The organism is Pseudomonas sp. D8002, from assembly GCF_013385695.1.
Taxonomy (GTDB): Bacteria; Pseudomonadota; Gammaproteobacteria; order Pseudomonadales; family Pseudomonadaceae; genus Aquipseudomonas.
Genome location: NZ_JACAPM010000013.1, coordinates 147,776 through 202,285, shown reverse-complemented (window position 1 = coordinate 202,285; position 54,510 = coordinate 147,776). Strand labels below are relative to the sequence as shown.

General features: G+C 61.5%; 56 protein-coding genes and 1 pseudogene (1 of these 57 running past the window's edge). 28 read left to right on the top strand and 29 right to left on the bottom strand.

The genetic code is table 11. The features are described from left to right. Both ehuD and HX807_RS08205 read right to left on the bottom strand, forming a co-directional pair. Nucleotides 1–141, bottom strand: partial view of an ectoine/hydroxyectoine ABC transporter permease subunit EhuD gene (ehuD, locus tag HX807_RS08210; protein ID WP_008435412.1) — the 5' end (the start) only. It extends 528 nt beyond the left edge of the window; the window shows 141 of its 669 coding nt (coding positions 1–141); the start codon lies at nucleotides 139–141; the stop codon falls past the left edge of the window. Beyond that, entirely contained in the window at nucleotides 138–920 is a 783-nt protein-coding gene (locus HX807_RS08205; RefSeq protein ID WP_177049713.1) for an ABC transporter substrate-binding protein, read from the bottom strand. The genes ehuD and HX807_RS08205 overlap by 4 nt, the downstream gene beginning before the upstream one ends. Nucleotides 921–1,135: 215 nt before the next feature. On the opposite strand from HX807_RS08205, the gene HX807_RS08200 reads away from it, so the two are divergent. Continuing rightward, a complete protein-coding gene (locus tag HX807_RS08200; RefSeq protein WP_177049711.1) occupies nucleotides 1,136–1,915 on the top strand; it encodes an IclR family transcriptional regulator in 780 nt (259 codons plus the stop codon). A gap of 213 nt (nucleotides 1,916–2,128) precedes the next feature. Here the strand turns inward: HX807_RS08200 and HX807_RS08195 are convergent, their stop codons facing one another. After that, a complete protein-coding gene (locus tag HX807_RS08195) occupies nucleotides 2,129–3,373 on the bottom strand; it encodes a saccharopine dehydrogenase family protein (RefSeq protein WP_003211412.1) in 1,245 nt (414 codons plus the stop codon). A 29-nt stretch (nucleotides 3,374–3,402) separates the two neighbouring features. Beyond that, on the bottom strand, nucleotides 3,403–4,500 hold the full coding sequence (locus HX807_RS08190) for a carboxynorspermidine decarboxylase (RefSeq protein WP_003211413.1): 1,098 nt from the start codon (nucleotides 4,498–4,500) through the stop codon (nucleotides 3,403–3,405). 184 nt (nucleotides 4,501–4,684) lie between these two features. Between HX807_RS08190 and HX807_RS08185 the strand changes: the two genes are divergently transcribed. Beyond that, nucleotides 4,685–5,347 (top strand): DUF2268 domain-containing putative Zn-dependent protease, encoded by a 663-nt coding sequence (locus HX807_RS08185; protein WP_177019936.1) that lies wholly within the window; start codon nucleotides 4,685–4,687, stop codon nucleotides 5,345–5,347. Between the two features lie 219 nt (nucleotides 5,348–5,566). Here the strand turns inward: HX807_RS08185 and HX807_RS08180 are convergent, their stop codons facing one another. From HX807_RS08180 to HX807_RS08165, 4 genes are all read right to left on the bottom strand, one after another. Beyond that, nucleotides 5,567–6,040: a GNAT family N-acetyltransferase gene (locus HX807_RS08180; protein WP_003210233.1), complete on the bottom strand. Its 474-nt coding sequence runs from the start codon at nucleotides 6,038–6,040 to the stop codon at nucleotides 5,567–5,569. Beyond that, nucleotides 6,033–6,425, bottom strand: a complete 393-nt coding sequence (locus HX807_RS08175) for a GFA family protein (RefSeq protein ID WP_003210231.1) — start codon at nucleotides 6,423–6,425, stop codon at nucleotides 6,033–6,035. The genes HX807_RS08180 and HX807_RS08175 overlap by 8 nt, the downstream gene beginning before the upstream one ends. 75 nt (nucleotides 6,426–6,500) lie before the next feature. Then, complete coding sequence (locus HX807_RS08170; protein WP_003210229.1) at nucleotides 6,501–7,589, bottom strand: polyamine ABC transporter substrate-binding protein; 1,089 nt, start codon at nucleotides 7,587–7,589, stop codon at nucleotides 6,501–6,503. Nucleotides 7,590–7,618: 29 nt separating this feature from the next. Further along, nucleotides 7,619–8,920 (bottom strand): FAD-binding oxidoreductase, encoded by a 1,302-nt coding sequence (locus HX807_RS08165; RefSeq protein WP_003210227.1) that lies wholly within the window; start codon nucleotides 8,918–8,920, stop codon nucleotides 7,619–7,621. 117 nt (nucleotides 8,921–9,037) lie between these two features. On the opposite strand from HX807_RS08165, the gene HX807_RS08160 reads away from it, so the two are divergent. From HX807_RS08160 to HX807_RS08135, 6 genes are all read left to right on the top strand, one after another. Further along, nucleotides 9,038–9,928 carry a LysR substrate-binding domain-containing protein gene (locus HX807_RS08160; RefSeq protein WP_003210225.1) on the top strand — a complete coding sequence of 297 codons (891 nt, stop codon included), beginning with the start codon at nucleotides 9,038–9,040 and terminating at the stop codon, nucleotides 9,926–9,928. 21 nt (nucleotides 9,929–9,949) lie between these two features. Further along, nucleotides 9,950–10,795, top strand: coding sequence for a LysR family transcriptional regulator (locus tag HX807_RS08155; RefSeq protein WP_256349386.1), 846 nt, complete (start codon nucleotides 9,950–9,952; stop codon nucleotides 10,793–10,795). Nucleotides 10,796–11,184: 389 nt separating this feature from the next. Further along, on the top strand, nucleotides 11,185–13,473 hold the full coding sequence (gene metE, locus HX807_RS08150; RefSeq protein WP_177049709.1) for a 5-methyltetrahydropteroyltriglutamate--homocysteine S-methyltransferase: 2,289 nt from the start codon (nucleotides 11,185–11,187) through the stop codon (nucleotides 13,471–13,473). A 247-nt stretch (nucleotides 13,474–13,720) separates the two neighbouring features. Beyond that, on the top strand, nucleotides 13,721–14,218 hold the full coding sequence (locus HX807_RS08145; protein WP_003210217.1) for a sigma-70 family RNA polymerase sigma factor: 498 nt from the start codon (nucleotides 13,721–13,723) through the stop codon (nucleotides 14,216–14,218). Continuing rightward, nucleotides 14,215–15,162, top strand: coding sequence for a FecR domain-containing protein (locus HX807_RS08140; protein WP_177049707.1), 948 nt, complete (start codon nucleotides 14,215–14,217; stop codon nucleotides 15,160–15,162). Before HX807_RS08145 ends, HX807_RS08140 begins: the two co-directional genes overlap by 4 nt. An 88-nt stretch (nucleotides 15,163–15,250) precedes the next feature. Then, nucleotides 15,251–17,692 (top strand): TonB-dependent receptor, encoded by a 2,442-nt coding sequence (locus tag HX807_RS08135; RefSeq protein WP_177022009.1) that lies wholly within the window; start codon nucleotides 15,251–15,253, stop codon nucleotides 17,690–17,692. A gap of 186 nt (nucleotides 17,693–17,878) precedes the next feature. On the opposite strand, the gene HX807_RS08130 is transcribed toward HX807_RS08135, so the two are convergent. Then, a complete protein-coding gene (locus tag HX807_RS08130) occupies nucleotides 17,879–18,937 on the bottom strand; it encodes a HoxN/HupN/NixA family nickel/cobalt transporter (RefSeq protein ID WP_087692446.1) in 1,059 nt (352 codons plus the stop codon). Nucleotides 18,938–19,064: 127 nt separating this feature from the next. Between HX807_RS08130 and HX807_RS08125 the strand changes: the two genes are divergently transcribed. Beyond that, nucleotides 19,065–19,589 (top strand): DUF924 family protein, encoded by a 525-nt coding sequence (locus HX807_RS08125; protein ID WP_008435398.1) that lies wholly within the window; start codon nucleotides 19,065–19,067, stop codon nucleotides 19,587–19,589. On the opposite strand, the gene HX807_RS08120 is transcribed toward HX807_RS08125, so the two are convergent. Beyond that, complete coding sequence (locus HX807_RS08120; protein WP_177049705.1) at nucleotides 19,586–21,016, bottom strand: hypothetical protein; 1,431 nt, start codon at nucleotides 21,014–21,016, stop codon at nucleotides 19,586–19,588. The genes HX807_RS08125 and HX807_RS08120 overlap by 4 nt on opposite strands. Nucleotides 21,017–21,187: 171 nt before the next feature. Between HX807_RS08120 and yfcF the strand changes: the two genes are divergently transcribed. After that, nucleotides 21,188–21,820 (top strand): glutathione transferase, encoded by a 633-nt coding sequence (gene yfcF / locus HX807_RS08115; RefSeq protein ID WP_102605989.1) that lies wholly within the window; start codon nucleotides 21,188–21,190, stop codon nucleotides 21,818–21,820. A gap of 33 nt (nucleotides 21,821–21,853) precedes the next feature. Continuing rightward, the gene (locus tag HX807_RS08110) at nucleotides 21,854–22,585 is read left to right on the top strand and encodes a GntR family transcriptional regulator (RefSeq protein ID WP_003210205.1); all 732 of its coding nucleotides are present in this window, start codon (nucleotides 21,854–21,856) and stop codon (nucleotides 22,583–22,585) included. A 15-nt stretch (nucleotides 22,586–22,600) separates the two neighbouring features. On the opposite strand, the gene HX807_RS08105 is transcribed toward HX807_RS08110, so the two are convergent. Continuing rightward, complete coding sequence (locus HX807_RS08105; RefSeq protein ID WP_177049703.1) at nucleotides 22,601–22,864, bottom strand: hypothetical protein; 264 nt, start codon at nucleotides 22,862–22,864, stop codon at nucleotides 22,601–22,603. Between the two features lie 143 nt (nucleotides 22,865–23,007). On the opposite strand from HX807_RS08105, the gene HX807_RS08100 reads away from it, so the two are divergent. Both HX807_RS08100 and HX807_RS08095 read left to right on the top strand, forming a co-directional pair. After that, nucleotides 23,008–23,646, top strand: a complete 639-nt coding sequence (locus HX807_RS08100; RefSeq protein WP_087692442.1) for an ATPase — start codon at nucleotides 23,008–23,010, stop codon at nucleotides 23,644–23,646. Between the two features lie 29 nt (nucleotides 23,647–23,675). Next, nucleotides 23,676–24,017, top strand: a complete 342-nt coding sequence (locus HX807_RS08095) for a hypothetical protein (protein ID WP_003210199.1) — start codon at nucleotides 23,676–23,678, stop codon at nucleotides 24,015–24,017. A 155-nt stretch (nucleotides 24,018–24,172) separates the two neighbouring features. Here the strand turns inward: HX807_RS08095 and HX807_RS08090 are convergent, their stop codons facing one another. Together HX807_RS08090 and HX807_RS08085 are read right to left on the bottom strand one after the other, a co-directional pair. Beyond that, on the bottom strand, nucleotides 24,173–24,922 hold the full coding sequence (locus HX807_RS08090) for a creatininase family protein (protein WP_102368837.1): 750 nt from the start codon (nucleotides 24,920–24,922) through the stop codon (nucleotides 24,173–24,175). A gap of 86 nt (nucleotides 24,923–25,008) precedes the next feature. Further along, nucleotides 25,009–25,722, bottom strand: coding sequence for a murein L,D-transpeptidase catalytic domain family protein (locus HX807_RS08085; RefSeq protein WP_023658766.1), 714 nt, complete (start codon nucleotides 25,720–25,722; stop codon nucleotides 25,009–25,011). Between the two features lie 37 nt (nucleotides 25,723–25,759). Here HX807_RS08085 and HX807_RS08080 point away from each other — a divergent pair, with 37 nt between their 5' ends. Continuing rightward, on the top strand, nucleotides 25,760–27,322 hold the full coding sequence (locus HX807_RS08080; protein WP_177049701.1) for a murein L,D-transpeptidase: 1,563 nt from the start codon (nucleotides 25,760–25,762) through the stop codon (nucleotides 27,320–27,322). Here HX807_RS08080 and HX807_RS08075 read toward each other — a convergent pair. After that, the gene (locus tag HX807_RS08075) at nucleotides 27,319–27,819 is read right to left on the bottom strand and encodes an AAA family ATPase (RefSeq protein WP_177049700.1); all 501 of its coding nucleotides are present in this window, start codon (nucleotides 27,817–27,819) and stop codon (nucleotides 27,319–27,321) included. The genes HX807_RS08080 and HX807_RS08075 overlap by 4 nt on opposite strands. Nucleotides 27,820–27,863: 44 nt before the next feature. Further along, nucleotides 27,864–28,922, bottom strand: a complete 1,059-nt coding sequence (locus HX807_RS08070) for an alginate lyase family protein (RefSeq protein WP_177049699.1) — start codon at nucleotides 28,920–28,922, stop codon at nucleotides 27,864–27,866. Nucleotides 28,923–29,052: 130 nt separating this feature from the next. Between HX807_RS08070 and dapF the strand changes: the two genes are divergently transcribed. Beyond that, nucleotides 29,053–29,886, top strand: a complete 834-nt coding sequence (dapF, locus tag HX807_RS08065; protein WP_177008608.1) for a diaminopimelate epimerase — start codon at nucleotides 29,053–29,055, stop codon at nucleotides 29,884–29,886. Here dapF and HX807_RS08060 read toward each other — a convergent pair. Together HX807_RS08060 and HX807_RS08055 are read right to left on the bottom strand one after the other, a co-directional pair. Then, nucleotides 29,855–31,030, bottom strand: coding sequence for a PAS domain-containing sensor histidine kinase (locus HX807_RS08060; RefSeq protein WP_177049698.1), 1,176 nt, complete (start codon nucleotides 31,028–31,030; stop codon nucleotides 29,855–29,857). The genes dapF and HX807_RS08060 overlap by 32 nt on opposite strands. Then, complete coding sequence (locus tag HX807_RS08055) at nucleotides 31,017–31,835, bottom strand: alpha/beta fold hydrolase (RefSeq protein WP_134326375.1); 819 nt, start codon at nucleotides 31,833–31,835, stop codon at nucleotides 31,017–31,019. The genes HX807_RS08060 and HX807_RS08055 overlap by 14 nt, the downstream gene beginning before the upstream one ends. 127 nt (nucleotides 31,836–31,962) lie before the next feature. On the opposite strand from HX807_RS08055, the gene HX807_RS08050 reads away from it, so the two are divergent. After that, nucleotides 31,963–33,168 (top strand): YgcG family protein, encoded by a 1,206-nt coding sequence (locus HX807_RS08050; RefSeq protein WP_177049697.1) that lies wholly within the window; start codon nucleotides 31,963–31,965, stop codon nucleotides 33,166–33,168. Nucleotides 33,169–33,182: 14 nt separating this feature from the next. Here the strand turns inward: HX807_RS08050 and HX807_RS08045 are convergent, their stop codons facing one another. Next, entirely contained in the window at nucleotides 33,183–33,863 is a 681-nt protein-coding gene (locus HX807_RS08045) for a class I SAM-dependent methyltransferase (protein WP_177049696.1), read from the bottom strand. Nucleotides 33,864–33,995: 132 nt separating this feature from the next. On the opposite strand from HX807_RS08045, the gene HX807_RS08040 reads away from it, so the two are divergent. The 3 genes from HX807_RS08040 (at nucleotide 33,996) to HX807_RS08030 (ending at nucleotide 35,337) form a co-directional block, all read left to right on the top strand. Then, entirely contained in the window at nucleotides 33,996–34,511 is a 516-nt protein-coding gene (locus tag HX807_RS08040; RefSeq protein ID WP_256349385.1) for a GNAT family N-acetyltransferase, read from the top strand. Between the two features lie 75 nt (nucleotides 34,512–34,586). Beyond that, entirely contained in the window at nucleotides 34,587–35,132 is a 546-nt protein-coding gene (locus HX807_RS08035; protein ID WP_017475120.1) for a hypothetical protein, read from the top strand. Next, a complete protein-coding gene (locus tag HX807_RS08030) occupies nucleotides 35,125–35,337 on the top strand; it encodes a hypothetical protein (RefSeq protein ID WP_087692434.1) in 213 nt (70 codons plus the stop codon). The genes HX807_RS08035 and HX807_RS08030 overlap by 8 nt, the downstream gene beginning before the upstream one ends. Nucleotides 35,338–35,347: 10 nt before the next feature. Here HX807_RS08030 and HX807_RS08025 read toward each other — a convergent pair whose 3' ends face one another. The 3 genes from HX807_RS08025 to HX807_RS08015 all read right to left on the bottom strand — a co-directional run bounded on the left by HX807_RS08025 (nucleotide 35,348) and on the right by HX807_RS08015 (nucleotide 37,898). Beyond that, nucleotides 35,348–35,773, bottom strand: a complete 426-nt coding sequence (locus HX807_RS08025) for an N-acetyltransferase (protein ID WP_087692433.1) — start codon at nucleotides 35,771–35,773, stop codon at nucleotides 35,348–35,350. Then, complete coding sequence (locus tag HX807_RS08020; RefSeq protein WP_134326378.1) at nucleotides 35,770–36,261, bottom strand: GNAT family N-acetyltransferase; 492 nt, start codon at nucleotides 36,259–36,261, stop codon at nucleotides 35,770–35,772. The genes HX807_RS08025 and HX807_RS08020 overlap by 4 nt, the downstream gene beginning before the upstream one ends. A 221-nt stretch (nucleotides 36,262–36,482) precedes the next feature. Then, entirely contained in the window at nucleotides 36,483–37,898 is a 1,416-nt protein-coding gene (locus HX807_RS08015) for a cytosine permease (protein ID WP_003210161.1), read from the bottom strand. 251 nt (nucleotides 37,899–38,149) lie between these two features. Between HX807_RS08015 and HX807_RS08010 the strand changes: the two genes are divergently transcribed. Continuing rightward, nucleotides 38,150–39,061: a LysR substrate-binding domain-containing protein gene (locus HX807_RS08010; RefSeq protein ID WP_003210159.1), complete on the top strand. Its 912-nt coding sequence runs from the start codon at nucleotides 38,150–38,152 to the stop codon at nucleotides 39,059–39,061. Nucleotides 39,062–39,179: 118 nt separating this feature from the next. Here HX807_RS08010 and argE read toward each other — a convergent pair whose 3' ends face one another. Genes argE through HX807_RS07990 form a run of 4 tightly spaced genes read right to left on the bottom strand, consistent with a single transcriptional unit; the run spans nucleotide 39,180 to nucleotide 42,782 of the window. Beyond that, the gene (gene argE, locus HX807_RS08005) at nucleotides 39,180–40,325 is read right to left on the bottom strand and encodes an acetylornithine deacetylase (protein WP_008435357.1); all 1,146 of its coding nucleotides are present in this window, start codon (nucleotides 40,323–40,325) and stop codon (nucleotides 39,180–39,182) included. Further along, nucleotides 40,322–40,999 (bottom strand): DUF1028 domain-containing protein, encoded by a 678-nt coding sequence (locus HX807_RS08000; RefSeq protein WP_177049694.1) that lies wholly within the window; start codon nucleotides 40,997–40,999, stop codon nucleotides 40,322–40,324. Before HX807_RS08000 ends, argE begins: the two co-directional genes overlap by 4 nt. Before the next feature lie 16 nt (nucleotides 41,000–41,015). After that, nucleotides 41,016–41,426 (bottom strand): RidA family protein, encoded by a 411-nt coding sequence (locus tag HX807_RS07995; RefSeq protein ID WP_003207327.1) that lies wholly within the window; start codon nucleotides 41,424–41,426, stop codon nucleotides 41,016–41,018. 24 nt (nucleotides 41,427–41,450) lie between these two features. Beyond that, the gene (locus tag HX807_RS07990) at nucleotides 41,451–42,782 is read right to left on the bottom strand and encodes a flavin-containing monooxygenase (RefSeq protein WP_371316457.1); all 1,332 of its coding nucleotides are present in this window, start codon (nucleotides 42,780–42,782) and stop codon (nucleotides 41,451–41,453) included. 195 nt (nucleotides 42,783–42,977) lie between these two features. Between HX807_RS07990 and HX807_RS07985 the strand changes: the two genes are divergently transcribed. From HX807_RS07985 to HX807_RS07960, 6 genes are all read left to right on the top strand, one after another. After that, entirely contained in the window at nucleotides 42,978–43,775 is a 798-nt protein-coding gene (locus tag HX807_RS07985) for a helix-turn-helix transcriptional regulator (protein WP_102370257.1), read from the top strand. A 46-nt stretch (nucleotides 43,776–43,821) separates the two neighbouring features. After that, on the top strand, nucleotides 43,822–45,204 hold the full coding sequence (locus HX807_RS07980; RefSeq protein WP_177049692.1) for an aspartate aminotransferase family protein: 1,383 nt from the start codon (nucleotides 43,822–43,824) through the stop codon (nucleotides 45,202–45,204). A gap of 119 nt (nucleotides 45,205–45,323) precedes the next feature. Continuing rightward, the gene (locus HX807_RS07975; RefSeq protein ID WP_023658770.1) at nucleotides 45,324–46,703 is read left to right on the top strand and encodes an APC family permease; all 1,380 of its coding nucleotides are present in this window, start codon (nucleotides 45,324–45,326) and stop codon (nucleotides 46,701–46,703) included. A 39-nt stretch (nucleotides 46,704–46,742) separates the two neighbouring features. Next, complete coding sequence (locus HX807_RS07970) at nucleotides 46,743–48,233, top strand: aldehyde dehydrogenase (RefSeq protein WP_177049690.1); 1,491 nt, start codon at nucleotides 46,743–46,745, stop codon at nucleotides 48,231–48,233. Nucleotides 48,234–48,260: 27 nt separating this feature from the next. Next, entirely contained in the window at nucleotides 48,261–48,758 is a 498-nt protein-coding gene (locus tag HX807_RS07965) for a GNAT family N-acetyltransferase (protein WP_256343956.1), read from the top strand. Between the two features lie 17 nt (nucleotides 48,759–48,775). Further along, nucleotides 48,776–49,252, top strand: coding sequence for a GNAT family N-acetyltransferase (locus tag HX807_RS07960; RefSeq protein ID WP_177049688.1), 477 nt, complete (start codon nucleotides 48,776–48,778; stop codon nucleotides 49,250–49,252). 164 nt (nucleotides 49,253–49,416) lie between these two features. Here the strand turns inward: HX807_RS07960 and HX807_RS07955 are convergent, their stop codons facing one another. The 3 genes and pseudogenes from HX807_RS07955 to HX807_RS07945 all read right to left on the bottom strand — a co-directional run bounded on the left by HX807_RS07955 (nucleotide 49,417) and on the right by HX807_RS07945 (nucleotide 51,269). Beyond that, the gene (locus HX807_RS07955; protein WP_102368849.1) at nucleotides 49,417–49,905 is read right to left on the bottom strand and encodes an HIT family protein; all 489 of its coding nucleotides are present in this window, start codon (nucleotides 49,903–49,905) and stop codon (nucleotides 49,417–49,419) included. 78 nt (nucleotides 49,906–49,983) lie between these two features. Then, nucleotides 49,984–50,247, bottom strand: a pseudogene (locus HX807_RS07950) (DHCW motif cupin fold protein); the annotation flags it as partial. Beyond that, on the bottom strand, nucleotides 50,244–51,269 hold the full coding sequence (locus tag HX807_RS07945; RefSeq protein WP_003207345.1) for an NADP-dependent oxidoreductase: 1,026 nt from the start codon (nucleotides 51,267–51,269) through the stop codon (nucleotides 50,244–50,246). The gene HX807_RS07945 and the pseudogene HX807_RS07950, both read right to left, overlap by 4 nt. Nucleotides 51,270–51,362: 93 nt before the next feature. Between HX807_RS07945 and HX807_RS07940 the strand changes: the two genes are divergently transcribed. Beyond that, on the top strand, nucleotides 51,363–52,238 hold the full coding sequence (locus HX807_RS07940; protein WP_032899387.1) for a LysR family transcriptional regulator: 876 nt from the start codon (nucleotides 51,363–51,365) through the stop codon (nucleotides 52,236–52,238). On the opposite strand, the gene HX807_RS07935 is transcribed toward HX807_RS07940, so the two are convergent. Beyond that, complete coding sequence (locus HX807_RS07935; RefSeq protein WP_177049686.1) at nucleotides 52,223–53,137, bottom strand: LysR family transcriptional regulator; 915 nt, start codon at nucleotides 53,135–53,137, stop codon at nucleotides 52,223–52,225. The genes HX807_RS07940 and HX807_RS07935 overlap by 16 nt on opposite strands. A 118-nt stretch (nucleotides 53,138–53,255) precedes the next feature. Between HX807_RS07935 and HX807_RS07930 the strand changes: the two genes are divergently transcribed. Beyond that, complete coding sequence (locus tag HX807_RS07930; RefSeq protein WP_177049684.1) at nucleotides 53,256–54,488, top strand: cation:dicarboxylate symporter family transporter; 1,233 nt, start codon at nucleotides 53,256–53,258, stop codon at nucleotides 54,486–54,488. Nucleotides 54,489–54,510 lie beyond the last annotated feature (22 nt).

Sequence of the window (54,510 nt, the reverse complement as noted above, 5' to 3'; positions counted from 1 at the left end):
CAGTTTGAGCAGCGCCAGCACCAGGCCGATAGCGCTGCTGAGCAGGAACGACAGCACGGTGATCTGGATCGTCACCCAGGCGCCTTGCAGCAGGATCGGCAGGAAGTCCTGGGCGTTTTGCAGGAATTCAGCCGGGTTCATGGCTGCACCTGGGCATCAAGCCCCCACTTCTTCAGGATCGCGTCCAGGGTGCCGTCGGCCTTGATGCTGGCGATGGCCTGGTTCAGGCGTTCGAGGGTTTCGCTGTCGCCTTTGCGCACCACCAGGCATACCTCGCCGACGTTGACCGGCTTGTAGTCGGCGGCGAGCTTCACGCCCTTGAACAGCTTCTGGCGGATCTGATACGCCACCACCGGCTGGTCACCCACGGCGGCCTTGATGCGGCCCAGGCTCAGGTCGCGGACCATTTCGCCGATGGAGTCGTAGGTGCGGATTTCCTTGAAGATTCCCAGCTTGTTGAGCATGTCGTAGAAGATCGTGCCGGCTTGTACACCCACTACCTGGTCCTTCAAGGAGCTGAGGTCGGTATAGGTCGCGTTGTCGTCGGCACTCACGATCAGCCCTTCACCGTAGGCGTACACCGGCGCGCTGAAGTCCACCACCTGGGCACGCTCCGGGGTCTTGAGCATGCCGGCGGCGATGAAGTCGAGCTTGCCCGAGGTGAGGGACGGGATCAGCGCGGCAAAGTTGGTCTGCTCGATTGCGCTGGTGAAACCACCGGCCTTGCCCACTGCGTTGGCGACGTCGACCATCACGCCCTGGATGCTGTTGCTCTTGATGTCGAGGAAGGTGAACGGCGAACCGCTGGCCGTTGCACCGACTTTGTACGAGGCTGCACCGGCGGCGTGCACGGTGGCCACGCAAAAGGTGGCGCAAAGACCGAAGGCGAGGCGGCGAAACAAGGGCGAAAGACTGTTCATCGGGTTACTCCAGAAGGAAAACGGATCGTCAGTACCGCGAGCGGTTACCGAGCAAACCGCAAGCTCTGTGCCATTTCGATTAAATAAAATCGTTTTACGCTACTGAAATTAAACAAAATGAACCATTCGTATCGGTATGCGATTTTTAGTGGTCGAATTTCGCGATTTCGTGTAGAAATATCGCCACGCTTGATCGACCTGACCGCGAGTTCGCCATGTCCGAAGAACGCAACAGCTTGCACAACCAATCCCTGGAAAAGGGCCTGTCGGTGCTCAAGGCATTCAGCGCCCAGCGCCGCAGCATGAGCCTTGCAGAGGTGGCCGAAGCCGCCGGCATGACCAAAAGCTCGGCCCAGCGCATGGTGTTTACCCTCGAGAGCCTGGGTTACCTTCGGAAACACTCGCGCACCCGTCATTACCAACTCACACCACGGGTGCTGGAGTTGGGCTTCAGTTATCTGGATGCGCATTCGCTGATTGAAGTGGCTAACCCGTTCCTCTCGGAATTGACCCGCCTGACGGGAGAAACCTCGTGCCTGACCGAGCCTGCGGGTTACGACATGACGTATATCGCGCGGTTTGTCAGCTCCGGCTTCGTGCCGGTACACATGCCGATTGGCTCGCGGGTGCCGATGTATTGCACGGCGTCGGGGCGCGCGTATCTGAGTGCGTTACAGCAGGATGAGGCGCTGGCGTTGATCGAGCACAGCCAGCGGGTGGCGCACACCAGCCAGACGTTGACTGAGGTCGACAGGATCATGGAGTCGTTGCAGCAGGTGCGCGAGCAGGGCTATGCGGTGAATGGCCAGGAACTGTTCCTGGGGGACATGACCATCGGCGCGCCGGTGCTGGGGGCGAACGGTCGGCCGGTGGCGGCGGTGCATGTGGTGGCGCCGACCAGTCGCTGGAGCCGGGCGGATGCAGAGAAGCAGTTGGCGCCGGCGTTGTTGCAGTGCTCAAGGGCGTTGAGCAATTCGGCCCGCAACCTGGAGTAACCCGCTCTCAAGAACACAGCAAATCCAAAATGTGGGAGCGGGCTTGCTCGCGAATGCGGTGTATCAGTCGCCAGATGCAGTGACTGGCACACCGCATTCGCGAGCAAGCCCGCTCCCACATTTTGATCTTCATTGTTCTTTGATATTTATGTGAGCCCCAACAAAAAATGCGCCCCTGAGGGCGCATTTTTTTGTTCGGTCAACTATCGCCTGTCAGGCAATCGCATCCCAGGCACGGTCACCGTTCTCGTCTTTGATCCGAGTCGGCAAGCCCATCACGTCCAGCGCCTTCAGGAACGGCTCAGCCGGCAGTTCCTCGACGTTGGCCATGTGCTTCACGTCCCACTCGCCACGGGCAACCAGCAGCGCTGCGGCTACCGGCGGTACGCCGGCGGTGTAGGAAATGCCCTGGCTGTCGGTCTCGGCGAAGGCTTCTTCGTGGCAGGCCACGTTGTAGATGAACAGCTCGCGTGGCTGGCCATCCTTGGTGCCCTTGACCAGGTCGCCGATGCAGGTCTTGCCGGTGTAGCCAGGCGCCAGCGACGACGGGTCGGGCAGCACGGCCTTGACCAGTTTCAGCGGCACGACTTCCAGGCCTTCGGCGGTGGTGACCGGTTTTTCGGAGAGCAGGCCGAGGTTTTTCAGCACGGTGAACACGTTGATGTAGTGTTCGCCGAAGCTCATCCAGAAACGCACATTGGGCACGTCGAGGTTTTTCGACAGCGAGTGCACTTCATCGTGGCCGGTCAGGTACAGGTTCTGCGAACCGACCACAGGCAGGTCGTCGGTGCGTTTGACTTCGAACATGGTGTTGCTGGTCCACTGGCTGTTCTGCCAGCTCCACACCTGTCCGGTGAATTCGCGGAAGTTGATTTCCGGGTCGAAATTGGTGGCGAAATATTTGCCATGGGAGCCGGCATTGACGTCGAGAATGTCGATCGAATCAATGCGGTCGAAATGCTTTTGTTGCGCCAGCGCTGCATAAGCGTTGACCACACCCGGGTCGAAGCCCACGCCAAGGATGGCCGTGATGTTCTTCTGTTTGCACTCTTCCAGGTGGTTCCATTCGTAGTTGCCGTACCACGGCGGGGTCTCGCAGACCTTGCCCGGCTCTTCGTGGATGGCGGTGTCGAGGTACGCCACGCCGGTGTCGATGCAGGCACGCAGTACCGACATGTTGAGGAACGCGGAACCGACGTTGATGACGATCTGCGATTCAGTCTCGCGGATCAGTGCCTTGGTCGCTTCCACGTCCAAAGCGTTCAGCGCGAAGGCCTGGATGTCGGCGGGTACCTTGAGGCTACCCTTGGCCTTGACGCTGTCGATGATGGCCTGGCATTTGGAGATGTTGCGCGACGCGATAGCAATACGACCGAGTTCGTCGTTGTGCTGCGCGCACTTGTGGGCCACCACCTTGGCGACACCTCCTGCACCAATGATAAGAACGTTCTTTTTCAATTGCTTTATCTCTCCTTTATCTGTCCGCTTTACGAAAGGCTGGACAGGTAGTCGTCGTAACCAAATTCACGAACCACTTCGACTGTACCGTCGAGTTGTTTCACTACGATGGACGGCATTTTCAGGCCGTTGAACCAGTTTTTCTTGACCATGGTGTAGCCTGCCGTGTCGATGAACGACAGTCGATCGCCGATGGCCAGCGGCTGATCAAATTGGTACTCACCGAAGATGTCCCCGGCCAGGCACGACTTGCCGCACACCATGTAGGTGTGTTCGCCATTGCTTGGCGCCAGCTTGGCGTTCAGGCGATAGATCAGCAGGTCCAGCAGGTGGGCTTCGATGGAGCTGTCTACCACGGCGAGGTTCTTGCCGTTGTAGAGGGTGTCGAGCACGGTCACTTCCAGGGAGGCGCTGTTGGTGATCGCCGCTTCGCCGGGTTCCAGGTACACCTGCACGTCGTACTTCTGCGAGAACGCCTTGAGGCGCTGGCAGAAGGCGTCGATGGCATAGCCTTCACCGGTGAAGTGGATGCCGCCGCCGAGGCTGACCCAGTTGACCTTGTGCAGCAGCGCGCCGAAGCGTTCTTCGATGGTGTTGAGCATCTGGTCGAACAGGTTGAAATCACCGTTCTCGCAGTTGTTGTGGAACATGAAACCGGAGATTTGCTCGATCACACCTTCGATCTTCACCGGGTCCCACTCGCCCAGGCGGCTGAACGGGCGCGCCGGGTCGGCCAGCAGGTAGTCGGAGCTGCTCACTTGCGGGTTGACGCGCAGGCCGCGGGTCTTGCCTTCGCTGCGCTCGGCAAAGCGCTGCAGCTGGCTGATGGAGTTGAAGATGATCTTGTCGCAGTTGTCGAGCATCTCTTCGATTTCATCGTCGGCCCAGGCCACGCTGTAGGCGTGGGCTTCACCTTCGAACTTCTGGCGACCCAGCTTGAGCTCGTACAGCGACGACGAGGTGGTGCCGTCCATGTATTCCTGCATCAGGTCGAACACCGACCAGGTGGCGAAGCATTTGAGGGCCAGAAGAGCCTTGGCGCCGGACTGTTCGCGCACGTAGGCGATCTTCTGCATGTTGACCAGAAGCTTCTGTTTGTCGATGAGGTAGTACGGCGTTTTGATCATTTTCAGAGCCTGCGGCGGTGCCTGCCAAAAAAGGACACGCATTGTGCCCGCACTTGGGACAGATCGAAAGGTTAGTCAGCGGAATTTGCTGGCCCGGTTATAAGCTGGCCTGTGAATATGACAGCCCGTAGGTATGATGAGCCGCTTTGATAACGGACCACGGCTTGGGCGACGAGAGGTGAGAATGGACGCATGGACGCTGCATTGGCTGGAAGCTTCGGGGAGCCTGGCGCAGTTTCGCCCGCAGCTGATCCGAGAGTTTGAGGTCGCCTACGAGGCAATCGCGCAACTGCTGCCGCCGCCGCGGCTGGACATCCTGATCCAGCGGTTGCCGGGGGAGACCCTTCCGGAACTCGGCCTGGTGGGCCGTGCTTATCGCAGCACGATGTTCAGCATGACCCTTGATCCCGATAACCCGAATTTCCTCACCAGCCTGCGAAGCGGTGCATTGCGTCGACACGTGGTGCATGAGGTGCACCATTGCCTGCGCATGGCGGGCCCCGGTTATGGCTGGACGCTGGGGGAGGCGATGGTCAGTGAGGGCCTGGCCGGGCAGTTTGTGCGGCAGGTGCTGGGCAGTGAGCCGGAGTTGTGGGAGCGGGCGCTTGCCCCCCAGGAACTGCTGAGTGCCCCGGTAGACCGCCAGCTTCTCGAGGCCACGTATTACGACCACAGCGAATGGTTCTTTGGTACCGGCGCGCGGCCAAGATGGCTGGGGTACACGCTGGGCTACCAGATGGTGGAAACCTGGCTGGCAACGCAGGGCGACGTGGACGCCGCCACATGGGTCAATGTACCCGCCCAAGACATACTCGCCAACGCCGCCAAAGCGGGGTTGGTGGCCTGACTTTGAAACACAAGCCCACCAAACACCCCCTATCCCCTGTGGGAGCTGTCGAGCCTCAGCGAGGCTGCGAAGGCGGCGGCACAGCCGATAAATAAGCTGCCTGACACACCGCTATCGCAGCCTCGCTAAAGCTCGACAGCTCCCACATGACAAAAACGCACCCACACTGACATCAAACCGTCATCTCCCCCCGAACGTATTCAGGCCGGTTGTCGTTGATCACCTGCATGAAGCCTCCTGATCAATTAATGATTTAGCGTGAGTTGCATGTTCGTCCTGTACCGGCTCAAACCCGCAGCGCAGATAAAAGCTTGCGCCCTCGTGGGTGTCGGTAGACAGGCGCACGACATGGAAGGATTGCGCCGCGCGTGCCAAAAGCTGGCCTACCAACGCTTTGCCCACCTGGCGTCCCCTTGATGCCTGTGCGACGTACACCCGGCGCAGCCTGCCAACCTCCGGACCGGCGTAAGGGTCATGGGACAAACCGCCAACGGCGATCAACTGCCCGTTGCTGAATACACCCAAAAGACATTCGCCTGGCTGGTCAAAACGGTTGGCGCCGCTGGACCACTCTGCAACGAGTCGCGTGAGAAACCTGAATCCTTCGGCGACGGCTTCTGCTTCCAATACCAGGATCTCTTCGGGCAACGCCGAGAGGGTGCGTATCGACAAACCGTCCTCTGATTCAGCCACTGCGATTCTCCAGATCCAGCCAAGCGGCCTTGGAGTCAACGCAGGAGTGCTCCTGCTTGCCAGGCAAGAGCGGCGTATCGAGTGTAGCGATTGCTATCGAGACCCAGTCTGGGTAAACACCATTGATATCGGACCAGAACATCGACGAGCCGCAGCGTGAGCAAAACTCACGAAACACACCCTCGGAAGATTCATAAGCCTTGAGCGTTTGCAGCGAAGACTCGATGTGCACCGACGATTTCGGAGCACTCGCGTATGTCGCGAAGGCGGAGCCATGACTCTTTTGGCATTTTTTGCAGTGGCAATGCGTCACAGCTTTCAGCGGTGTCGATACTCGGTAGCTGACCGCGCCGCACAGGCAGCTACCCTGGTGAAGTCCTTCCATGTTGATTCAATCCCAAGCTCAATGGAGTGACTATACCGCTCTCCCATGAGCCTTGAGCAAGTCCGGTTTTCGGTATCACGTATTGGTCTTCAACTTGGTCCACAACCGAGTGGCCAGCCGCGCAATCGCTGGCGGCAGGTCCTCCACGATAAACAGCTTGTCCATCACGCTTTTCGGCGGGTAGATCGCCAGGTCTTGCTTCACCTCAGGGGTCACCAGCTCATCCGCCGCGCTGTTGGGGTTGGCGTAGTGGATGCTGTTGCTAATGTTGGCAATCACCTTGGGCTCCAGCAGGTAATTCATATAGGCATAGCCGTTTTTCTCGTGCGGTGCACCCTTGGGCATCACCACCATGTCCAGCCACAATGTCGAGCCTTCGTCCGGGATCGAGTAGGCGATGCTGATACCGTTTTTCGCTTCCCTGGCGCTGGCGGCAGCCTGTACCACGTCGCCGTTAAAGCCGATCACTGCGCAGATATTGCCGTTCGCCAGGTCGCTGATGTACTTGGAGGCATGGAAGTACTGGATGTAGGGGCGGATTTTCAACAGCGCCTGCTCGGCCTTTTTGTAGTCGGCCGGTTCGTGGCTGTGGTGCGGCAGGCCCAGGTAGTTGAGGGTGATCGGCAGGATCTGCGTGGGGTTGTCGATAATCGCCACGCCGCAGGCGCTGAGTTTCTTGATGTTGTTTTCATCAAAGAACAGGCTCCAGGAATGGGTGACGTCGGTGGTGCCGAAGATCGCCTTGATCTTCTCGACGTTGTAGCCAATCCCCGCCGTGCCCCACATATACGGGAAGCCGTACTGGTTGCCCGGGTCGTTGGTCTCCAGCTTTTTCATCAGCAACGGGTCGAGGTTTTTCCAGTTGGGCAGTTGGCTTCGGTCGAGCTTCTGGATCGCCCCGGCCTTGATCAGCCGCGAGAGGAAGTGGTTGGACGGGCTCACCACGTCATAACCGGTATTGCCGGTCATCAGCTTGGATTCCAGCACTTCATTGCTGTCGTGAATGTCGTAGGTCGCCTTGATCCCGGTCGCTTTGGTAAAACTGGTCAAGGTGTCATCGGCGATGTAGCCGTTCCAGTTGGAAATGTTCACTTCTTCGGCGGCGTACACAGCCGCCGGGAGCGCGCTGAGGATGACCGCCAGGGACAGACTGTTGATGTGCATGTGAATCACCTTTATCGAGGTTTCTTGTTCTAGATTTCTGTCCGTGCTCGAACCGTTTCCACGCCCATACGCAGCATGGCACCGATGTCGAACAACGGCCGGGGTGGCAGCCAGCCGGGCTGTGCCCTGTGCATCACAGAGTGCAGGAGCGAGGAAGTCTGGCCCGACGCCCACTCGGCCAGCAGTCGACCCCACAGCGTGCCGCGGGCCACGCCTGAACCGTTGCAGCCCGCGACGGCATACAGGTTGCTTTCGACCCGCGCGAAATACGGTTGACCGCTGCGGGAGGCGCTCAAGTGGCCGGTCCAGGTGTAGTGGATGTCTTGTTCGGTCAGCCACGGGAAGCGTCGCTGCATGCCCTTTACATGGTGTTGGCGCCGGTGCAACAGGTCGCCGTTGGACAAGTCCCGGGTGCGGTACTCCGCTGTGTTGCGGATCATCACCCGATGGTCCGGTGTCAGGCGCACCGTGGCACCCAGTGGCCGCGTGGACAGCACGCCCCACGGTTCCACTGCGCCGATCCGGCGGTATTCCTCATCGCTGAGAGGGCGGGTGAGGCTGGCGCTGAGTTCCATCGGGAACGTCGCACTGGCCTCAAGGCCCACCCGTGGAATAAAGGCGTTGAGGCACACCAGCACCTGGCCGGCTTCAATGCAGGCGTCCAGGCCGTTGGCGCGAATGCCGCCATTGGCCATGCGCTCAAGGCCGGTGATGTCGGTGTTCTCATAAAGCGTCACGTTGTCCGGCAGCGCTTCGAGCAAACCCTTCACATACTTCGCCGGTTGCAGCAAGGCGTTGCCGTGGCCGCACCAGATGGCGGCCTGGTAATGCTCGGTGCCGAGTGTCTGCGCGAGTGCGGCACCTTGCAGGAACTGCGCTGAAGCACCCGCGGCACGCAAGGTCGCCAACTTGGCATCCACATGCGCAAGCTTGTCGCGATCGTGCACGGCGAAGTAGTAGCCGCTGTCCCGAAAGTCGCAGTCGATGGCATGGCGGGCGATGCGCTCGCGCACTTCATCGCTGGCTGCGCGGGAGATCGCGGTGTCCACCTCAAAGTCAGCGAAGCCTGCGTTGCCCATCAGTTCACTTGCAGCGGGATGCTCATGGGCCACCACAAAACCGGAATTACGCGCTGAGGCACCTTGGGCGGCGCGCTGGCGGTCGACGATCACGATGCGCGCCTCGGGGTGCATCTCGGCCAGGTTGTGCGCCGCACACAAACCGGTGATGCCGGCGCCGATCACCAGCCAGTCGGCTTTTTGTAGGCCGGTGAGTCGGTCCCGGGCGGGGAGGCTTTCAGTCTGGGCAATCCAGCCACATGTGTTTTCCATGAAGATCCTCGGCTGTATGCGTTACTGGCATAAATAAGTTCGGGCTGCAGCTGGAATCTATAGGGCCTGCGGTGATACAACCAACGTTATAAAATCATCCAGCCATTCGGAAAACGCATGGATAACATCCGTCACGTGCCTTCGCTGCAGGGCCTTCAGGCGTTGGTTGAAGTCAGCGACTGCGCGAGCTTCACCGTGGCTGCGCAGAAGCTGTGCCTGACCCAAAGCGCGGTGAGCCGCAAAATCCAGCAACTGGAAAGCCATTTCGGCGTGCCGATGTTCACCCGGACCAGCCGCAGCCTGCGCCTGACCTCCGAAGGTGAGCAGGTGCTGGCCAGTGCCCGGAGCATCCTGGCGCAACTGAAGGGGCTGGAGGATCGGCTCTCGCCTCGTAAACGTCCGTTTCGCATCCGCCTGCATGTGTCGCTGGCGGTGCGCTGGCTGCTGCCCAAGCTCAGCGATTTCTATCGCAACCATCCCGATATTTCCCTGGCAATCGAGACCGTCGCCACCGAGGTGGTCGAGCCGGCGAGTGACAGCGATGCCTACATCCTTTACCTGCCCAAGCCCGACAACGATCCTGCGCGGCTGACCTTGTTCCACGAATCATTGGTGCCGGTCTGCGCGCCGGGTTTGGGGCCACTGGCTTCCGTGGAACAGCTCGAACACTTTGCGCTGCTGCATCGTTCAGCCGACAAGCAGGACTGGATGACCTGGCTGGCGGCCAATGGCGCGCGGTCGCTGGACGACTACCGGCATATCCCGTTCAACCTTGACGAATTGGCGCTGGATGCCGCCGCGCGCGGGCTTGGGGTGGCGATGACGGATCTGACGCTGGCGGCCGAGTCGATCGAACGGGGTGTGTTGGTGGTGCCGTTTGGTCAGCCGCTGGTGACCGGCGGGGTGTATGCATTGTGCTTGCAGTCATCGGCGGCGTCACACCCGGGCTGCGTGCTCATCATGCAGTGGTTTGGTCAGCAGGCGCGGCATGCTAACGTCACGTCTTGACTCTCTATCGCCAGCCCATCCATGAAAATGCCCGATATCGACGCCATCCAGGCGTTCGTCCTGGTCGCCGAACTCAAGAGCTTTACCCGCGCTGCCGATGCTATCGGCGGCACCCAGGCGGCTATCAGCCTGAAGATAAAACGCCTCGAAGAAAGCCTTGGCCGCAAGCTGCTGGAACGCACGCCGCGACGGGTCACGCTGTCGGCCCATGGCCAGATGTTTTTGGCCAGTGCCCGCCGCTTGCTGGACAACTACCAGGAAGCGATGAACTGTTTTGGCCCGCAGAAACGCACCTTGCGCGTGGGCGTCAGCCACCACATTGTCGGCGCCGATCTCAGCCTGTGGCTGCGACGTTTGGCGACCACCGACCCGGACGTGATCGTGGCGTTCAGTCTCGGCACCTCGCGGGATATGTTGATGAACTACGAGCAGGGCAAGCTGGATGTGGCGATGATCCTGCGGCACGACAACCGTCGCCAGGACGGCGAAGTGGTGGGCATCGAACGCTTTGGCTGGATGGCTTCCCACGACTTCGAATTGCGCCAGGGCGGGGCGTTGCCCCTGGCGATCCAGCCGGAACCCTGCGGCATGCGCAGCATGGTGATGGGGGCGCTGGCCGAGCAGAACCGTGCCTGGGAAGAGGCGTTCGTGGGCAGCGGGATCCTGGCGATCGGCGCTGCTGTGGTGGCGGGGATTGGCATCGGTGCGATGGTTGGGCGGATGGCGCCCGGTGGCTGCGTCGACGTGGAGCAGCGTTTCGACCTGCCGCCGCTGCCCAGTCGCGAAGTGGTGCTGTATACGGCGCAGCGGGACTCTCAGGCGCAAGCGTTGATCCGCACGTTGAGCGCCGATATTCCCGCCGATTGAACTAGAAAATCAGACGCCCGGCCCAGGCCATCAGCAGCGCCAGACTGCCGATGCCGAGGAGTGTGAGCCCAAGGGCTACGAAGTGAACGAGGAGGGTGGTCAGTGGCGGCTGCTGTTCCATGTGGGGGCTTCCTTGGGGCTTGGGAAGCAAAAGTATGCTGAGCGGCCGTGCACCGAAACAGACGCTGCCAGCTATTTCAGTGATAAGCAAAACGAAGCCCCACCCACTCCCGTGCCCCATGGAGCGTGAGCGCCGCGCGATCACTCAAGCCTGGGCGGTGCATTTCATCATGAGTGGAACTTGTGATCATCTCAAATAAAATGAGTTTGTCTCACTATCACTCGATCCCGACAATGGCTCCCATACAAACACATTGGAGCTTTACGTCATGGCTGTTGCCCATTCCCTTGGATTCCCGCGCATTGGTCGCGATCGTGAACTGAAAAAAGCGCAGGAAGCGTTTTGGAAGGGCGAGCTCGACGAAGCCGGCCTGCGCGCCGTAGGTCGTGAACTGCGCAAGACGCACTGGGACCTGCAAAAGAAAGCCGGCATCGAACTGTTGCCCGCCGGTGACTTCGCCTGGTATGACCAGGTACTGACTCACTCGCTGATGTTCGGTGTGATCCCCGAGCGTTTCCGCCCGGCCGACGGCAAAGCCACCCTGCACACCCTGTTCGGCATGGCCCGTGGCGTCAGTGACAACTGCTGCGGCGGTGCCCACGCCCAGGAAATGACCAAGTGGTTCGACACCAACTATCACTACCTGGTCCCTGAATTCAGCGCCGACCAGCAATTCCAGCTGGGTTGGGAGCAACTGTTCGAAGAGGTCAAGGAAGCCCGCGACCTCGGCCACACCGTCAAGCCGGTGGTCATCGGCCCGCTGACCTACCTGTGGCTGGGCAAGGCCAAGGGTGGTGATTTCGACAAACTCGACCTGCTGGACCGCCTTCTGCCGCTGTACGGTCAGATCTTCCAGCGCCTGGCGGACCTGGGCGTGGAGTGGGTGCAGATCGACGAGCCGATCCTGGTGCTGGACCTGCCGCAGGATTGGAAAAACGCCTTCGAGCGTGCCTACAACCTGATCCAGCGCGACCCGCTGAAGAAGCTGGTGGCCACCTATTTTGGCGGCCTGGAAGAGAACCTCGGCCTGGCAGCCAACCTGCCGGTGGACGGCCTGCACATCGACCTGGTGCGTGCACCGGATCAGTACCCGATCATCCTCGATCGCCTGCCGGCTTATAAGGTGCTGTCCCTGGGCGTGGTCAACGGCCGTAACGTATGGCGCTGCGACCTGGAAAAAGCCCTGGCCACCTTGCAGCATGCTCATGAGCGCCTGGGTGATCGCCTGTGGGTGGCGCCATCCTGCTCGTTGCTGCACAGCCCGGTAGACCTGTGCCGTGAAGACAAGCTGGATGCCGAGCTGAAAAGCTGGCTGGCGTTTGCCGTACAGAAGTGCGAAGAAGTGGCGGTGCTGGCCCAGGCCGTGAACCAGCCTGAAGCGCCGAACGTGATCGCTGCCCTGGCCGAAAGCCGTGCCGTGCAGGCGGCCCGTGCCGCTTCGCCGCGTATCCACAAGCCGGCGGTGCAAGCCCGTGTGGCGGCGATCACCGCCAAGGACAGCCAGCGTGACTCGCTGTTTGCCCAACGTATCGAGAAACAGCGTGCCGGCCTGAACCTGCCGCTGTTCCCGACCACCACCATCGGTTCGTTCCCGCAAACTGCTTCGATCCGCCTGGCTCGCCAGTCCTACAAGGCCGGCAAGTTGAGCGAAGCCGAATACGTCGAAGCCATGCACAGCGAGATCCGCCACGCTGTCGAAGTGCAGGAAAACCTTGGCCTGGACGTATTGGTGCACGGTGAGGCCGAACGTAACGACATGGTCGAATATTTCGCCGAACAGTTGGACGGTTATGTATTTACCCGCTTCGGCTGGGTGCAGAGCTACGGTTCCCGTTGTGTGAAACCGGCGGTGATTTTCGGTGACCTGAGTCGTCCGAAAGCCATGACCGTGGAGTGGATTCGCTACGCCCAGGGCCTTACCAACAAGGTGATGAAGGGCATGCTGACCGGCCCGGTGACCATGCTGATGTGGTCGTTCCCCCGTGAAGACGTGAGCCGCGAAGAACAGGCGCGGCAACTCGCCCTGGCGATTCGTGACGAAGTGGTGGACCTGGAAGCCGCCGGGATCAAGATCGTGCAGATCGACGAAGCCGCGTTCCGCGAAGGCTTGCCGTTGCGCCGGGCGCAGTGGAAGGAATACCTGGACTGGGCCACCGAAGTCTTCCGCCTGTGCGCCTCCGGTGTGCGCGACGAAACCCAGATCCACACCCACATGTGCTACAGCGAATTCAACGATGTGATCGAGTCCATCGCGGCGATGGATGCCGACGTGATCACCATCGAAACCTCGCGCTCGGACATGGAACTGCTGGAGGCATTCGAAGCCTTCGCTTACCCGAACGACATTGGCCCAGGTGTGTATGACATCCACTCGCCACGGGTGCCGGATGCCTCGGAAATGGCCAACCTGCTGCGCAAGGCAGCCAAACGCATCCCGGCCGAACGCCTGTGGGTCAACCCGGATTGCGGCCTGAAAACCCGTGGCTGGCCGGAGACTGAAGCGGCGCTGATTCACATGGTGACTGCGGCGCGTCAACTGCGGGCTGAACTGGCCTGATCCAACACCCGGAATCACACGCCGGGTGAAGCTCAAAAATGTGGGAGCGGGCTTGCTCGCGAATACGGAGTATCAGCCGCTGGAGATGTCGACTGACCCACCGCATTCGCGAGCAAGCCCGCTCCCACATTGGGTCACCGGCGTTATCAAAATCATGAAATTGCCAGCATTACCCCGCGCAGACTAGAATGCGATCAATTCTTAATTACGCTTGGGTCTCACCGCCCGGCACGCCCCGGTGATCGGCATGTCGTCTCCCCTCAATCTGCATATCCAGGACCTGTACTGCGAACACCATGGATGGTTGCACCGTTGGCTGGACCGCAAGCTGGGCAACGCCAGCGATGCCGCAGACCTGGCCCATGACACGTTCATGCGCCTGCTCACCCGGCAAACCAGCACCCACCTGGGCGCCGAACCACGGGCGTTGCTCACGCATATCGCCAAGGGCCTGATGATCGACAGCTGGCGCCGCCAGGAAGTGGAACGCGCCTACCTGGAAACCATCGCCCACCTGCCCGAACAGCATGTACCTTCGCCGGAAACCCGCTGGCTGATCCTCGAAGCGCTGTACCGCATTGAGGCGATGCTGCGGGATCTGCCGGAAAAAACCCGCCAGGCCTTCCTGATGTCGCAGATCGACGGCCTGAGCTATCAGCAGATTGCCGATGCCCTGGGTGTGTCGCTGATTTCGGTCAAACGCTACATGCGCGATGCCTTCCTGGCCTGCCTGAGCGTGGCATGAGCCAGTCGATTGATCCGCTGATCCTCGGTGAAGCCGCCGACTGGATGGTGCAGTTGCAATCCGGCAGCGCCACCGATGAAGACCGCCGCGCCATCGCCCAGTGGCAGGGCCGCAGCGCCCTGCATGCCCAGGCCTGGCAACGGGCGCAGGCGATTCTGGGGGACTTCAACAGCGTGCCGGCGGCGATTGCCGGCGATACCTTGAAGCGCATCGGGCGCAAAAAATCCCTCGGCCGACGCCAGGCGCTCGGGTTGTTGCTAGCGGCCGGTCCGGCGGCCTGGCTGGCGTATCGGCAGGTGCCGTGGCAGCAGTGGACCGCCGACCAGCACACGGCCATCGGCGAACAAAGGAACCTCACTTTGCCCGACGGCACTCGCTTGCTGATCAACACCGGCAGCTCGCTGAATATCGCGTTCTCCGAGCAGGTGCGGCGTATCGAGCTGCTCAAGGGCGAAGTGCTGATCACCACCGCCAAGGATTCGGCCCATCGCCCGTTCATCGTCCAGACCCGCCACGGTACCGCCAGGGCCTTGGGCACCCGATTCAGTGTGCGGGTGGGTGAGCTGGCAAGCCGAGTGGCCGTGACCGAAGGCGCGGTGGAGTTGCTGGCGGCGCATGCCGGCCAGGGGGTGATCGTCAAGGCGGGCGAGCAGGGCGCCTTCAGTGTTGACCGGGTAGCCGCCGTCGAGCCGCTGGATGTCAGCACCCTGACCTGGGAGAACGGCATGCTGCTGGCCCAGCATATGCGCCTGGCGGACCTGCTGGATGAGCTGGGGCGTTATCGCGCCGGCGTATTGCGCTGCCATGCCTCGGTTGCCGACCTCACGGTGTCGGGTGCGTTTCCCCTGCGCGATACCGATGCCAGCCTGCACCTGTTGCAGGAAACCTTGCCGGTCAAGGTCAGCAGCCTGACGGGGTATTGGGTGACGGTCGAGCCGCGCTGATCTTTTTCAACTTTCGCTGATACCTTTTTCGTTGTCGCCCGGTGTAGGGGAGAACCCTCAACATTGCTCCGCGCCGACAGGAATGCCCATGACCGCCAGACCGCTCCCGTACTGCCCCCGTCCGTTGAAGGCACTGAGCCTGGCGGTCGCCCTTGCCGCCGTCGCACCGTTGCAGAACGCCCAGGCAGAAGATGCTGCGCCAAGCAGTGCGGCGCGCAGCTATAACATCGCGGCGGGGCCGCTGGGGAATGTGCTGGCGCAGTTTGCGGCGTTGTCCGGGGTGCCGTTGTCGTTCGATTCCACGTTGCTCAACGATCAACAAAGCCCGGGGCTGCAAGGCAGCTACAGCGCACAATCGGGTTTTGCCCAGTTGCTGCAAGGCAGCGGCTACACCCTGCAAGGCACCGGCACCAACGGTTATACCGTGGTGCCCCAGGCCAGCGGCGGTGCGTTGGAGTTGGGCGCCACCACCATCAGCGGTGAAGCGAGCGGGGCGCAGGCAGACACGTATGCCGGTGGCCAGGTGGCACGTTCTGCACGCCTCGGCGTGTTGGGCAATCGGTCCATCAACGACGTGCCATTCAGCGTGGTCAGCTACACCTCGAAAACCATCGCCGACCAACAAGCGCGAACCGTCGGCGACGTATTGCTCAACGACGCGTCGGTGCGCCAGTCGTCCGGGTTTGGCAACTTCTCCCAGGTGTTCACCATTCGCGGGCTGCCGCTGAGCACCGATGACATCGCATTCAACGGCCTGTACGGCGTGCTGCCCCGGCAGATCATCACTACCGAAGCCCTGGAACGGGTGGAGTTGTTCAAGGGCCCGAATGCCTTCGTCAACGGCGTGTCGCCCTCGGGCAGCGGGATCGGCGGCAGCGTCAACCTGGTGCCCAAGCGCGCTGAAGACACGCCCACCCGCAGCGTCACCCTCGATTACGCCAGCGACAGCCAGGCCGGCGGCCACATCGACCTCGGCCAACGCTTTGGCGAAGACAACCGCTTTGGCGCCCGGGTCAACCTGGCGCGGCACGGCGGCGAAACCGCTGTGGATGACGAAAACAAAAGCTCGCAGTTGATCGCCGTTGCCCTGGATTATCGCGGCGAGCGCTTGCGGGTCTCCACCGACTTTGGCTACCAGAAAGAACGCATCAATAACGGCCGCTCGGTGGTCTACCTGACCGGTACCAAAGTGCCCAGCCCGCCGTCGGCCAAGGACAACTACGCCCAGGACTGGAGCTGGTCGCAGCTGGAAGACACCTACGGCATGGTCAACGCCGAATATGACTTGAACGATAACTGGACGGCCTACGCGGCAGGTGGCGCCAAGCACACTCGGGAGAACGGCCAGTATTCGTCGCTGTATGTCGCCAACGATGGCAGCGCCAAGGTGGGCTTCCTCTATTCACCCCATGACGAAGACAACAAAAGCGCCATGGCCGGCTTGAACGGGCACTTTGCGACGGGGCCGGTGACCCATCAGATGAACTTCGGGCTGTCGGGGATCTGGGGCGAGCAGCGCTCGTCCTACGAGGCGATACTGCAAGCCAACCGCCAGCCCGGCAACCTGTACGACCCGACGCAAACGCCGCGACCTACCAACACCTATTTCGGCAGTGATATTCACGACCCGCGGGTTGTCGGCAAGAACCGCATCAAGAGTGCGGCGGTGTCCGACACCCTGGGCTTTTTGGATGATCGGGTGCTGTTGACCCTGGGCGTGCGGCGCCAGACCATCGAGGTGGACAGTTGGAACACGGCCACGGGGGCACGGGGTACACCGTACTCCGAGTCCATCACCACACCGGTCTATGGCCTGGTGATCAAGCCATGGGAGCACGTGTCGTTCTACGCCAACCGTATCGAAGGCCTGGCCCAGGGCCCGACGGCGCCACTCACGAACGTGACCAACCCCGGCGAAGTCTTCCCGCCCAAGCGCAGCAAGCAGACGGAAGCCGGGGTGAAGCTGGACTGGGAAAACTATGGCGCCACGCTGGGTGTGTACCGCATCGAACAGCCGAACAACGCGACCACCCGGTTCCCGGGCCAGAAGTTCGATACCTTCACTGTCGACGGTGAACAGATCAACAAAGGCGTGGAACTCAACGTGTTCGGCGAGCCCATCGACGGCCTGCGCCTGCTGGCCGGTGCCACCTGGATGGACACCGAACAGAAGAGCACTTCCAACGGCGCCACCGACGGCAACCGCGCCGCGGGTGTGCCGCGCTTCCAGTACAACATCGGTGCGGATTGGGATGTGCCGGGCATCCAGGGTGCGGCGGTCAGCGCACGGATGCTGCGCACCGGTGGCGAATACGTCAACGCCGCCAACAGCCTGAGTATCCCGGCCTGGACCCGCGTCGACCTGGGGGCGCGTTATGGCTTCAAAGCGGATGACAAATACATCACCCTGCGCGCCAACGTCGAAAACGTAGCGAACAAGGCGTACTGGTCGTCGGCGTCGACGGCCAATAACTACCTGACCCAGGGTGAGCCGCGGACAGTGAAATTGTCGGCGACGGTGGATTTCTGAGCCTGGAAAACCCTATCAGGTGAATGGACAACCCGTGGTGAGGGAGCTTGCTCCCGCTGGGCTGCGAAGCAGCCCTAAAAAAAGGACACGGTGTTCTTCAGGTGGCTCTCGATTGCCTTATTGGGGCCGCTTCGCGACCCAGCGGGAGCAAGCTCCCTCGCCACAACAAGGCTGAATGTCCCTCGGTCAACCCGCATTCACTTCAATCCGGTCAAAGCCCTTGAGGCGATACAGCATCACCGAGATCGCCCAACTGGCCACGAAGATCCCGATGATCATGTAGCCCAGCATCCCGAAACTGTCGTTCAGCGAGCCGATAAAACTCCAGAACGATCCCTTCAGGTCCAACTGGTCACCCATCAACCCCAACGCCTCGATACTGCCGATCACCACCGCAACCACCACCGATACCAGGGTGATGGTCATGTTGTAGTAGATCTTGCGGATCGGCTTCATGTACGCCCAGCCGTATGCCCCCAGCATCAGGTGGCCGTCCAGCGTGTCCACCAGGGACATGCCGGCGCTGAACAGCAGCGGGAACACCATGATCGCCCACGGCGACAGCCCTTGAGAGGCCTGGGTCGCAGAAATCCCCAACAGGCCGATCTCGGTGGCCGTATCAAAGCCCAGGCCGAACAGGAAACCCAACGGGTACATATGCCAGCTGCGGCTGATCAGGCGAAACACCGGGCGGAAAATCCGCGCCATGAAACCCCGGTCCGCCAGCAGCAGGTCGAAGTCGTCCTCCACATACGCACCGCCCTGGCGCACATGGCGCCAGGCCTTGTAGATCGCGTGCAGGATCACCAGGTTCATCAAGGCGATGACCAACAGAAACGAGGCCGAGACCGACGTGCCGATCACCCCGCCGATGGCCTTGAACCCTTCAAACCGCGCCTGCATCACCGAGGCCGCAAACGCGACGCCAATGGATGCCAGGACCACCACCGAAGAATGTCCCAGGGAGAAAAAGAAGCCCACCGCCACCGGACGTTTCTTTTCCTGCATCAGCTTGCGGGTCACGTTGTCGATGGCGGCGATATGGTCGGCATCCACCGCATGCCGCAGCCCGAAACCGTAGGCCAGCAGCGCGGTGCCGAGCAGCACCGGGTGCTCATGGAACGCCACCAGCGCCCAGATCCAGGCGACGACGTTAATGCCGATCAACAACCCGTAGATGCCAAACAGCTTGGCGCGAACCTGGGTGCTGGAGTCACTGAAAATCTGGGCAAGGCGTAGGATCATCAACACTACCTGTGTGCGGTGGAAACATTCAGACACGTTCCGAAACTTTATAGATTTTGTTTAGAGTGATGATGAAATTTGTGGAGTGAGTGAGGAGAGGATTGTGACGACGATCGAAAATGCAGCAATGGCGGTTATTGAGTTCTGGAAACAGGCGGGGCCCAAGCTCTGGTTTGCCAAGGATGAAGGGTTTGACCGGCGTTTTCGCGAGGCTTTCTACACCACGCATTTGCAGGCGGCCCGGCGCGAACTGGAGAGCTGGATGCAAACGCCGGAAGGCGCGCTGGCGTTGCTGTTGCTGCTGGACCAGTTCCCGCGCAATACCTTCCGTGGCACGGCGCATATGTTCGCCACCGACCCGCTTGCGCGTTTGTACGCGCGGCAGATGGTCGAGGCGGGGATGGACAAGTCGATCGAAACCCCGTTGCGGGCGTTTTGTTATTTGCCCTTCGAGCATTCTGAAGATCCCGGGGATCAACAGCTGTCGGTGGCCCTGAACAAGGACCTTGATGCCAATACCTACCGCTGGGCCAAGGAGCACGCCCGCATCATCGAGCGGTTCGGACGCTTTCCTCATCGTAATGAGGTGTTGGCCAGGGTCACGACAGAGGAGGAGCGGGCGTTCCTGGAGGACGGTGGCTTTTCGGGCTAGGCCTCGGGTTCAGCCACTAAGTCTCTGACGCCCGCCTGGCGAAAACGCCGCACCCCCTTGAGATCAATCGCCCAGCGCAACGCTTCAGTCGCCGACGGACGTTCGCCTTGGGTAATCGCCGCGTCATCGGTGGTCAGTTTATTCAGGTAGCCCTTGGCGCCGCCGCGTTCGCTCCAGTAATGGGTGTGGCTGAGCCAGGACCTGGCGAGCCAGCCTTTCCATTTGCCCACGCTGACCGGCAGGTCCAGTACGCCGGGGCCCATCACCGGGCTGACCGGGCCGCCGACGATGTCGCCAAACAGGCCCAGGGGCGCGGGGAAGTAGAGGTTGGTCCAACGGGTCACGGCGAAGGCCGCAGCATGGTGCAAGTACAGGGGGGAAAATGGGCGACCGCCGACGGTGACGGGCAGCCGGCCGCTGTAGCCGTAGCCCTTATCGTCGAGCGTCGGCGGGCAGGCGGGGGCTTCGCGGCGTTCGATGCGGCGCTTGAAGTCGCTCACGCTGCGGCCCAACAACAGGCTGGCGTGGGCCATCGGGCTGCCGAGGGTGACGAGGTCGGTGATGCGCCACGGGTTGCCGAGGTTGCGTTGCTCGATAAAGGCTTCGGCTTGCTGTTCGCGGAACCTGAGGAGGCTTTGCAGGCGGCCGTCGAGGGCGTTTCCAGCCTTTGGCAGGGTGTCCTGGACCACCGGTTGCAGTCGCTCGTGGTTGGCGTAGCGGGCGGCGAGTTCCGGGCCGCCGGGGCGTAACTGATCGTGATGCTCGTGCCACAGGTAGCCGACGATGTCGTAGGCAATCACGCTGCCCAAACTGTGGCCGACGACGATGATGCGGTCGTAATCACCCTTGTCATGCAGGGCGCGCAGCAGGTCGACGCCATCGGCGCGGATCTGTTCGCGCACCACCACGTTCTGCGGGTTGGGGCTCAGGTAGCGGGCGGCATCGCCAAGGTATGACAGTGCCGAGTACTTCAGGGCCAGGCCGATCACCGCCAGCAGCACCGGGATCAGGGCGAAGGGGTTGTCGCTGTGGGGGAATCGGCCATACAGCGTCGCCAGGGTACCGCTGACCAGCAACACGAGCAGGGCCAGCAAGGCCCAGCGCGTGGCGCGCCAGATCGGCACGATGGCCGTCGGGATATCCCGGCGCGGGCGCTTGAAAATGTCCCATAGCCAACTGAGCAGGTGCCCGACCTTGGTGCCCTGCATCTTGTGGGCCCAGTAGTACTCGTAGAAATCGGTGGTGTTGCGACCCGCCGACTTCAACACGCGCAAATCGAAGTTGCGCGAAAACCGGTCGGGTTTGCTCCAGTAGAAAGGCGTCGCCTCGGGGGTGTCCGCCGGGATCGCCGCTTCGACGAAGCCACGCAGGGTATCCATCGGGCGCTGCTCGCCGATTCCGTGGATGACGACAACCGCTTGTTTCATCTAGTGATCGTTCCTTGATCCGCTTTTCGGGGCGTTACGGGTGGGGTTCAAGGGGCCATAGTATTGCCATTATCGATGGTATTCCAGCCAGGAATGCCCCCATAAAAACCGCGCATTTCATTTGCGCGGCGTGATCTCGTAGTGTGGTGCTCCCACCAAGGAGATGTCGCCGTGAACCATCGCCCGCTGAGCCTGTACGTTGACGCCCATTTCACCAGTCCCTACGCGATGTCGGCGTTTGTGACCCTGCGGGAAAAGGGCCTTGAATTTGAACTGCTCACGTTGAACCTCGACACGGCCGAGAACCAGACTGACGCGTACACGCACTTGTCGCTGACGGGGCGCGTACCGACCCTGGTGCAGGGTGAGTTTGCGCTGTCCGAGTCATCGGCGATTACCGAGTACCTGGAGGATGTGTTCCCGCAGGTGCCGGTGTACCCGGCCGAACCCCGCCAGCGGGCGAGGGCGCGGCAGGTGCAGGCGTGGTTGCGCAGTGACTTGATGCCGATTCGGCAGGAACGCTCGACCCTGGTGGTGTTTTACGGGCTCAAGGGCGAACCGCTGTCGCCGGTTGCTGAAGCAGCGGCCCACACGCTGATCAACGCGGCGCAGGCGCTGTTGGCCGACGGTCGCGACTACCTGTTCGGCGCGTGGTCGATTGCCGACGTGGACCTGGCCGTGATGCTCAACCGGCTGATCCTCAACGGTGACAGCGTGCCCGCCAACCTGGTGGCGTATGCCCAGCACCAATGGCAACGGCCTTCGGTCCAGGAATGGGTCAAGCAGGCACGACCGTCGCTGTAGTCACCTCCTTAATTACTAAGTGAATCCTGATCCATGAATATACTGTCGAGTGACTCCCGCCTGCCGTTGTACCAGCGTTTTCGGGATCATCTGATTGAGCAGATTGCCAATAATCACTGGCGTGCCGGTGCGGCTATTCCCCCTGAAGCGGTGTTGTCCACCCAGTACCAGCTGTCTACCGGCACCGTGCGTAAAGCGATCGAGGCATTGGTGGGCGAGGGCATTCTGGAGCGCCAGCAGGGCCGTGGTACGTTTGTGCGCCGCCCGAAGTTTCAGTCGTCGTTGTTCCGGTGTTTCCGCTTCCAGGGCCCGGGCGGTGAATGCCAACTGCCGCAGAGCCGGATCCTGTCGGTCAAGCCGGTGAAGGCGCCGTTGTCGGTGAGCGAGGTGCTGGGGCTGGCAGCGGATGCGCCGGTAATCTGCATCGTGCGGGTACACGTGCTGGACACCGGGCCAGTGCTGGCCGAGGAAATCTGGCTGCCGCGCGAGCGGTTCCAGGCGCTGCTGGACGTGGATCTGACCCGGCAGGGATTGCTGTTGTACCCCACTTACGAAGAAGTCTGCGGGCAAGTAGTCGCTTCTGCCGAGGAAGCCCTCACCGCCGAGTCCATCGATGACGTGTGGGCCCGCTGGTTGCAGGTGCCGGTGGGCAGCCCGGTGATGGTGATCGAGCGGCTGGCCCGGGATTACGCCGGCCAACCCCTGGAGTTGCGACGCGGCCGTGGCCACGCCGAACATTTCCGTTATCGCGTGGATATACGCTGAGCTTGAGGCGCGGTGCTATTCGGCTTTGAGCAGCACCAGCCAGGTTTGCACCACCCGGCGGTCAAGGTCTTCCCAGTCGGCCATGCCCAGTACCCGGGTGGTGTTCAAGCCGCGCAAGTAGCCACGCAGTTGCTGGGCAATCGCGTAGACCACTTCCGGTTCGGCGGCGTTGTCCAGCAGCACTTCCTCATAGTCGACCAGGTAATCGGCAACCCGCTCGCGAAACTCCGGAAGCACAGCTTCACGGATGCGATCGAAGGTTTTCTGGTGGGGCTTCATAGGCGTTCCTTATCATTTTGTGTGAGGCGGCCTGCACGACACTATTGCTCTAGATAATAGTCACCATCAAGTATTGCGAGTTCTGTTTTTCTGAAAAAGGAGGACAATTGCCATCATTGAACATGATGTGCAAGGACCCTGCGATGAGGACTTTTACCGGTTTGGCCCTGGTGGCGCTGCTGATGAGCACAATGGTTGGCTCTGCGTCGGCCGGGGGGCTTCAAGCCAGCCACCTGGCGCCAATCGTCGCCAGCCCGGTCGGGTTGCAGCATTCGCAATCGGTCGGCGTGCTCTACAGCGACAACACCCTCGACAACCTTGAGTACCTGGCGCGCTACCACGCCATGGCGGTCAATGGTGCCAAGGGCCAGCTGGACGAGCAGATTCGCCAGGCTTTCGTCGACAGTTCCGACCCGGACCTGGCGATTGACTGGCTGATGGCTTCGTTGCGGCACACCTTTGCCTCGGTCACCCGTTACGACAACCTTGATGCGCTGTTGCAGGCGCACCCGGATGTGGTGGTGATGCTCGATACCTACAACCAATTGCTGACCCAGCGTAACGACCTGGTGGAAGCGCGGTTTGTTGCCAAGTTCTATGACCTTGACCTGCAATACATCGCCAAAGCCGAGGGTTCGATGCAAATGCACTTGCCTAATGTGTGGGTACATGACAAAACGGCGCCCCAGATCGCTGCACAGATTGGGCAGCAGCGCGACGTTCAGTTGAACGCATTAAAGCAGTTCGATGCCTCGCTCAAGGCGTTGGTCGCTGCCGGTTAGCCCACTTCGTTTATTTTTCAGGAATTTTTATGCGCGTGTTGTTAGTGCCAGCGATGGCTTCTGCTTCTTTATTGATGACGGGCTGTGCATCCGCCCCCAATGCCCCAACCCTCACCCTGCAAACCGCCAAGGACCCTGAAGCCTACGTGCAGTGCGTGGTGCCCAAGTTCGAGAAAAACGGCATGACCTCCACGGTCACGCAGAATTCGCGGCATGCCCGGATCGTGGTGAGCAGCAAGATCGCCGCGGACAACATCCTCGAAGTCTACAAGTCCCAGGACGGCGGCAAGGTGTTCCTGTACGAGCGCAAGCCGTTGGCATCGACGTTCAAGCCGTCGCGGTTCGAGCATGCGGCGCAGGATTGCCTGTAATCGACGAGCGAGGATCTGATGTGGGAGCTGTCGAGCTTTAGCGAGGCTGCGATGGCATCGCTGCGGTATGACAGTGACACCGAGGTGATCCCATCGCAGCCTCGCTTAAGCTCGACAGCTCCCACAGTTGATCTTCATTGTCTTGAGCGAATGATTCAGCTCGGCTTTGGCTCGCTGCTGAACGTATCGACCGCTTTCACCAACCCCTTGGCCGCCAACGCCACCAACTCACCGCCTTTTTGCGGGGTGGCCAGCGCCGGGTCTGAACCCATGCGCCCATCCGGGAAACGCGCGCGGAAGTCGCGGGCTTCGCGGATCGGGCCGGTGTTGGCGATTTGCGGCGAGTAGTCAGCCGACTTGATCGCGTCCGGGTAGGCCCATTGGGTCACGGCAATCTCCGACGGCGTGGCATGGCTGCCATGGCCCACCGGGAACTGCTGGTGCGCCAGTTCGTTCACGCCTTCCAGGTCCCACCAGTTGCACAGTTTCAGCGCATAACCCGACGGGCGCCCGCTGAAGCTGGCTTCGGCATACAGCTCGGAGAACGCCGCTTCGATCGAGGCAATATTGCCGCCGTGGCCATTGAGAAACAGGATCTTCTCGAAACCATGGCCTGCCAACGAACGTACCCAATCGCCAATCGCCGCGATAAAGGTCGAAGGGCGCAGGGAAATGGTGCCCGGGAAGCCCAGGTGATGCTGGGCCATGCCGATATTGAAGGTCGGGCCGATCAGGATGTCGGCGTTCTTCTGCGCTTCATGGGCAATGATTTCCGGGCACATCCAGTCGGTGCCCAACAGGCCGGTGGGGCCGTGTTGTTCGTTGGAGCCGATGGGAATCACGATGCTGCGGCTGCGTTCCAGAAACTGGCCAATCTCGATCCAGGTGGATTGATGTAAAAGCATCTCAGGTTCTCTCTCTCATCAAGCCCAGGAACACGGTGGAGTTCCTGGTGGCGTGAGCCGCATGGTGCACGGCAACAGCGAGAGCATCAACCGCCTTTGACAGTACCGGCACTCGCCATCTGGCGCGGCTTGCAGTTGAGGTAAGCCGAGGACTTCAGCCAGCGCTGGTCGGGGTACCAGGAAAACATGAACTGGCCGTCCTTGAGTTTGTCCACCACCTGGCGCGCTACCTGCGGGCGTACGGCGGGGCAACCCTGGCTGCGGCCGATACGGCCTTCGCGCTTGCTCCACAACGGGCTTACATAGTCGGCGGCATGGATCACGATGGCGCGGTCCCGCGCACGGTCATTGAAACCCGGCTCCAGGCCGTCCATGCGCAGCGAGTAGCCGTGGGCGCCTTCGTAGCTCTCCTGGGTGCGGAACAAGCCAATGCTGGACTGGTAACTGCCTTCACGGTTGGAGAACTGGGTGGCGAAGTTTTCCCCGGATTTTTGTCCGTGGGCCACCAAATCCCGCAGCACTAATGTCTTCTTGCGCAGGTCGAAGATCCATAGGCGACGAGCGGTCGAAGGTTGGGAATAGTCGATCACCGCCAGCCGGTCGGACTGTTCGATGCCATTGCCCACCGCGCATTGCATGGCGCTCAAGGCTCTTTTCAGTACATCGGGGTTGAGTTCTGGAGCGGCGTGGGCGAGGCTGCTATACAGAGTAAGAGGTTTACCCGTGTCTGCGAGCGCAACGGTGCTCAGCGAGGCAAAGGTCGAGATGATCAGGCCGAGTCGGCAGCAAAAGGTCAGCATGTATAAAGCATCTCCGCCGTGGATGGGAGCTAAGCGATTGTTCAAAAAACACGCATGTTACTTGAGCATTTGCCTGCTCGTTGCACCGCTGGTCGCGACAGGCGAAGACCTGTTGGTGGTGTCGCCGGCCCCGGTGCAATTGGCGCTCTCGCAATTGTCGACCGTTTGCCCAGGCCCGGACGGGCAGGTCGATGCGCCTTCCCTGGCGCGTTTGCAGGCGTTTTATCAGCAGCAGGGCGACGTAGTGCTGTGGTCCGAGGGGGATCGCCGCGCCGCATTGCAAGCCCAGCTGCAGTTGCTGGCCGACGATGGCCTGGACCCGACTCACTATAGACTGCCCCCGGCGGATGCCACGGGGAACGTGCTGTGCATCGATATCGGTACCAGCCAGCAGTACCTGCAAGCCCTGCAGGACCTGCATTTCGGCCGCTTGCAGCAGTCGCGCTTCGAGCCCGTCTGGCATTCGCAACCGGCCCCGGACCCCGACACCCAATTGCTGGCCATGGCCGAGGCCGGCATGCAGAACGTCGCCCAAGCCTTCGACCAGGCCCGCCCGAGCGCGCCGCTATACCTTGGCCTGCGCAGTGCCTACGCCGCCTTGCGCCAGCAACCGTTGCAGCATTGGGAAGCCGTGGCCAGCGGCCCGTTGCTGCGCCCGGGCATGGACGATTCGCGGGTGCCGCAACTGGCGCGGCGAATGGTCAATGGCGGCTACCTGAGCGCCACCTCCGCGGGGACGCAATACCGTGGCGAGTTGGTCAACGCGGTCAAGACCTTCCAGCAGAGCCATTCCCTGCAAGCCGACGGCGTGATCGGCCCCGGCACGGTCACCGAGCTGAACATCAGCCCGGCGATTCGCCGCGAACAATTGCGCATCAACCTTGAACGGTTTCGCTGGCTGTCCCGGGACCTGGAACCCGAGGGCGTGCTGGTGAACGTGGCAGCGGCGCAACTGAGCTTCTACCAGGATGGCGTGCCCGTGTGGCAAACCCGCCTGCAAGTCGGCCGCGCCGACCGCCAGACGCCGCTGCTGAAGTCGCGCATCACCCGGCTGACCCTGAACCCCACCTGGACCATCCCGCCCACCATCATGCGCGAGGACAAGCTGCCGGCGATCCGGCTGAACCCCGAATACCTGCGCCAGCAGAACCTGCAAGTGCTCGACAGCCAGGGCAACCCGCTGGCACCGGAACAGGTCGACTGGTCGCACCCCGGCAACATCCTGCTGCGCCAGGGCGCCGGCCCGCGCAACCCGCTGGGCCGGATCGTGCTGCGCTTTCCCAACCCGTATTCGGTGTACCTGCACGACACGCCGAGCCAGCCGCTGTTCTCCAAGGGCCCGCGGGCCTTCAGTTCGGGATGTGTGAGGGTTGAGCAGCCGCTGCTGTTGCGGGACTTGCTGGTGAGCCCGGCGGAGAAGATCCGCACCGAAGAATTGCTGGCGACGGAAACCACCCACGAGTTCCGGCTCGCGACGCCGGTACCGGTGCTGCTGGGGTATTGGACGGTGCAGGTCGATGGCAAGGGCGCGTTGCTCTACGCGCCGGACATTTACGGGCGCGACCCGGTGTTGATGAAAGCGATGGAGAGTGCGCTCTAGGCGCTTAGCTGAGCGTTGATCATCGTCAGCGCCTCATGGGGAGACAAGCGCGCCGTATCGACGGTCAATGGCGACTCGACCCATGGCTCATATTCATGGGCCAGGACGGACTGCCAGGTGGGCGGCGTGAGCCCCGGAATATCGCTGGTGCGTGATTCCACGCGACGTTGGTGTTCGTGTGGGTCGGAGCACACCACCTGGATATTCACCAGCGGCTTACCGGCGCTTAGCGCAGTGTCGCTCCACGCCTGACGACTTTCAGCCACCGGGTTAACGCAATCGACGACAACCGTGTGGCCCAGCAACAGGTTGCTCAACGCCAGCGCATTGGCCACCTGGTAACCGCTGCTGCCCACGCCTTGCTCCAGTACCCCGGCATCCCGGATGGCCTGCTCGATGGTATCGATGCGCAGGTAAACGGCACCGGTCTGGGCAGCAAGGGCCTTGGCAATCGTGGTCTTCCCGGTGCCGGGCAGGCCGCTGAACACAATAAGCATCGTCGATCCTTCGAATGAGTGGGCAGGCCAGTCTAACGGGTGACTCACTTCAAATAACAGGCGCTGATCCAGTCCGAAGGCTTGGGCGAGAGCTGTTCGGCCACCGGCAAATACCGCGCGTCCAACTGCGCGGCCAGCCAGTACAGGGTATTGCTGCTCTTGGGGTTCCACTCGCCGCTGTAGCCCGGTTCGCCGATGCGGGCGCGGTCCCGGTCGAACTGCACGTGGGTATGCACGAACTCTTCGTGGCTGCGCTGGCCTTTGGCATACGGCGCCAGCCAGTCCAGTGCTTCGCTCAGCGAGCCACCGTGGGGCGCGGTGACGTCCAGCCAGTTGCCGCCAATGCCGTAGGGCTTGGCCGCCAGCGCGGCCTGCACCAGCGGCTCCAGGTCGTAGACCACATAGTGCAGGGCGTCACGGTCCTGGAAGTCGCTCACCGAGCCGTCGGGCAGTACGTTGTCGTTGATCTGTTGCCGGAACAGCTGGAAGGCCTGTTCGAGCATCTCGCGGTCGCCCAGTGCGGCGGCGGCCACCGTGACCAGTTTTACGCGGTGGCTCTGCCAGTTATTGGTGTTGGTGGCTTTCTTTTCGCCGTGGAACTGCTTGATGCGCTCGATATAGCCATTGCCCAGGTTGGTCAGCAGCGCGCGGGTGGCGTCGCGGGTCTGGGGGCGAAGGTCGCTGGCGGTGAGGGCGTAGGCGCTGATCAGCATGTCGAGGTTGGTTTCGTCGATCGGGTTGAAGTCCGGCTGGTAGGTGCTGGCCCACGCGCTCAGGTAGTCATCCACTTGCTTGAGGTAGCGCGTGTCGCGGCTCAGGCGCCAGGCCAGGGCCGCCTGGCGCATGACTGGCCAATCCTTCTCGGCGGCGATACTTTGCTCGCGGATGCCGTGGTTCGGCAGGGTACCTTCGGTGTGCAGATGGGGCAGGGCGTCGGGCTGGTCGCCGAGGTGGCGCTGGGCGGCAGCCAGCAGCGATTTGGAGGTCGGATTCGAGGTGGCGGGCTGGCAGGCACTCAGGACCTGGGGCGCGGCAAAGGCGGCGTTGGCGAACGCGGCGAGCAGCGCGGCGAGGGCCACGGTGTGCAGAGGGCGTTGGAGCATGCTGTTCCTCAGGGATGGATTGACCCGATCGGGGCGCAGCCACGCTACCATGCCCGTGATGGGAATTTGATGAAATACCCGCCAGCCCTCTATCCTTGCAGGCCTTGCCCGGTCGAGAACAGGACGCCCCATGACTTTGCAGTTCGTGAAGATGCACGCCCACGGTGATGATTTCATCGTGATCGACCGGCGTGGCCAGGATGACCCGATCACCGCTGAAATCGCCCGCCGCCTGGGTGACCGTCATCGCGGCATCGGCTTCAATCAATTGGCCGTGGTGCTCGATTGCGCTGACGCCGCGGCCCGCATCACATTCTGGAACCCCAACGGCACCCCGCTCGACACCTGCGGCAGCGCCACCCGTGGAGTGGCGGACATGCTGATGCGCGAAGCCGGCACCGCCACCATCGTGCTGCGAACCAACCGGGGGCTGCTGACCTGCGTGCGCGAATCGGCGCAGCGGGTGTCGGTGGACATGGGGCCGCCGTCATTGGGCTGGGAAGCTATTCCGCTGGCGCAAGCGATGGACACCGAACGCTTGCCGCTGGAGGGTGACCCGGCGGCGTGCAGCATGGGCAACCCGCATTGCACCTTCTTTGTCGATGATCTGGCGACGGTCGATATTGCGGCGGTTGGCCCGTCACTGGAAACCCACCCGTTGTTCCCCAACAAGACCAATGTGCATTTCGTGCAGGTACTCGACCGGGGTCATATCCGCCTGCGCATCTGGGAACGGGGCGGCGGTGTCCCGCAAGGCTCGGGTTCGTGCTGTTGTGGCGCGGTGGTCAACGGGATTCGTCGTGGGCTGCTGGATGACACCGTCGACGTGCAATGCGATGGCGGTACCGTGACGGTGCATTGGGATGGGCGCGGCGGCGTGGTGTTGACGGGGGCTGTCCAAACCGTTGTTCACGGCACGGTGGCGGCCGCGCTCATGGGTGGCGCAATGGAAAGTGCACACTGAAGGTGGTGCCCCGGTCCGGGCTTGAGCTCACCGAAACACCTCCATCATGGGCCTTGGCAATTTCCCGCACGATAAACAGCCCCAGGCCAACGCTACGCACCTCACTGTCCTGCTCCGTGCCTCGGGTCATGGGCTCAAACAAGCCAGCCATCAACGCTTCGGGAATCGCCGGCCCCTGGTTATGCACCGAGAGCCGGCTCTCTTGTGCGTCCTGGTGCGAGGTGACGGTAATCGGCTGTTGCAGGTCGCCGTACGCCACGCTGTTGGCCACCAGGTTGCCGATGATTTGTTGTATGCGGTCGGCATCCAGGAACGTGCGGGCGCTGCCCGTGGCGTGATGTTCGAGGGTCGCCGTGGGGAACGCCACTTGCAACTCGTCGAGACTGTCACGGGTGACGGCGTGCAGGTCGAGTGCTACGGGATTGATGCTGATGCCCTGGCCGACTCTGGCCTGGGTGAAGTCCAGCAAGTCGGCGATCATCCGCTGCGCCCGTTCGGTGGACAGGCCGATATGCCCCAGGAGTTGGCGCTCCTTGGGGCTGCGCTCGCCACGGGCGAGGAACTCCGAGGCCATCTTGATTGCGGTAAGCGGGTTCTTCAGGTCATGGCTGACAATCGCGACCATCTGCTCGGCAAACAGCGCCCGGCGCTGGGCGATTTCATAGGCGCTGCTCAGTTCGGCCTGGGCCTGATGCAGCGCGACTTCAGCGGCGGTCTTTTCCTGCAGCAAGGCTTCAGCCAGTTTGCGGGCGTTGAGCAGTTCGCGCTCGTACTTGTCGCGGTCGGTGGTGCCGAAAAGGGCCAGTTCGTTGTAGGCAATGCCGGCATGTTCGTACCTGACGCCGTTGAGCAATACCGTGACGGTGCGTCGGTCACGGTGCAGCAGGTCGAGTTTTACTTCAGCGATGGAGCCCTGCATTTTCATCAGCGGCGCCAGGTGCGTCTGATGGAAGATCCGCCCGCCCATCGTCAGCAGGTCCTGAAACCGTCGTTCCTTCAACTCCTCGACGCTGAAGCCGGTCCAGTCGCTGAAGCACTGGTTGGCCTGCACGATGGTGCCGTCTTCCCGGGTGACTACCAAGGCGCAGGGCGCACCGTCGAACAAACGTTGAGAGTCCGGCAACGACAGGTTATCGACTGGCATCGGCACCTACCCATGGCAACAGGAAACTGTCCATGGCCGCTGAACAGGCTCCGGGTGCGCTCATGTGCGGGCAATGCCCCACGTTATCGACCAGGCAGTACGTGCTGGCGGGCAACGCGGCATGCAGGTACTCACCGACGCACACCGGTGCGATCAAGTCGTCGGTGGATTGCAGAATCAGGGTGGGGGTCATCAGGCCCGCGATGTCCTGGCGGTTGTCCGACAGGAAGGTTACCCGTGCGAAGCGCTTGGCGATGTCCGGCTCGGTGCGGCAGAAACTGTTGGTCAGTTCTTCGCCGAGGGCAGGTTGCCCGGGTGCGCCCATGATTACCGGGGCCATGGTGCTGGACCAGCCGAGGTAATTGCTGTCGAGGGTATCGAGCAACGAATGGATATCGTCGAGGGTGAACCCGCCCGTGTAGTCACCGGAATCGATATAGCAGGGCGAAGGACCGATCATCACATGGGCGGCGATTGTTCCGGGCGCCTGGCGATCGGCCAGGGCGCCGATCATCGCGCTGACGGAGTGCCCCACCAGCACCACCGGGCCCACGGCGTATTCATCAACAATCTCGCCCAAGTCATGGGCGTAGCCGGCGAGTGAGCTGTATTTTTCGCTGTCGTACGCGCCCAGGTCGGACTGGCCAGCCCCCACCAGGTCATACAGCACCACACGGAAACGCCCGGTGAAGTGAGGAAACAGATAATTCCACATGGTCTGATCACACCCGAAGCCATGGGAGAAAACCAGGGTCGTGGGACCGCTGCCATACACCCTGACGTTGTTGCGCTGCTGAAGGTCCATGGCGTTCTCGTGTAGGGCGTGTGTGGGGGTGGCGTAAGTCTAGATAGTCGGTGGCGTCGGGTCACCTGTTTATAGCGTCGATAGGGTAAAGTCGGCCGATTCAGGATGAAACTTCAGGTAACAAAACATGATGGTGTTCCTACGGCAATGTGTCTTGGGCTTGCTACTGATCGTTTCCGGCTCGCAGGTGTGGGCCGATACCGTTCCCCCGGCGCCGGTCACGGTTGCGCTGGACCAGCGCGTGATCGACCTGACCCACACCCTCGACGCCGCCACTCAATTGCGTATGACCACGCAACTCGCCGGTCTCGAACAACGCAAGGGCGCACAGGTGGCGGTGATGCTGCTGCCGAGCACCCAGGGCGTTGGCATTGAGGACTTCGCCAACCAGCTGTTCCGTGCCTGGAAACTGGGGCGCAAGGACGTCAACGACGGCATCCTGCTGCTGGTGGCGAAGGACGATCGCAAGGTTAGGATCGAAGTCGGTTACGGCCTGGAAGGCGTGGTCACCGACCTGCTGGCCCACCGCATCATCGAAGAACACATCACCCCGGCTTTTCGCCAGGGCGATTACGCCGGCGGCGTGCAGCAGGCGGTGGACGACCTGACGCTATTGGTGGACGGCGGCAACTTGCCCGAGGTGGCCAAGGCCGGGGTTGCGCCTGAAGCGTATGCGGTGCTCCTGGCGTTCATGTTTGGCGGGGTGGTCGGGGTATTGATGGGAGCCGAAAAACTCCCTTGGCGCCGGGCCCTGATGGCGGTGGTCGGTGTCACCGTGGTGCTGGTCGCGGTGGCGGGCGGCAAGGACTGGCCGGTCTATTTGCTGTTGCTGCCCCTGTGCATGCTGATCGGTGGCGCTACTTTCGGCGCGTTGTGGCAGGCGAGGGCGGCGTTTTATACCGTGCTGGTGCTGTTGGGCTACATCGCCGGCGTGCTGCTGACCGATAACTTCGTACGCGAGATATCCTTGATCCACTGGCTGGCTTATCCATTCGCAGGGTTGCTGGTCCTGGGCCTGTATCTGGGCCTGTTCTTGGTGATGAAGAGCATGTGGAAAGAGAGCCAGGGTGGCTTTATCGCGCGGCTGGTGGCGGTGCTGGTGGTGTACGGGATCGTGGGGGCATTGATTGACAAGGGCGCCACGGGATGGCTGCTGGCGTTTCCCTTCGCTTCGTTCGCGGCGCTGTTCATCTTTGCCCACGGTATCAGCGGCGGGTCGGGGTCGGGGTCTGGTGGGGGCTCCAGCTCCTCCGGTTCGAGTTCCAGTTCCAGCAGCAGCTCATCGGGTGGTGGTGGTTCCAGTGGTGGGGGTGGGGCGTCGGGGAGTTGGTAAGACTCCCCCGGAAGCTAGGCGGGCTTGTAGGCAATCCAGCCCTTGAAACTGAAGCTCGCGTAGAACAGTTCCACACCTTCAAAGCCTGCCTCCCGTAGCAGTGCTTCATCGTCCCCGGGTGACAGCACCGGCAAGTGGCTGCTGATGGCGGCAATCGCCCGCTGCGCATCTTCAGGCGGCACGCCGGACTCCACCGCATAGGCGGCATAACGCTTCAGCCAGCGTGTTTTTTCCTCTGGCGAGGATTGGGGGAAGCTGTGATGCGCCGCAATCAAAGGCGCGCCCGGCGACAAGCGCCGCCACAGCTCTTTCAGGGTTTGCAGACGCTCTTCGGCCGGGATGAAATGCAAGGTCAGCAAGGACGTGGCGGCATCGAACGGCCCCTCGGGCGCGGTATCGATATAGCCTTCATGCAACTGCACCCGGGCCATCAGCGGACCCAAGGTGGCCTCGGCCAGCTTCAGCATCTCGGCAGACGGGTCCACCCCCACAAACTGCCACTCGGGCTGGCTGTCGGCAAACTTCTTCAACTCCAGGCCGCCGCCTGCACCGAGTACCAATACCTTGCCGGTGGCTGGGACGCTTTCGCGCAGCAACAGGGTGGTCATGCGCTGCAGGGACTCGAAACCCGGTACCAGCCTCACCGGGCCTTCGGCGTAGCGGGCAACAGCGTCGGGGTCTGAAAACCAGGTCATTGCTGGCTCCTGTTGGCGGGGGAAGCGACAACCCTACTGGGGCAAATTCAGGCTGGCAATTGCAGAGATGTGCAGTTGTGTTAAAACGTTGCCTTTGCTGATTTTGAGAGTACCCCTCGAATGCTTCCCGACATGCTTATCCGCGATGCACGGCCTGAAGACGCGTTATGCGTTGGTGTGCTGGGCATGCAGGTTTTTCTCGATACTTACGCCACCGAAGGCATTCGCGACTCAATCGCCGCCGAGGCGCTGCAAGCGTTTTCGCCCCAGACGATTTCCGCGCTGATCGCCCAGCCGGGCACGGCCATCATCGTCGCTGAATCCAACGGGCATCTGGTGGGGTTTGCCCAGGTGGCGATGGACACCGGCCATGCGCTGATCTCAACCCCGAAAGCGGCGGAGTTGCAGCGGCTCTACATCCAGGAACGGTTTACCGGCCTGGGCCTGGGCTACCGTTTGCTGCAAGCGGCTGAACAGCACGCAGGGCAGGGTGGCGCTTCTTTGTTGTGGGCGACGGTGTGGGTCGGCAACGAGCGGGCGCTGGGTTTTTATCCGCGTCGTGGTTATGAGTTGCTGGGAGCGCCGACCTACACGTTTCAGAATGAGAGCCATGAAAATCGGCTGTTTGGTAAAAGACTTCAGTCTTAACGCGTGAGCAATTGCACTTAAGAAAATCGAAATAATGTCGATATGATGTCATCGCTCACAAGGACCGTTTATCCGATGAAAGTGTTAAAGCTCGCCGTTGCCTGTGTATTCCCGCTGCTCGGCGCCTGTTCCGACTACCACTACAAGAACTACCAAGGCGATTGGGCCCCGGAAAAAATGCAACCGGTCGACCTCTCCGACAACCACCCGAATGCAGCGCTGGTGTACTTCGAAACGTTCCGGGTACGTGAACTGGGCGTGCCGTTTCACCGCTTGGTGTTGGCCACGGAAGTAGACGGCGTTGCGCTCCCGGGCGCCGGTCGACGTTCAATCCTTGATGTGTCCGGTGAACAGGCGCTCAAGTTGGCTCCGGGCAAGCATTCATTGCGCTGGTGCAACGTGTCGATGAACGCCTTGGGCACCGGCGGCGCCTTCTGCAACAAAGGCGCCGATGATGTGGTGTTTGCCGGGGGCCAGCGGTATGTCGTGACCTTCCGCATGACCGCCAGCACCAAGGGCTACCCGGGTGCCTACAGCGTGGAGTACCGCACGTACTCGACGATCAAGAACCTGGATACTCAGGAAGTCATTTTTCCGTTGGAAGGACAGGGTGATGGCTGAGCGCCTCGCACTGGAGAAGTTGGCTTATCTGGAGTTCCTGCGCCTTCTTGAGGCGAGTCATTTTGAATCGCAGCGCACCGGCCAAGCGTTCTACAACCACTTCGACTTGCACCGGCTTTCGGATCAACAAGCGCTAGCTGGGTTGTATGCGGCGGATGGGCGTCAGGCGATAAAGCTGATTGAGCGTATGTTCGACATCGAGTGAAGTAAGTTCCTCAGAGCATTTTGCTCAGGAACACCCGGCTGCTGCCTTCCGGGTCGCACGGGATTTCACCAAACCGCACCCAGCCATTCTTCTCGTAAAACTCCGGGGCCTGGAAACTGAGGGTGTACAGCATCGCCGAGCGGCAGCCACGATGACGGGCTTCGTCTTCGAATGCTTTCAGCAGCGTTGTGCCCAGGCCTGAGCCACGCAGGGCCTCGGGCAGATAAAACAGGTCGAGAAAGGCCATGCCGAGGCTGGTTTTTCCGGTGATGCCGCCGAGGGTTTCACCGGTGTCGGGATCCTTGATCAGCACCGTCAACGGACGTCGGTCATTGGACCCGGTGACGTGCTCGTTGAAGGCGGCGAGGCCGCTGCCCAGGAGCTGCTCGGCTTTGGCGTCTGGCTGGTCGCCGACCTCAATCAGATGCGGCTTCATAGATCCATCACCATCTCATGCCACGCCATCCCGCCATGGTCCGACGCCGACGGCTGCACATAGCGATAGCCCATGCGCTTATACAGCTCCACATGGCGGTCCTTGCACATCAGGTGAATGGTCTTCTTGCCCATCGCCTGCATGCGCTGCACGAACTCCGTCATCAAGCGCGTGGAGTAGCCCTTGCCTTGCTGGGCGGGATCCACCACCACCGACATGATCACCACATTCGGCGCATCGGCTGAATGCCCGACCAACTCCTTGAAGGCCTCATCCGACATCACCACTTCATCGGCGCAACCGCAGTTGATGAAACCGACCACAACACCATCCGCCTCCAGGATCAGAAAGCCTTGCGGGTACAGCGCAATGCGCGTGGCGATCTTTTCCAGGGTCGCGGCTTCATCGCCTTCGTAGGCCGAGATTTCGATCTCGTAGCAACGGTTGGCGTCTGCGGGGTTGGCGTTACGGAAGGTGAGGGCGTGCATTGGGTTACCAGAGAAATTGAACGACAGCCCCCATGATAAAGAAAGAACACCCCGACAGCACCGCCGAACACAAAACCCACTCACACCACCGACCCCCTATGGGAGCCGTCGAGCTTTAGCGAGGCCGCGATGGCGGCCTTCCTGGCACCATCAATATTCGCCAAGCCGGATAACTGGAAAACCCGCAAATGCGGGTTTTCTCGTAACTGAGCCAGGCTCTATTAAACCCCACCCACCAACTTCCCCCCCTCCAACCGCCGCTTATACGCACTGTCCCGACTCGCCAACCAGAAATACAACGGCGACGTCACCACCAACCCCACCAACCAGGACAAATCCGCCCCGTTGATATGCGCCGAAATCGGCCCGACATACAGCGGCGTATTCATAAACGGAATCTGCACCACAATCCCCACCGCATAGGCCACCAGCGCCTGGGGGTTGTACCGGCCATAAATCCCGCCATCCACGCGAAAGATCGAACCGATGTCGTACTTGCCCTTATGGATCGCGTAGAAGTCGATCAGGTTGATCGCCGTCCACGGCACCAGTACCACCAACAACACCAGCACCATGTCCACGAAGTGCCCGATAAAATCCTTCGACGCAAACACCGCCGCAATCGAGCACGCCGCCAGCACCAGCACCGAGATCACGGCACGCGCCTTGGCGGTCGGGATCCAGCGGTAGGCAAAGGTCTGTACCAGGGTGATCAATGACAGCACGGCGCCGTACAGGTTAAGTGCGTTATGGCTGATCACGCTGAGCAGGAACAGCAACAGCATCAGCGGGCCAATGGAGCCGGTCGCCAGTTTGACTGCGTCCATGGTGTCCATGCCCACCGGCGTAGCCAGTACCGCAACCGCACCAAAGATGAACGACAGGCTGGAACCGAGCACGGTGCCCAGATAGGTGGTCCAGAAGGTCGACGCCACCGGCACATCCGCCGGCAGGTAGCGGGAGTAGTCAGACACATACGGCGCAAACGCGATTTGCCACAGCGCGGCCAGCGACACGGTGGCCAGCCAGCCGGAGATGTTGAAGTTACCGCGCGTCAGGAAGTCGGCCGTCTGCACATGGGTGAAGATGTAGCCAAAACCCAGCACGATGCCCGCGCCCAGCACCCAGGTACCGATGCGGTTGAGGACGTGGATGAAGCGGTAGCCGATGATGCCGATGATCCCCGAGCCGATGGCGCCGATGACGATGCCTACCGGTACCGGGATCGCGTCGACGACGCCGTGCAGGGATTTGCCCGCCAGTACGATGTTGGAGGCGAAGAAGCCGATGTACATCACGCCGGCGATCACCACCACCAGCAGTGCGCCAAGGGAGCCGAACTGGGCGCGGCTCTGGATCATTTGCGGGATGCCCATCTGCGGGCCCTGGGCCGAGTGCAGCGCCATCAGCACGCCGCCGACGAGGTGGCCGACGAGGATGGCGATGATGCCCCACACCAGGTTCAGGCCGAACAGTTGCACGGCCAGCGCGCCGGTGACGATGGGCAACGGCGCAATGTTGCCGCCGAACCACAGGGTGAACAGGTCTCTTACCTTTCCGTGGCGATCTTCCGGGGGCACGTATCCAATCGTGTGTTTTTCGATAAGCGGGGCGGAGGATGTTGCAGTGGTAACCATGACGAGCTCCAAGGCAAGGTGAGTACGTTGACGTACTTCGCTGGGCGGCGCGTGTGCGTCGCTTTTGTTGTTGGAGTGATCATGTGCAATGGTCACAGGGAGGTAAATTAGTAAGTTTGTTGCTATAGACCTTAAAAATAATATCTCGCGGGGTTTTTTGCTCCGGTATGTTGCATGCACTTGAATCAGTGTGAAAAAGCCGATTTTCACGCACTTGTTTGGGGCGAAATCCCACGTTTATGGAGGTCCCGATGGCTGCCTATAACCTGCGCCAGCTCAGATATTTTGTAACCACGGCCGAGTGCGGCAGCGTGGCAGAGGCCTCGCGCAAGCTCTATATCGCGCAACCGTCGGTGTCGACGGCCATCAAGCAACTGGAAGACAGCTTCGGCGTGCAGCTGTTTATCCGCCATCACGCTCAAGGGGTGTCGCTGACGCCGAGCGGTGCGCGGTTCTATCGCAAGGCCCTGGAGCTGCTGCGGGTGGCCCATGAGTTTGAGCAGAACGCCCTGGCAGACAATGACGTGGTGGCGGGGCAGATCGATATCGGTTGCTTCGAAACCGTGGCACCGCTGTATTTGCCGCGCTTGATTGCCGGTTTCCGGGAGCGTTGGCCGGGGGTGGAAATCCGTCTGCGCGATGGCGAACAACAGGAACTGGTGCAGGCGCTGACGGCCGGCAGTATCGATGTGGCGATGCTGTTTGAGCATGACCTGGGCAGCGCCATCGAGACCACGCCGCTGATGCCGCCGCAGCAACCCTATGCGTTGCTGCCGGCGGATCACCGGTTTGCGCAGCAGGCCAAGGTGTCGTTGGCGGACTTGGTGCTGGAACCGATGATTTTGCTGGATGTGCTGCCGAGCCGGACGTACTTCGTGAGCATCTTTGAAGAGCGTGGGCTGACGCCGAATATTGTCTTCAGTTCGCCGTCGATCGAGATGGTGCGCGGGATGGTGGGGCGCGGGTTCGGGTTTTCGATCCTGGTGACCAAGCCGTTTTCGCCGTATTCCTATGACGGGCAGAAACTGGTGTGCGTGCCATTGGCGGAGACGGTGACGGGGTCGGGGTTGTCGGCGGTGTGGTTGCGGCGGGCGCCGTTGACCAAGCCGGTGCAGTTGTTTGTGGAGTATTGCCGGGAAGAGCTGGCGCGGTTGTTAGGTTAGACACAGAACTAAAAATGTGGGAGCGGGCTTGCTCGCGAATGCGGTGGATCAGTCAATACATCGGGTGACTGTCACACCGCATTCGCGAGCAAGCCCGCTCCCACATTTGGCCCGCGTTTCAGGCGCGAATCGAGTCGAGCATGCGCAACAACATGGCATCGCAACCTTTCAGTTGCGCAACACTCACAAACTCATCCGGCTTATGCCCCTGGTCCATGCTCCCAGGCCCGCACACCACCGTCGGAATGCCCGCCGCATCAAACAACCCACCCTCGGTCCCGAACGCCACGGTGCCAAATTCCCGCGAGCCGCAAAACGCCGCAATCAGCTCCGCCGCCTGGCTGCGCTGGTCGGTGGCCAGCCCCGGGTACGCCGACAACTCACTGAAGCGAATTGCACTCTGCCGGCTCACCGCCTGCATCCGCGGCAACACCTGCTGCATCGCATAGGCTTGCAGCTCCTCGGCCACTTCACCCGGGTCCATCGAGGGCAGGGCGCGCACTTCAAAGTCAAAACGGCAATCGGCAGGCACGATATTCAACGCCTTGCCCCCGGAGATCACCCCGGTTTGCACGGTGCTGAACGGCGGGTCAAAGCGCTCGTCCTGATGCACCTTGAGGCGCTGGCCGATTCGCCCCAGCTCACCAATCAACTCCGCCGCATACTCGATCGCATTCACGCCCTGGGGCGCATACGCCGAATGGCAGGCCTCGCCATGCACTTCACAGCGCATGGCGAGCTTGCCTTTATGGCCCAGCACCGGCTTCAGCTCGGTGGGCTCGCCGATAATGCACAGCAGCGGTTTCACCGGCCATTGTTCCAGCACCTTGAGCAGCGAACGCACCCCAAGGCAGCCGACTTCCTCGTCGTAGGACAGGGCGATGTGCACCGGCATGCGCAAGTCTGCGCTTGCCAAGGCCGGCACCAGCGCCAGTACACAGGCGATGTAGCCCTTCATGTCCGCCGTGCCCCGGCCAAACAGCTTGCCGTCGCGTTCGGTCAACTCAAACGGCGGCAACGTCCACGGCTGGCCATCCACCGGCACCACATCGGTGTGCCCCGACAGCACAATCCCGGGCACATTCGCCGGGCCGAGGGTGGCGAACAGATTGGCCTTGCTGCGCTCATCGTTGTAGATCAACTCGCAAGGCACGCCGAACCCTGCCAGGTAATCGCGCACGAACTCGATCAGCTTCAGGTTGGATTCGCGGCTGGTGGTATCAAACCCCACCAGCGCTTGCAGCAGTTCCCGGCTGGTGCTCATCGGTCGTCTCCGGCCACGCCGTAGCCAGGGGAGCGGTCCGGGGCGAGGGCGCGGTCGATGTAGTCCTGCACCTGTGGACGGTAGGCGTCCCAGAGCTTTTGCAGCTCGGCGATCGGCTGCTCGTCGGCCCAATCCACCCGCAGGTTGATGATCGGCCAGGTCAGCTCGCCCACCACCACCAGCGAGGCGGAATGCACCGGCCCGGCTTCGCCCCCGGCGGCAATGGCTGCATGCATCGCGGCCAGCAGGCGGTCTGCCAGTTGGCCTTCGCCTTGCTCGAAGGCCTTGACCATCGCCTCGATCACCGCGCGGTCGGCGAGCATATTGCCGGCGGCCACGCACTGTTCGCCCGACACCGCATTGTGGGTGCCAAGGGTTTCGTTGCCGCTGAAATGCACCGTGCGCCCGAGGTGATCAATCGCCGTCAGTTGCCGGTATTGGCTGTAGCCGTTGCGGGTCAGGGCCTTGTCTACGGCATCGGCAGGGGCAAGGCCTTGCTCCAATAGATCGAGTACGTCCGGGCCCAGGGCGGGCAGGGTGATGTTCTGGGTCGAAACCGCACCCACGCCGGGCCGCAGCCATGGGCAGCGGGCGCCCACGGCGATGCTCGATGAGCTGATGGCAATGCCCATCTGGCCGGTTTCCGCGCAGCGGGCGACGATTGAAAAGGTCATGTCGTGCCTCCTTGGATTACTCGGGGATGACTGCAATCACGTCGATTTCCATCAGCCACTGTGGCTGGCCCAGGGCCGAAACCACCAACCCGGTGGAGATCGGGAACACGCCCTTGAGCCACTTGCCGACTTCCTGGTACACCGGCTCGCGGTAGCGCGGGTCGATCAGGTAGGTGGTGGTCTTGACGATGTGGCTCAGGTCGCTGCCGGCCTCTTCCAGCAGTTGCTTGACGTTTTTCATTGCCTGTTCGGCTTGCGCGCGCGGGTCGCCAAGGCCGATCAGGTTGCCGTCGAAATCGGTGCCCACCTGGCCCCGTACATACACCGTGTTGCCGGCGCGTACGGCCTGGCACAGGTCATTGTCCAGGCTCTGGTTAGGGTAGGTTTCCTTGGTGTTGAACATGCGGATGCGAGTGTGAGTAGGCATCAAAAAAACTCCAGAAAAAAGTGATCAGGCGCTGACAGGTGAGGTGTGAACAACCGGTGTGGGTTCGCGGTACTCAAGGTATTGGCGCTGGATGGCGATATGGTCAGCCACGTACTTGGCGTCATGCCACACCCCCCAGATAAACGACGAGCCCCGGCGCGACTGCCATGGCAAACCGAGGAAGTAGATGCCCGACTCGCTGGCCACGCCGCGCTGGTGCTGCGGCTTGCCGGCGGCGTCAAATGCATCGACCTTCAGCCAGCTGTAATCCACGGCAAAGCCGGTGGCCCAGATGATTGAAGTGATACCGGCCTTGGCCAGGTCCAGTTCCAGGATCGGCTGCTTGATGCACTCGGCATCGGGAAATACGCGACGCGCTTCGGGCTCTGGCGGCAGGTCGAGGCCGTTACGCTCGATATAGGCATCCGCCGCATCCAGCAGGGCCAGGTAGTTCTCATCGCCGCGGGCCAGGTTTTCCACCAGGTTGGGCTGGAAGCTCGCAACGCTGCCGTTGAAGGATTGGGTCAGGCCGACCAGGGTCATGCCTTGCTGGGCCAGCTCGCGGAAGTCGATGGTCTTGCCGCCGTGGGCGCCGCTCACCGCAATGGTCACGTGCTCGCGGCCGGGTTTCATCGCGGCCTGGTCCCACTCACCCAACACGCCCAGCCACCAGCAGAAATCGCGGTTGCGATAGGCACGCGGTGGGCGGTCGTGAGCACCCACCGACAGGTACACCTGGCGCCCGGAGCGTTGCAGTTCGTCGGCGATCTGCACCCCGGAGGAACCCGCACCCACCACCAGCACCGCGCCGGCCGGCAGTTGCGCGGGGTTGCGGTAGTCGGCGGAGTGGATCTGGTGCAGCGCGCTGTCTTGAGGGGCAATCGCCGGAATCACCGGCTTCTGGAACGGCCCGGTGGCCGCCACCACGCGGTTGGCTTCGATCACGCCTTCGCTGGTGTGGATGGTGAAGCCTGGGCGACCGACATTGCGCACCACCGAGGTCACGTCGACGCCGGTGCGAATCGGTGCATTGAACTTGCGTGCATAGGCTTCGAAGTAGTCCGCCACACGCTCTTTCGGCGCGAAGCCATCGGGGGCGACGTTATCGAAGGCCAGGCCCGGAAAACGGTCATGCCAGGCCGGGCCGTTGGCGACCAGCGAGTCCCAGCGGCCGGTGCGCCAGCGCTCGGCGATACGGCTGCGCTCCAGCACCAGGTGCGGCACGCCTTGCTTGCTCAGGTGCTCGCTCATGGCGACGCCAGCCTGACCGGCTCCCACCACCAGCGTGTCTGTTTTTGTTATTGCTTGAGTCATGTGTCTGTCCTTGCGTAATGCAGTTGGATTCAGCTTGGGCATGGCTTCAAGGCTAGGGGGAGGGCGGTTTTTAATAAAATATTATTAAGCTGGGAAGTGAGCATAAATATCGGATGCAGGCTCACCCTATCGGGTGATTTCGAGGATGGAGCGGGTGTGCAACCATCCTTGCAGTTCTTTCAGCGAGTGTTTGAAGTGGAAAACGACCGGCTTTCTTCTGCGCAATGGTTCGAACAGATGGCCCGGGTGACCGATAGCATCGGGCAATCGGGGTTCGCCGCGACCTTGTTCGAGGCTCTCGGTTATCTCCAGCCGATCCAGGCCACCACGCTGTATTTCTACCCGCGCGGCGGCATGCCCAGTGCGCTGTTCGAGCTGGACGGGCCATGGTTGCCACAAGGCAATGTGCGCCAGTACCTGTCGGGGTTTTATCTGCTCGACCCGTTTTACGGGGCCTGTGTGGAGGGCGTCAGCTCCGGGTGTTACGAGCTGGCCGAGGTCGCCCCCGATCACTTCGAGCTCAGCGAATACTTCCAGTCGTTTTACCGCCACTCCCATCTGGAGGATGAGCTGAACTACATCCTGCAGTCGAGCAACGGCTCGAGCCTGGCGGTGTCGCTGGCCTTTACGCAAAAGCTCGACGCCACCACCACCGGGCAATTCAAACGCATCGCGCCGTGGGTGCTGGCGGTGCTGGGCAAGCATTTCGTTGGCCTGGATGCCCAGGGGGCGCGATTCGAAAACCTGCTGGAGCAGCGCATTCACTCGGCGCTGAACAACTTCGGCTCGTCGATATTGACCGAGCGGGAATGCCGGATCGCCCAACTGATCCTGCGCGGGCATTCCACCCGTTCGCTGGCCGAACGCCTCGACGTCTCGGAAGACACCATCAAGTCCCACCGCAAACACATCTACACCAAGCTCGATATCGGCGCGCAATCGGAACTGTTTGCCCTGTTTATCGATTCGCTGGCCGAAGCCCAGGGCGTCCTGAGCAAAGACCCCCTTGAAAGCTATATGAGCAAGCACCGCTGAGCGGCGTTGCTCGCCCTTGCGTCACTACTAATAAGAGAGAAATACCATGAACGTACCCGCCCAACTGAACCGCCTGACCGAGGACTACCAGAAGTCGGATGCGGCCCACCACATCCATGCATTTGTCGATCAAAAAGTGTTGAATGCCGAAGGCCCGCGGGTGATGGTGCGCGGTGAGGGCCTTTACCTGTGGGACAGCGAAGGCAAGCGTTACCTGGACGGCATGTCGGGCCTGTGGTGCACCCAGCTGGGTTACGGTCGCAGAGACTTGACCGCTGCCGCTGCCGCCCAGATGGACCAGTTGGCGTACTACAACATGTTCTTCCACACCACCCACCCGGCGGTGATCGAGCTGTCGGAGTTGCTCTTCAGCCTGTTGCCGGGCCACTACAGCCACGTGATCTACACCAACTCCGGCTCCGAGGCCAACGAAGTACTGATCCGTACCGTGCGCCGTTACTGGCAAGTGGTCGGCCAACCGCAGAAAAAAATCATGATCGGGCGCTGGAATGGTTATCACGGCTCCACGCTGGCGGCGTCTGCCCTGGGCGGCATGAAGTTCATGCACGAGATGGGCGGCCTGATTCCCGACGTGGCACACATTGACGAACCCTACTGGTACGCCCATGGCGGCGAGCTGACGCCTGCCGAGTTCGGCCGCCGCTGCGCCTTGCAGCTGGAAAAGAAAATCCTCGAGCTGGGCGCTGAAAACGTCGCCGGGTTTATCGCCGAGCCGTTCCAGGGCGCGGGCGGCATGATCTTCCCGCCGGAAAGCTACTGGCCCGAGATCCAGCGCATTTGCCGTCAATACGATGTGCTGCTGTGCGCCGATGAGGTGATTGGTGGCTTTGGCCGTACCGGCGAGTGGTTCGCCCATCAACACTTCGGTTTTGAGCCGGACACGCTGTCCATCGCCAAGGGCCTGACCTCCGGTTACCTGCCGATGGGCGGCCTGGTGCTGAGCAAGCGCGTGGCCGATGCGCTGGTGGAGCGCGGCGGCGTGTTTGCCCACGGGCTGACCTATTCCGGGCACCCGGTGGCGGCGGCGGTGGCGCTGGCCAACCTCAAGGCGCTGCGGGACGAAGGCATCGTGCGCCAGGTGAAGAACGACACCGGACCGTACCTGCAAAAAATCCTCCATGAAGTGTTTGGCAATCACCCGATGATCGGCGAGATCCAGGGCACGGGCCTGCTCGCGGCCTTGCAGTTCGCTGAAGACAAGAGCACCCGCAAGCGCTTCGAGAACGAAAATGACCTGGCCTGGCAGTGCCGCACGTTTGGTTTCGAAGAGGGCGTAATCATTCGCTCGACGCTGGGCCGCATGATCATGGCGCCGGCACTGGTGGCCACGCGCACTGAGCTGGACGAGCTGGTTGAAAAGACCCGCATCGCCGTGGATCGCACCGCACGGATCGCGGGAAAACGCTGAAGTGACCAGCGCGCCACCCCAGGCGAGGGGTGGTGCGCAACCTCCATCAGGCAACGCTGAACGGCATCGATGCCATCGAATGCCGCGACGCCCTGCATCCCCATTTCCAGGAGTCACCCATGAATACAATAACAAACGTGACCGATACACCCGCTCATCAATCCTCACCCAAAGCCGCATCGTCCCGCCGGTTCCGTCAGCCGCTGGGTCTTATCGGGCTGGTGCTGTTCGGCCTGGCGTACATGGTGCCGCTGGCGGTGTTTACCACCTACGGGCTGGTGACCCAAATGACCAAGGGCCACTTGCCGACCGCCTACATGCTGACCCTCGCCGCCATGCTGCTGACGGCCTACAGCTATGGGCGCATGGTCCAGGCGCATCCCTATTCGGGCTCGGTCTACTCCTACACCCGCAAGGCGTTTGGCGCCTACTTCGGCTTCATCGCCGGGTGGACCCTGTTGCTGGACTACATCTTCCTGCCGTTGCTCAGCTATTTGCTGATCGGCATCTACATGTCCGAGTATTTTCCCGGGGTGCCGACCGCCGTGTGGGTGCTCGGCTCGATTGCCCTGGTGACCACGCTGAACCTGGTGGGCATCGAGTCCATCACCCGGGTCAACTGGATACTCATCGTCGCTCAGTTGGTGTTCATCGTGGTGTTCGTGGCGTTGTCGGTGCACACCCTGAGCGAGCAGTCCGCACCCGTGTCGCTGCTGGCGCCATTCCACCATGAAGGCTTCAGCGCGCCGCTGATCATGGCGGGCGCCGCGGTGCTGTGCCTGTCGTTTCTTGGCTTCGATGCGGTGTCGACCATGGCCGAGGAAACCCCCAACCCACGCCGCACCATCCCGTTGGCGATCATGGTGGTGTCGCTGTTCGGCGGCCTGCTGTTCCTGCTGGTTTCGTATTTCGCGCAAATGGTGTTCCCGCAATGGAACAGCTTCGTCGACCCGGATGCCGCCTCGGTGGATGTGATGCGCCGGGTGGGCGGCGAACTGCTGGTGACCGCCTTTACCGCAACCTATGTCGCCGGTTGCTTCGCCTCGGCGATGGTCTCCCAGGCCAGTGTGTCGCGGGTGCTGTTCGCCATGGGGCGTGACGGCGCGCTGCCCCGCGTGCTCGGCAAGCTGGTGACGAAAAAGCGCGTGCCCGCCACGGCCATCGTGCTGGTCAGCCTGTTCTCGCTGATTGCCTTGTTCATCACGCTGGATACCGTCGCCAACATGATCAGCTTCGGTGCGCTGTTTGCGTTCTCGGCGGTGAACCTGGCGGTGATCAAGCACTACCTGGTCGACCAGAAGTTGCGCGGCACCAGGAACTACTTGCTGTACGCGGTTGTGCCGGCGCTTGGGTTCCTCAGCACGATCTGGCTATGGAGCAGCCTTTCCAGCCTGTCGTTCACCATCGGCCTGTGCTGGATGGGGCTTGGGCTCCTGTGCCTGCTGGGCATCACGCGGGGGCTGCGCGTGAAGATGCCGGAACTGCAGATCGCCGAGTGAACCCTTCGTCTATCCATCGCCATTCATTGGGAGTACAACGTGTTCGACCTTAACTACTGGCAACAGCGTGTTGCCCGCCAGACGTTCATCAACACCGCCCTGATCGGTGGCCGCTCAGTGAGCGCGGCATCCGGGGCGACCTTCGACGCCATTAATCCTGCGACCCAGCAGTTGCTGTCGCGGGTTGCAGCCTGCGGTGACGCAGAAGTCGACCTGGCCGTGCGCAGCGCACGCCAGGCCTTCGAGACCGGCCCCTGGCGACGGATGCCGCCGGTGGAGCGCAAGAAAATTTTGATCAGGCTCTCCGAATTACTGATGACCCACCGCGAGGAACTGGCGCTGCTCGATTCGCTGAACATGGGCAAGCCGGTGATGGACGCCTACAACGTTGACGTGCCCGGCGCCGCCAATGTGTTTGCTTGGTACGGCGAAGCCCTCGACAAGCTCTACGATCAAGTCGCGCCCACCGCTCACAACGCGTTGGCAACCATCACGCGTGAAGCACTGGGGGTGATCGCGGCGGTGGTGCCGTGGAACTTCCCGCTCGACATGGCCGCCTGGAAACTCGCGCCGGCGTTGGCGGCCGGTAACAGCGTGGTCTTGAAACCTGCCGAGCAGTCGCCGTTTTCTGCCCTGCGCCTGGCCCAGCTTGCCCTGGAAGCCGGTGTCCCGGAAGGTGTGTTGAATGTAGTGCCCGGCCTCGGCGAAAGTGCCGGCAAGGCCCTGGGGCTGCACCCCGACGTGGATTGCCTGGTGTTCACCGGCTCCACTCAGGTGGGCAAATACTTCATGCAGTACTCCGCCCAGTCCAACCTGAAACAGGTGTGGCTGGAGTGTGGCGGCAAGAGCCCGAACCTGGTGTTCGAGGACTGCCAGGACCTGGACCTTGCAGCGCAGAGGGCCGCCTTCGGCATCTTTTTCAACCAGGGCGAAGTGTGTTCGGCCAACTCCCGTCTCTACGTGCAACGCTCCATCCATGACGAATTCGTCGAGCGCCTGATCGCCAAGTCGCGCGCCTGGATGCCGGGTGATCCGCTGGACCCGGGCAGTGCGGCCGGTGCCATCGTCGACAGTCAGCAAACCGCACGCATCATGCACGCCATCAGCCAGGCCCAGGGGGAGGGCGCCAGGCTGTTGTGCGGTGGCGAACAGTTGACCATCAATGGCTCCTCCAACTTCATCCAGCCAACCATTTTTGCCGACGTGACCCGCGACATGGCCCTGTCCCGTGATGAAGTGTTCGGCCCGGTGCTTGCCGTCAGCGCTTTCGACACGGAAGAGCAGGCGATACAGCAGGCCAACGACAGCCTCTACGGCCTGGCGGCCTCGGTCTGGAGTGATGACCTCAACCGTGCGCACCGTGTGGCCCGTGCCCTGAATGCCGGGACGGTGTCGGTCAACACCATCGACGCCCTGGATGTGGCGGTGCCGTTCGGTGGTGGCAAGCAATCCGGGTTCGGGCGTGATTTGTCGCTGCACGCTTTTGACAAGTACACGCAGCTGAAAACCACCTGGTTTCAGCTGCGTTGACTCAAGCGGTTATCCGGTCGTGTATTTATGCGTGCGCGACCGGCACAACTACAGGCAAAATCAGTGCGAACTCAGAGGGCTTTGAACACCATGGTCACTATTCGCGTAATGAGCACTGCCGACTACGACGCCGTGCTCGAACTGATGCAGAAAACGCCTGGCATCTCCCTGCGCGACGCCGACTCCCGCGAGGCCACTGAGCGTTACCTGGAGCGCAATCCAGGCATGAGTTTCGTCGCCGAGGTCGACGGGGGGCTGGTTGGGTGCGTGATGTGCGGGCACGATGGCCGGCGCGGGTATTTGCAGCACTTGCTGGTGCTGCCCGCGTATCGGCGCCAGGGTATTGCGAACGCGTTGGTTGAGCGCTGCCTCACCCGCCTGGCGCAATTGGGCATCCGCAAATGCCACCTGGATGTGTTCAAGACCAACGACAGCGCTGCCCGTTATTGGCAGGGCCAGGGCTGGCAGCTGAGGACCGATATTGATCGCTATTCGTTTACCCGACCGGGTGACGAGAACGCCTGACGTCCATGGAGGGACAGATGCTCGAGATACGACGCGCCACGCTGGAAGATGCACAGGCAGCCTTCGACATTCGCCTGTTGGCCATACGCAGCCAATGCATCGGCGCCTATACGTCCGAGCAGATGATGTTGTGGACGCAAGGCGCAGCCAAGGACGGTTACGACACGCTGATGGACAAGCATTTTTACCTGGGATGTGTCGACGGTGAGCCGGTCGCTACCGGCATGCTGGATCTGGCGAACAACGAAATCGGTGCGCTGTTTGTGCTGCCCGGGTTTACCGGACGCGGGATTGGCAAGCAGATACTGGCGTATCTGGAAGCGTTGGCGCAGGAATTGGGGATCGAGGAAGTGATCCTGGACGCGACGTTGAACGCGGCGGATTTTTATCGACGGTGTGGGTATGTGGGGACCGAGCAGGCCATCTATCATTCGCCGTCGGGGTTGCAGCTGGCCTGTATTCCTATGCGCAAACACCTCTACAATGTTCGCTGACCCACCCAAAACCTTGTGGCGAGGGGGCTTGCTGTGGCGAGGGAGCTTGCTCCCGCTGGGTCGCGAAGCGGCCCCAATAAACCAGCGCAATCTGACTGAAAGAACTCGCTGACCTTCTTGGGGCTGCTGCGCAGCCCAGCGGGAGCAAGCTCCCTCGCCACAGGTCATGTGTCGTCTTGGGTATTGAACTCCGTACGCAAACACCTGATCACCTCGCTCACCGAAGCTCCTTGAACCACCGGCGGCGTAGGGCTCTCACCAAACTCCCGCCAGATAAAAAGCGTCAGCTCCGCACCGTCGGTAGCCTTCTGCTGCGTCCCGAAATCCTGCAGCACCCGATAGCGCTCATCCTGCCAGAACAGCGCTTCAACCCATCCATACACCGGTATGAAATGAAAGTGCAGCGGGAAGCCCGGCATATGCCCGAACCGGCTGATGTAAAGCCACTTGGGCTTCAACTGAGCCTCCATGACCCGCTGGGTTTTGGCCAGCAACCCACCCAGCTCCGCGAGCGCCGCATCGGGCATCTCGGCCAGTGAGTCAACCGGCGCCTTGGCACCCAGCATCAGGTAGCCCGGCAGTGCGGATGACAGGTGATGATTGAGCAGCCAGTGCTCGGTCTCATGCACAACAAAGGATGGATCGATCTTCATCGACGGGCTTCCATGCGAAGAGGCTTGGCAGGATACCAAGAGTCATCGCCCTGTATCCCGCAAATGCAGCGGATCTGTCTGCCGGCCATCCTCCAGTTCGGTGTGCAACTCACCTTCCAGGCACAGCAGGATATGCCCGCGCCAACACCAGTGATCCGCCAGGTAACCGGCGCTGTATTCGACCATGCGCACACGGGTTGAACCGAACTGGCAAGTGCGCCAATACGCACTGCCGGTTTCGCCGGGATGCATCACCGGCTCGAGGGTCGACCAGTCGGTGGTGCCAAAGGGGTCATCGACTACCGTCGGGGCGAAGTTGTTCGTGGTGGATTGAGGCGTCAAGCCAGTCGCACAATCAACTTGCCGAAGTTGCGCCCCTCCAGCAGCCCGATAAACGCCTCAGGCGCTTGCTCTAGGCCCTCGACAATGTCTTCGCGCCACTTCAGCTTGCCCTGATCAATCCACTGCGCGGCTTCCTGCAAGAAGTCGTCCTGCTGCTCGTCAACAAACTCGGTCTGGATAAAGCCGCGCACTGTGAGGCTCTTGGCGAGGATGTCGTGCATAGTCGCCGGCAGTCGGTCGACCTGTTGCCCGGGCACCGAGCGGTCGTTGTAATGGGCGATCAGCCCACATACGGGTATCCGCGCAAAGTCATTGAGCAGCGGCCTCACGGCATCCCAAACCGCCCCCGAGACATTTTCGAAGTAAACGTCAATTCCATTGGGGCAGGCTTCGGCCAACTGCTGGGCAAAATCCGCTGCGCGATGGTCGATGACGGCATCAAACCCGAGTTCATTTTTCACGAATGCGCATTTCTCCGGCCCACCCGCGATACCCACCGCGCGTGCGCCCTTGATGCGGGCGATCTGGCCGACAACCGAGCCCACTGCGCCACTCGCCGCCGCCACTACCACGGTGTCACCGGGCTTGGGTTGGCCGATAGTGAGCAACCCCGAGTACGCGGTGAACCCCGGCATTCCAAGAACTCCCAGCGCTGTGCTGGGGTGGGCGATGCCCGGATCCAGAAGCCGCAGGTCGAGGCCGTCCGAGAGCGCAAATCGCTGCCAGCCGGCATAGGCAAGCACGATGTCGCCCTCTTGCCACAACGGGTTTCGTGAATGTTTGATCCGCGCGACCGTGCCGCCCACCATCACCTCGCCGATGCCCACTGGCTCGGCATAGGATTTGGCCGCACTCATGCGCCAGCGCATGTAGGGGTCGAGGGACAGATAGAGGTTTTCCAGCAACACTTCGCCTTCGGCAGGCTCGGGAATCGCGCTGTACTCCACGCGAAAATCGCTGGGTTGCGGGCGCCCGTCGGGGCGGGCGGCCAGTACGATGCGTTGGTTCTGGAGCTGGGTCATGAGGCTCTTCCTGGTTGATAACGTTCCAGCAGGGTAGTCATGCTCAAGCTATCGAGGTAGGGTGATAGCTGTTGATTCAGAGTTAACCCAAACATGATATCTGACGCGTTTGAACCCTATCTGCTACGAACCTTTATCTCGGTATGCCAGCACGGCAGCCTGAGTGGCGCAGCCCAGCAGGCGGGCAGGGCGCAATCGGCCCTAAGCGCACAAATCCGCCGGCTTGAGGAGTTGCTAGGCCAGCGGCTGTTGCGCAGAACAGGTCGGGGCGTGGTGCCCACTACCGAAGGCGAACTGCTGCTCACCTACGCGACGCGCATTCTGGCCTTGGGCGAGACGGTAGCAGCGCGCCTGAAAGAGCGCACGGTGATGGGCAATGTGCGCGTCGGGCTCTCGGAAGACGTGGCGGTATCGGCGTTGCCGGCAGCGCTCGGCCGGCTGCGGCGCGCCTGCCCGCATGTACACCTGGAGGTCGTTGTTGATCACGGCGACGCACTCGCCGAACGTTGGAGTGACGGCGAGCTGGACGTGGCCATTGGCGTCAGCTCATCGTTCAACGCCGACCCTGTGCACGCCTGGAACGTCGAGCTGTACTGGGTGTGCGCGATTGATGAAGAAATCGATGCGGCGCTGCCGCTGGATGTCATCGTGTATGCCGAACCCTGTGCCTGGCGGCGCTTGATGTTTGATGCCTTGCTGAACGCCGGGCGGGATTTTCGGGTCACGGTGACCAGCCCGAACATTGGCGTAATCACCGCAGCGGTGGAGGGCGGATTGGGTGTGGCCTTGCTGCCGGCGGAGAATATTCGGCCGGAGACCATGCGCATCATTTCCTTGGCTGAAAGCGATGGGCCTATTTTGAGTGTCAACTACGGCCTGTACGCCGTTCCACGGCAAAGCGACAGCATCCGCGCGGCAGTGGAACTGCTCACCGAGAGTTTTCACGCGATGACTCAACCCTTGCGATAAACCCCCGCCAACTCCCGCGCCAGCCCAATGAAATTCTGCAACGGCGCCGACGGATTGAACGCGCGCCGCACCAGGGTGATCGGTGCCAGCAACCTGGGTCGCGCATCGCTGATCCGGCAGTACACCACGCTTTCGCGATGCACGTCGCGCATCGACGCCGGCACCACCGAGATGCCTTCGCCGGCGGCCACCAGGCTGACGTTGGTCAGCATGCGCTCCACTTCAAAGGCAATCTTCGGCTCGAAGCCGGCGTTCTGGCAGGCCTTGATCAGGTTGGCGTACATCCCCGGCGCGCCGGGGCGGCGGACCAGGATGAAGCGTTCGTCCTTGAGGTCGGCCATGGTGATTTTTGGCTCGGCGCCCTTGAGCAGCGCATGCCCGACGGGCAGGGTCAGCAGCATTTCTTCGTTGAGCAATCGGTGGAACGTGAGGCTCTGGTGGTCGCCCACCGGTGCGCGGAGGATGCCGATGTCGATGCGTTTTTCGATGGTGTCTTCGGTGACTTCCCGGGCGCTGCCTTCGTTGATCGAGAGCTCCACGCCCGGGTATTGCTCGCGGTAGGCGCGGATGATTCGCGGGATCAGCGGGTGGGCGGCGGCGGAACTGGTGAAGGCAATGACCAACGTGCCTTCGATACCCTGGGCAGCGCGAGCCCCCTTGAGGGAACCTTGCTCGACGCGGGCGAGGATCACTCGGGCTTCATCGAGAAACACCAGCCCGCCGACAGTCAGGTCGACGCCCTTGGAGTGTCGCTTGAACAGGTCGAATCCCAGCTCTTGTTCGAGGGCACGTATCTGTTGGCTGAGGGGCGGCTGCTGCATGTTCAGGCGAGCGGCGGCGCGGGTGAAATGTCGCTCTTCGGCCACCATGATGAAATAACGTAAATGGCGAAGTTCCATGGTGGTATATCCCGTGACAAGACTTTATTATTTGTGGCCTGAGTGCGCCTTGGCGACCAATATGCCGAAACTGGCCTGATCCGACAATAACAATAAATAAAAAGACCATGGAGCATTGATGTCGACCCGATTTTCGAATAACGCCACCTTGCCTATTTTGATTGCCATTGCACTCGGCATGGTTGTAGGGCTGTTTTATCCGGGCGTGGCAATCGAGATGAAGCTGCTCAGTGACGCCTTTATAAAAGTGGTCGGGTTACTGATGCCATTTCTGTTGTTTGTGCTGGTGTCGACCGGTGTCGCAGGTATCAAGCGCGAGCCCCACCATCGGCATGTAGTGGGGCGGATCGTGGTGTATTTCCAGCTGATGTCCCTTGCTGCATTGGTGTTGGGAATGTCGACGGGGTGGTTGTTCAGCCTGGATCATACGGCAGTGGCCAACCTGGATTTTGATCATCTGACACCGCCTGCTGCGCCCGAAACGCTGTTGCACGAGCTGTCGATGACCTCGATTTCGTCCAGCCTTTACAAGGTTTTCACCCAAAGCCTGGTGCTCCAGGTGATGCTGGTGGCGGTGCTGTGCGGCCTGCTGCTGGGGCGTGGCGGCCAGGTCGCAAACCGCTGCCTCGGTTGGCTGGAAGCGGCGGTCGCCGGGTTGTTCTGGTTGCTGCGGTTTATCCTGAAGTTCGCACCGCTGGCGGCGTTTGGGGCGATGGCATTTGTGGTGGGAAAGTACGGTTTAAGTTCGGTGCTGCCGCTCTTGAAGTTCATTGTTGTTATTTACCTGGTTTGCGCGGTGTTCGTCATTCTAGTGTTCGCCACGATTACCCGCCTGCTCGGCGTTAAATTGAGCCGGCTAATTGCTTACTTGAAAGAAGAGTTGTTGTTGGTGACGTTCACCGGCTCTTCAGTGGCCGCACTTCCAGGTTGCGTCAGCAAACTTGAGGCGCTGGGCTGTGATCGCCAATTAGTGCGCCTGGTGTTGACCACCGGGTATACGTTCAACTTGGCCGGTACCAATCTTTACCTGACTACTGCCATTATGTTCCTGGCGCACCTCGCCGGAGTGGAGATTGCCGTACCCGAGTTGCTGGCGGTGCTGGTGATCTGCCTGTTTACCTCGCTGGGGTCTACCAGTGTCGCGGGCTCGGCGCTGTTTACCCTGATTGCTACCTTGAACATCCTGCAACTGGTGCCACTGGAAGGGGTGGGTTTGTTGTTGGGAGTGGAACGGCTGATGAAGTGTCGGTCGTTGACCAATGTGCTGGGCAATTGCGTGGCGTGCCTGGCGATATGCGGGTGGCAGAAGTCGATTGACCATGAGGTGTTGAAGCGGGAATTGAGTCACTGAGCCGAGCACACTTTCCAAGCCC

What these genes read in the sequence shown, in the direction of transcription:
- HX807_RS08205 (WP_177049713.1), bottom strand. Translation starts at nt 920, where the DNA reads ATGAACAGTCTTTCGCCCTTGTTTCGCCGCCTCGCCTTCGGTCTTTGC.
- HX807_RS08200 (WP_177049711.1), top strand. Translation starts at nt 1,136, where the DNA reads ATGTCCGAAGAACGCAACAGCTTGCACAACCAATCCCTGGAAAAGGGC.
- HX807_RS08190 (WP_003211413.1), bottom strand. Translation starts at nt 4,500, where the DNA reads ATGATCAAAACGCCGTACTACCTCATCGACAAACAGAAGCTTCTGGTC.
- HX807_RS08185 (WP_177019936.1), top strand. Translation starts at nt 4,685, where the DNA reads ATGGACGCATGGACGCTGCATTGGCTGGAAGCTTCGGGGAGCCTGGCG.
- HX807_RS08175 (WP_003210231.1), bottom strand. Translation starts at nt 6,425, where the DNA reads ATGGAAGGACTTCACCAGGGTAGCTGCCTGTGCGGCGCGGTCAGCTAC.
- HX807_RS08170 (WP_003210229.1), bottom strand. Translation starts at nt 7,589, where the DNA reads ATGCACATCAACAGTCTGTCCCTGGCGGTCATCCTCAGCGCGCTCCCG.
- HX807_RS08165 (WP_003210227.1), bottom strand. Translation starts at nt 8,920, where the DNA reads ATGGAAAACACATGTGGCTGGATTGCCCAGACTGAAAGCCTCCCCGCC.
- HX807_RS08160 (WP_003210225.1), top strand. Translation starts at nt 9,038, where the DNA reads ATGGATAACATCCGTCACGTGCCTTCGCTGCAGGGCCTTCAGGCGTTG.
- HX807_RS08155 (WP_256349386.1), top strand. Translation starts at nt 9,950, where the DNA reads ATGAAAATGCCCGATATCGACGCCATCCAGGCGTTCGTCCTGGTCGCC.
- metE (WP_177049709.1), top strand. Translation starts at nt 11,185, where the DNA reads ATGGCTGTTGCCCATTCCCTTGGATTCCCGCGCATTGGTCGCGATCGT.
- HX807_RS08145 (WP_003210217.1), top strand. Translation starts at nt 13,721, where the DNA reads ATGTCGTCTCCCCTCAATCTGCATATCCAGGACCTGTACTGCGAACAC.
- HX807_RS08140 (WP_177049707.1), top strand. Translation starts at nt 14,215, where the DNA reads ATGAGCCAGTCGATTGATCCGCTGATCCTCGGTGAAGCCGCCGACTGG.
- HX807_RS08135 (WP_177022009.1), top strand. Translation starts at nt 15,251, where the DNA reads ATGACCGCCAGACCGCTCCCGTACTGCCCCCGTCCGTTGAAGGCACTG.
- HX807_RS08130 (WP_087692446.1), bottom strand. Translation starts at nt 18,937, where the DNA reads ATGATCCTACGCCTTGCCCAGATTTTCAGTGACTCCAGCACCCAGGTT.
- HX807_RS08125 (WP_008435398.1), top strand. Translation starts at nt 19,065, where the DNA reads ATGGCGGTTATTGAGTTCTGGAAACAGGCGGGGCCCAAGCTCTGGTTT.
- HX807_RS08120 (WP_177049705.1), bottom strand. Translation starts at nt 21,016, where the DNA reads ATGAAACAAGCGGTTGTCGTCATCCACGGAATCGGCGAGCAGCGCCCG.
- HX807_RS08110 (WP_003210205.1), top strand. Translation starts at nt 21,854, where the DNA reads ATGAATATACTGTCGAGTGACTCCCGCCTGCCGTTGTACCAGCGTTTT.
- HX807_RS08105 (WP_177049703.1), bottom strand. Translation starts at nt 22,864, where the DNA reads ATGAAGCCCCACCAGAAAACCTTCGATCGCATCCGTGAAGCTGTGCTT.
- HX807_RS08100 (WP_087692442.1), top strand. Translation starts at nt 23,008, where the DNA reads ATGAGGACTTTTACCGGTTTGGCCCTGGTGGCGCTGCTGATGAGCACA.
- HX807_RS08095 (WP_003210199.1), top strand. Translation starts at nt 23,676, where the DNA reads ATGCGCGTGTTGTTAGTGCCAGCGATGGCTTCTGCTTCTTTATTGATG.
- HX807_RS08090 (WP_102368837.1), bottom strand. Translation starts at nt 24,922, where the DNA reads ATGCTTTTACATCAATCCACCTGGATCGAGATTGGCCAGTTTCTGGAA.
- HX807_RS08085 (WP_023658766.1), bottom strand. Translation starts at nt 25,722, where the DNA reads ATGCTGACCTTTTGCTGCCGACTCGGCCTGATCATCTCGACCTTTGCC.
- HX807_RS08075 (WP_177049700.1), bottom strand. Translation starts at nt 27,819, where the DNA reads ATGCTTATTGTGTTCAGCGGCCTGCCCGGCACCGGGAAGACCACGATT.
- HX807_RS08070 (WP_177049699.1), bottom strand. Translation starts at nt 28,922, where the DNA reads ATGCTCCAACGCCCTCTGCACACCGTGGCCCTCGCCGCGCTGCTCGCC.
- dapF (WP_177008608.1), top strand. Translation starts at nt 29,053, where the DNA reads ATGACTTTGCAGTTCGTGAAGATGCACGCCCACGGTGATGATTTCATC.
- HX807_RS08060 (WP_177049698.1), bottom strand. Translation starts at nt 31,030, where the DNA reads ATGCCAGTCGATAACCTGTCGTTGCCGGACTCTCAACGTTTGTTCGAC.
- HX807_RS08055 (WP_134326375.1), bottom strand. Translation starts at nt 31,835, where the DNA reads ATGGACCTTCAGCAGCGCAACAACGTCAGGGTGTATGGCAGCGGTCCC.
- HX807_RS08050 (WP_177049697.1), top strand. Translation starts at nt 31,963, where the DNA reads ATGATGGTGTTCCTACGGCAATGTGTCTTGGGCTTGCTACTGATCGTT.
- HX807_RS08045 (WP_177049696.1), bottom strand. Translation starts at nt 33,863, where the DNA reads ATGACCTGGTTTTCAGACCCCGACGCTGTTGCCCGCTACGCCGAAGGC.
- HX807_RS08040 (WP_256349385.1), top strand. Translation starts at nt 33,996, where the DNA reads ATGCTTATCCGCGATGCACGGCCTGAAGACGCGTTATGCGTTGGTGTG.
- HX807_RS08035 (WP_017475120.1), top strand. Translation starts at nt 34,587, where the DNA reads ATGAAAGTGTTAAAGCTCGCCGTTGCCTGTGTATTCCCGCTGCTCGGC.
- HX807_RS08030 (WP_087692434.1), top strand. Translation starts at nt 35,125, where the DNA reads ATGGCTGAGCGCCTCGCACTGGAGAAGTTGGCTTATCTGGAGTTCCTG.
- HX807_RS08025 (WP_087692433.1), bottom strand. Translation starts at nt 35,773, where the DNA reads ATGAAGCCGCATCTGATTGAGGTCGGCGACCAGCCAGACGCCAAAGCC.
- HX807_RS08020 (WP_134326378.1), bottom strand. Translation starts at nt 36,261, where the DNA reads ATGCACGCCCTCACCTTCCGTAACGCCAACCCCGCAGACGCCAACCGT.
- HX807_RS08015 (WP_003210161.1), bottom strand. Translation starts at nt 37,898, where the DNA reads ATGGTTACCACTGCAACATCCTCCGCCCCGCTTATCGAAAAACACACG.
- HX807_RS08010 (WP_003210159.1), top strand. Translation starts at nt 38,150, where the DNA reads ATGGCTGCCTATAACCTGCGCCAGCTCAGATATTTTGTAACCACGGCC.
- argE (WP_008435357.1), bottom strand. Translation starts at nt 40,325, where the DNA reads ATGAGCACCAGCCGGGAACTGCTGCAAGCGCTGGTGGGGTTTGATACC.
- HX807_RS08000 (WP_177049694.1), bottom strand. Translation starts at nt 40,999, where the DNA reads ATGACCTTTTCAATCGTCGCCCGCTGCGCGGAAACCGGCCAGATGGGC.
- HX807_RS07995 (WP_003207327.1), bottom strand. Translation starts at nt 41,426, where the DNA reads ATGCCTACTCACACTCGCATCCGCATGTTCAACACCAAGGAAACCTAC.
- HX807_RS07990 (WP_371316457.1), bottom strand. Translation starts at nt 42,782, where the DNA reads ATGCCCAAGCTGAATCCAACTGCATTACGCAAGGACAGACACATGACT.
- HX807_RS07985 (WP_102370257.1), top strand. Translation starts at nt 42,978, where the DNA reads ATGGCCCGGGTGACCGATAGCATCGGGCAATCGGGGTTCGCCGCGACC.
- HX807_RS07980 (WP_177049692.1), top strand. Translation starts at nt 43,822, where the DNA reads ATGAACGTACCCGCCCAACTGAACCGCCTGACCGAGGACTACCAGAAG.
- HX807_RS07975 (WP_023658770.1), top strand. Translation starts at nt 45,324, where the DNA reads ATGAATACAATAACAAACGTGACCGATACACCCGCTCATCAATCCTCA.
- HX807_RS07965 (WP_256343956.1), top strand. Translation starts at nt 48,261, where the DNA reads ATGCGTGCGCGACCGGCACAACTACAGGCAAAATCAGTGCGAACTCAG.
- HX807_RS07960 (WP_177049688.1), top strand. Translation starts at nt 48,776, where the DNA reads ATGCTCGAGATACGACGCGCCACGCTGGAAGATGCACAGGCAGCCTTC.
- HX807_RS07955 (WP_102368849.1), bottom strand. Translation starts at nt 49,905, where the DNA reads ATGAAGATCGATCCATCCTTTGTTGTGCATGAGACCGAGCACTGGCTG.
- HX807_RS07945 (WP_003207345.1), bottom strand. Translation starts at nt 51,269, where the DNA reads ATGACCCAGCTCCAGAACCAACGCATCGTACTGGCCGCCCGCCCCGAC.
- HX807_RS07940 (WP_032899387.1), top strand. Translation starts at nt 51,363, where the DNA reads ATGATATCTGACGCGTTTGAACCCTATCTGCTACGAACCTTTATCTCG.
- HX807_RS07935 (WP_177049686.1), bottom strand. Translation starts at nt 53,137, where the DNA reads ATGGAACTTCGCCATTTACGTTATTTCATCATGGTGGCCGAAGAGCGA.
- HX807_RS07930 (WP_177049684.1), top strand. Translation starts at nt 53,256, where the DNA reads ATGTCGACCCGATTTTCGAATAACGCCACCTTGCCTATTTTGATTGCC.